The 57,671-nt window shown below is 54.5% G+C and carries 46 protein-coding genes, 2 tRNA genes and 3 rRNA genes (2 of these 51 running past the window's edge); 29 read left to right on the forward strand and 22 right to left on the reverse strand.

Translation table 11 applies throughout. From position 1 onward, the window contains the following. The 6 genes from SynBIOSU31_RS12660 to SynBIOSU31_RS12685 all read left to right on the forward strand — a co-directional run. Positions 1-612, forward strand: the end of a protein-coding gene (locus SynBIOSU31_RS12660; protein WP_186490548.1) for a tetratricopeptide repeat protein. The gene continues 2,748 nt to the left of window position 1, outside the view; the window shows 612 of its 3,360 coding nt (coding positions 2,749-3,360); the start codon falls outside the window, past its left edge; the stop codon is at positions 610-612. Positions 613-1,456: 844 nt separating this feature from the next. Beyond that, complete coding sequence (locus SynBIOSU31_RS12665; RefSeq protein ID WP_186490555.1) at positions 1,457-4,543, forward strand: tetratricopeptide repeat protein; 3,087 nt, start codon at positions 1,457-1,459, stop codon at positions 4,541-4,543. Positions 4,544-5,392: 849 nt separating this feature from the next. Next, the gene (locus SynBIOSU31_RS12670) at positions 5,393-8,626 is read left to right on the forward strand and encodes a tetratricopeptide repeat protein (RefSeq protein ID WP_186490557.1); all 3,234 of its coding nucleotides are present in this window, start codon (positions 5,393-5,395) and stop codon (positions 8,624-8,626) included. Between the two features lie 587 nt (positions 8,627-9,213). Then, a complete protein-coding gene (locus tag SynBIOSU31_RS14950; protein WP_186490559.1) occupies positions 9,214-9,699 on the forward strand; it encodes a GNAT family N-acetyltransferase in 486 nt (161 codons plus the stop codon). Between the two features lie 330 nt (positions 9,700-10,029). Beyond that, complete coding sequence (locus SynBIOSU31_RS12680; RefSeq protein ID WP_255477242.1) at positions 10,030-10,401, forward strand: hypothetical protein; 372 nt, start codon at positions 10,030-10,032, stop codon at positions 10,399-10,401. Positions 10,402-10,674: 273 nt separating this feature from the next. Further along, the gene (locus tag SynBIOSU31_RS12685) at positions 10,675-12,333 is read left to right on the forward strand and encodes an alpha-D-glucose phosphate-specific phosphoglucomutase (RefSeq protein ID WP_186490561.1); all 1,659 of its coding nucleotides are present in this window, start codon (positions 10,675-10,677) and stop codon (positions 12,331-12,333) included. 3 nt (positions 12,334-12,336) lie between these two features. On the opposite strand, the gene SynBIOSU31_RS12690 is transcribed toward SynBIOSU31_RS12685, so the two are convergent. The 3 genes from SynBIOSU31_RS12690 to SynBIOSU31_RS12700 are packed head-to-tail and all read right to left on the reverse strand — an operon-like array spanning position 12,337 to position 17,116. After that, on the reverse strand, positions 12,337-12,645 hold the full coding sequence (locus SynBIOSU31_RS12690; protein WP_186490563.1) for a hypothetical protein: 309 nt from the start codon (positions 12,643-12,645) through the stop codon (positions 12,337-12,339). Next, complete coding sequence (locus tag SynBIOSU31_RS12695; protein WP_186490565.1) at positions 12,642-16,043, reverse strand: efflux RND transporter permease subunit; 3,402 nt, start codon at positions 16,041-16,043, stop codon at positions 12,642-12,644. Before SynBIOSU31_RS12695 ends, SynBIOSU31_RS12690 begins: the two co-directional genes overlap by 4 nt. Positions 16,044-16,054: 11 nt before the next feature. Continuing rightward, complete coding sequence (locus SynBIOSU31_RS12700) at positions 16,055-17,116, reverse strand: efflux RND transporter periplasmic adaptor subunit (protein WP_186493063.1); 1,062 nt, start codon at positions 17,114-17,116, stop codon at positions 16,055-16,057. Positions 17,117-17,262: 146 nt separating this feature from the next. Here SynBIOSU31_RS12700 and SynBIOSU31_RS12705 point away from each other — a divergent pair, with 146 nt between their 5' ends. Continuing rightward, complete coding sequence (locus tag SynBIOSU31_RS12705) at positions 17,263-19,467, forward strand: AAA family ATPase (protein ID WP_186490567.1); 2,205 nt, start codon at positions 17,263-17,265, stop codon at positions 19,465-19,467. Positions 19,468-19,557: 90 nt separating this feature from the next. Here SynBIOSU31_RS12705 and SynBIOSU31_RS12710 read toward each other — a convergent pair whose 3' ends face one another. Further along, on the reverse strand, positions 19,558-20,184 hold the full coding sequence (locus SynBIOSU31_RS12710) for an alpha/beta hydrolase (RefSeq protein ID WP_186490569.1): 627 nt from the start codon (positions 20,182-20,184) through the stop codon (positions 19,558-19,560). 230 nt (positions 20,185-20,414) lie between these two features. Further along, the gene (locus tag SynBIOSU31_RS12715; protein ID WP_255477244.1) at positions 20,415-21,083 is read right to left on the reverse strand and encodes a 4'-phosphopantetheinyl transferase family protein; all 669 of its coding nucleotides are present in this window, start codon (positions 21,081-21,083) and stop codon (positions 20,415-20,417) included. Here SynBIOSU31_RS12715 and bcp point away from each other — a divergent pair. Continuing rightward, complete coding sequence (gene bcp / locus SynBIOSU31_RS12720) at positions 21,082-21,549, forward strand: thioredoxin-dependent thiol peroxidase (protein WP_186490571.1); 468 nt, start codon at positions 21,082-21,084, stop codon at positions 21,547-21,549. The genes SynBIOSU31_RS12715 and bcp overlap by 2 nt on opposite strands. Here bcp and SynBIOSU31_RS12725 read toward each other — a convergent pair. Continuing rightward, positions 21,527-22,225, reverse strand: coding sequence for a type III pantothenate kinase (locus tag SynBIOSU31_RS12725; protein ID WP_186490573.1), 699 nt, complete (start codon positions 22,223-22,225; stop codon positions 21,527-21,529). The genes bcp and SynBIOSU31_RS12725 overlap by 23 nt on opposite strands. Positions 22,226-22,227: 2 nt before the next feature. Beyond that, positions 22,228-23,001, reverse strand: coding sequence for a phosphoadenylyl-sulfate reductase (locus SynBIOSU31_RS12730; RefSeq protein WP_186490575.1), 774 nt, complete (start codon positions 22,999-23,001; stop codon positions 22,228-22,230). A 69-nt stretch (positions 23,002-23,070) separates the two neighbouring features. Between SynBIOSU31_RS12730 and SynBIOSU31_RS12735 the strand changes: the two genes are divergently transcribed. From SynBIOSU31_RS12735 to SynBIOSU31_RS12760, 6 genes are read left to right on the forward strand one after another with little or no spacing between them, the layout of a single operon-like run. Next, positions 23,071-24,243: an NAD(P)/FAD-dependent oxidoreductase gene (locus tag SynBIOSU31_RS12735; protein ID WP_186490576.1), complete on the forward strand. Its 1,173-nt coding sequence runs from the start codon at positions 23,071-23,073 to the stop codon at positions 24,241-24,243. After that, positions 24,240-25,952: a GTPase HflX gene (gene hflX / locus SynBIOSU31_RS12740; protein ID WP_186490578.1), complete on the forward strand. Its 1,713-nt coding sequence runs from the start codon at positions 24,240-24,242 to the stop codon at positions 25,950-25,952. Before SynBIOSU31_RS12735 ends, hflX begins: the two co-directional genes overlap by 4 nt. Continuing rightward, on the forward strand, positions 25,945-27,789 hold the full coding sequence (locus tag SynBIOSU31_RS12745; protein WP_186490580.1) for an SLC13 family permease: 1,845 nt from the start codon (positions 25,945-25,947) through the stop codon (positions 27,787-27,789). The genes hflX and SynBIOSU31_RS12745 overlap by 8 nt, the downstream gene beginning before the upstream one ends. Positions 27,790-27,793: 4 nt before the next feature. Next, positions 27,794-29,197 (forward strand): TrkH family potassium uptake protein, encoded by a 1,404-nt coding sequence (locus tag SynBIOSU31_RS12750; protein WP_186490582.1) that lies wholly within the window; start codon positions 27,794-27,796, stop codon positions 29,195-29,197. A 24-nt stretch (positions 29,198-29,221) separates the two neighbouring features. After that, positions 29,222-29,926 carry a potassium channel family protein gene (locus SynBIOSU31_RS12755; protein ID WP_186490584.1) on the forward strand — a complete coding sequence of 235 codons (705 nt, stop codon included), beginning with the start codon at positions 29,222-29,224 and terminating at the stop codon, positions 29,924-29,926. Between the two features lie 8 nt (positions 29,927-29,934). Beyond that, the gene (locus SynBIOSU31_RS12760) at positions 29,935-31,089 is read left to right on the forward strand and encodes an anhydro-N-acetylmuramic acid kinase (RefSeq protein ID WP_186490586.1); all 1,155 of its coding nucleotides are present in this window, start codon (positions 29,935-29,937) and stop codon (positions 31,087-31,089) included. Positions 31,090-31,095: 6 nt separating this feature from the next. Here the strand turns inward: SynBIOSU31_RS12760 and SynBIOSU31_RS12765 are convergent, their stop codons facing one another. Next, positions 31,096-31,389, reverse strand: a complete 294-nt coding sequence (locus tag SynBIOSU31_RS12765; protein ID WP_186490588.1) for a ribbon-helix-helix domain-containing protein — start codon at positions 31,387-31,389, stop codon at positions 31,096-31,098. A 141-nt stretch (positions 31,390-31,530) separates the two neighbouring features. Between SynBIOSU31_RS12765 and SynBIOSU31_RS12770 the strand changes: the two genes are divergently transcribed. Both SynBIOSU31_RS12770 and SynBIOSU31_RS12775 read left to right on the forward strand, forming a co-directional pair. Next, on the forward strand, positions 31,531-31,845 hold the full coding sequence (locus SynBIOSU31_RS12770) for a hypothetical protein (RefSeq protein ID WP_186490590.1): 315 nt from the start codon (positions 31,531-31,533) through the stop codon (positions 31,843-31,845). Positions 31,846-31,911: 66 nt separating this feature from the next. Continuing rightward, the gene (locus SynBIOSU31_RS12775; RefSeq protein ID WP_186490597.1) at positions 31,912-32,139 is read left to right on the forward strand and encodes a hypothetical protein; all 228 of its coding nucleotides are present in this window, start codon (positions 31,912-31,914) and stop codon (positions 32,137-32,139) included. Here SynBIOSU31_RS12775 and SynBIOSU31_RS12780 read toward each other — a convergent pair. Beyond that, positions 32,117-32,287: a hypothetical protein gene (locus SynBIOSU31_RS12780; protein WP_186490599.1), complete on the reverse strand. Its 171-nt coding sequence runs from the start codon at positions 32,285-32,287 to the stop codon at positions 32,117-32,119. The genes SynBIOSU31_RS12775 and SynBIOSU31_RS12780 overlap by 23 nt on opposite strands. Positions 32,288-32,363: 76 nt before the next feature. Between SynBIOSU31_RS12780 and SynBIOSU31_RS12785 the strand changes: the two genes are divergently transcribed. Together SynBIOSU31_RS12785 and SynBIOSU31_RS12790 are read left to right on the forward strand one after the other, a co-directional pair. Beyond that, the gene (locus SynBIOSU31_RS12785; protein WP_186490601.1) at positions 32,364-34,088 is read left to right on the forward strand and encodes an ABC-F family ATP-binding cassette domain-containing protein; all 1,725 of its coding nucleotides are present in this window, start codon (positions 32,364-32,366) and stop codon (positions 34,086-34,088) included. 115 nt (positions 34,089-34,203) lie between these two features. Beyond that, complete coding sequence (locus tag SynBIOSU31_RS12790; RefSeq protein WP_186493187.1) at positions 34,204-34,395, forward strand: hypothetical protein; 192 nt, start codon at positions 34,204-34,206, stop codon at positions 34,393-34,395. 6 nt (positions 34,396-34,401) lie between these two features. Here the strand turns inward: SynBIOSU31_RS12790 and SynBIOSU31_RS12795 are convergent, their stop codons facing one another. Further along, positions 34,402-35,583: a trypsin-like peptidase domain-containing protein gene (locus SynBIOSU31_RS12795; protein ID WP_186493066.1), complete on the reverse strand. Its 1,182-nt coding sequence runs from the start codon at positions 35,581-35,583 to the stop codon at positions 34,402-34,404. 191 nt (positions 35,584-35,774) lie between these two features. On the opposite strand from SynBIOSU31_RS12795, the gene SynBIOSU31_RS12800 reads away from it, so the two are divergent. The 8 genes from SynBIOSU31_RS12800 to SynBIOSU31_RS12835 all read left to right on the forward strand — a co-directional run bounded on the left by SynBIOSU31_RS12800 (position 35,775) and on the right by SynBIOSU31_RS12835 (position 41,603). Continuing rightward, positions 35,775-36,038: a DUF2973 domain-containing protein gene (locus SynBIOSU31_RS12800; protein ID WP_186490603.1), complete on the forward strand. Its 264-nt coding sequence runs from the start codon at positions 35,775-35,777 to the stop codon at positions 36,036-36,038. A gap of 56 nt (positions 36,039-36,094) precedes the next feature. Next, positions 36,095-36,478 (forward strand): hypothetical protein, encoded by a 384-nt coding sequence (locus SynBIOSU31_RS12805; RefSeq protein ID WP_066911878.1) that lies wholly within the window; start codon positions 36,095-36,097, stop codon positions 36,476-36,478. A 246-nt stretch (positions 36,479-36,724) separates the two neighbouring features. Then, positions 36,725-39,262 (forward strand): ATP-dependent helicase HrpB, encoded by a 2,538-nt coding sequence (gene hrpB, locus SynBIOSU31_RS12810; protein ID WP_186490604.1) that lies wholly within the window; start codon positions 36,725-36,727, stop codon positions 39,260-39,262. Positions 39,263-39,331: 69 nt separating this feature from the next. Further along, positions 39,332-39,475, forward strand: coding sequence for a chlorophyll a/b-binding protein (locus SynBIOSU31_RS12815; RefSeq protein WP_186490606.1), 144 nt, complete (start codon positions 39,332-39,334; stop codon positions 39,473-39,475). A gap of 114 nt (positions 39,476-39,589) precedes the next feature. Further along, positions 39,590-39,766 (forward strand): hypothetical protein, encoded by a 177-nt coding sequence (locus SynBIOSU31_RS12820; protein WP_186490608.1) that lies wholly within the window; start codon positions 39,590-39,592, stop codon positions 39,764-39,766. Continuing rightward, positions 39,756-40,934: an exodeoxyribonuclease VII large subunit gene (gene xseA, locus SynBIOSU31_RS12825; protein ID WP_186490617.1), complete on the forward strand. Its 1,179-nt coding sequence runs from the start codon at positions 39,756-39,758 to the stop codon at positions 40,932-40,934. The genes SynBIOSU31_RS12820 and xseA overlap by 11 nt, the downstream gene beginning before the upstream one ends. A 26-nt stretch (positions 40,935-40,960) precedes the next feature. Continuing rightward, positions 40,961-41,242 (forward strand): exodeoxyribonuclease VII small subunit, encoded by a 282-nt coding sequence (gene xseB, locus SynBIOSU31_RS12830; RefSeq protein ID WP_186490619.1) that lies wholly within the window; start codon positions 40,961-40,963, stop codon positions 41,240-41,242. Further along, on the forward strand, positions 41,235-41,603 hold the full coding sequence (locus tag SynBIOSU31_RS12835; RefSeq protein ID WP_186490621.1) for a DUF2834 domain-containing protein: 369 nt from the start codon (positions 41,235-41,237) through the stop codon (positions 41,601-41,603). The genes xseB and SynBIOSU31_RS12835 overlap by 8 nt, the downstream gene beginning before the upstream one ends. Before the next feature lie 20 nt (positions 41,604-41,623). Here SynBIOSU31_RS12835 and SynBIOSU31_RS12840 read toward each other — a convergent pair whose 3' ends face one another. From SynBIOSU31_RS12840 to SynBIOSU31_RS12890, 11 genes are all read right to left on the reverse strand, one after another. Next, entirely contained in the window at positions 41,624-41,974 is a 351-nt protein-coding gene (locus SynBIOSU31_RS12840; protein WP_186490623.1) for a hypothetical protein, read from the reverse strand. 49 nt (positions 41,975-42,023) lie between these two features. Next, entirely contained in the window at positions 42,024-42,959 is a 936-nt protein-coding gene (locus tag SynBIOSU31_RS12845; protein ID WP_186490625.1) for a YihY/virulence factor BrkB family protein, read from the reverse strand. Positions 42,960-43,062: 103 nt separating this feature from the next. Further along, positions 43,063-43,179 (reverse strand): 5S ribosomal RNA (gene rrf, locus SynBIOSU31_RS12850). 116 nt (positions 43,180-43,295) lie between these two features. Then, positions 43,296-46,161: ribosomal RNA gene (locus SynBIOSU31_RS12855) — 23S ribosomal RNA — on the reverse strand. A 390-nt stretch (positions 46,162-46,551) separates the two neighbouring features. Beyond that, a tRNA-Ala gene (locus SynBIOSU31_RS12860) sits at positions 46,552-46,624 on the reverse strand. A 9-nt stretch (positions 46,625-46,633) separates the two neighbouring features. Further along, positions 46,634-46,707 (reverse strand) — tRNA-Ile (locus SynBIOSU31_RS12865). 183 nt (positions 46,708-46,890) lie between these two features. Beyond that, a 16S ribosomal RNA gene (locus SynBIOSU31_RS12870) occupies positions 46,891-48,375 on the reverse strand. Together the 16S, 23S and 5S rRNA genes with 2 tRNA genes alongside form the textbook arrangement of a ribosomal RNA operon. 601 nt (positions 48,376-48,976) lie before the next feature. Next, positions 48,977-49,780, reverse strand: coding sequence for an inositol monophosphatase family protein (locus SynBIOSU31_RS12875; RefSeq protein WP_186490626.1), 804 nt, complete (start codon positions 49,778-49,780; stop codon positions 48,977-48,979). A 14-nt stretch (positions 49,781-49,794) separates the two neighbouring features. Further along, positions 49,795-51,432 (reverse strand): TolC family protein, encoded by a 1,638-nt coding sequence (locus SynBIOSU31_RS12880; RefSeq protein ID WP_255477245.1) that lies wholly within the window; start codon positions 51,430-51,432, stop codon positions 49,795-49,797. Positions 51,433-51,498: 66 nt separating this feature from the next. Next, positions 51,499-52,896, reverse strand: coding sequence for a TIGR03279 family radical SAM protein (locus SynBIOSU31_RS12885; RefSeq protein WP_186490636.1), 1,398 nt, complete (start codon positions 52,894-52,896; stop codon positions 51,499-51,501). A gap of 19 nt (positions 52,897-52,915) precedes the next feature. Next, positions 52,916-53,824, reverse strand: a complete 909-nt coding sequence (locus SynBIOSU31_RS12890; protein ID WP_186490638.1) for an undecaprenyl-diphosphate phosphatase — start codon at positions 53,822-53,824, stop codon at positions 52,916-52,918. Positions 53,825-53,907: 83 nt separating this feature from the next. On the opposite strand from SynBIOSU31_RS12890, the gene SynBIOSU31_RS12895 reads away from it, so the two are divergent. From SynBIOSU31_RS12895 to nadB, 3 genes are all read left to right on the forward strand, one after another. Next, positions 53,908-54,639, forward strand: coding sequence for a DUF3120 domain-containing protein (locus tag SynBIOSU31_RS12895; protein ID WP_255477247.1), 732 nt, complete (start codon positions 53,908-53,910; stop codon positions 54,637-54,639). A 117-nt stretch (positions 54,640-54,756) separates the two neighbouring features. Continuing rightward, positions 54,757-55,134, forward strand: a complete 378-nt coding sequence (gene psbU, locus SynBIOSU31_RS12900) for a photosystem II complex extrinsic protein PsbU (protein WP_186490640.1) — start codon at positions 54,757-54,759, stop codon at positions 55,132-55,134. Between the two features lie 91 nt (positions 55,135-55,225). Then, positions 55,226-56,911, forward strand: a complete 1,686-nt coding sequence (gene nadB / locus SynBIOSU31_RS12905) for an L-aspartate oxidase (protein ID WP_186490642.1) — start codon at positions 55,226-55,228, stop codon at positions 56,909-56,911. Between the two features lie 48 nt (positions 56,912-56,959). Here the strand turns inward: nadB and SynBIOSU31_RS12910 are convergent, their stop codons facing one another. After that, positions 56,960-57,671, reverse strand: partial view of a vitamin K epoxide reductase family protein gene (locus tag SynBIOSU31_RS12910; RefSeq protein ID WP_186490644.1) — the 3' portion only. Its footprint extends 230 nt past the window's final position; 712 of the gene's 942 nt are visible here — the last part of the coding sequence; the start codon falls outside the window, past its right edge; it ends in the stop codon at positions 56,960-56,962.

Consider the following 57,671-nt stretch of genomic DNA (forward strand, 5'->3'; position numbering starts at 1 on the left):
AAATTTAATCTTCCCCGCAATAGACCGATCCTCAATTCATTGCAGAGTACCTTCAAGTATCTGCCACGCAACGACTGGACATTCGCTGAGATTGCCCAGCGGCATCCCGAAGCCTTAATCGTTTTAGTTAGTGATAAAGGCAACGGAAGCATTGCCAAACGCCTATACGAGCGTTTAAAACCCCATTTTGAACACCGTGACCTCAATATCGAGAACCATCTGCGCATCTTGCCGAGACTGGATTACGGGGACTACATGGGGCTATTCGCGATCAGTCATCACACCATCGACACGATTGATTGGAATGGGGGCAACAGTTCAATGCAATCATTATCACTCGACTGCCCCGTCGTCACTCTGCCCGCTAGTTTCATGCGCGGGCGTCACACAGTGTCGATGCTTGAAGTCCTAGAGTTACCCGAATTGATTGCCAAAAATGTCGATGATTACATCGCGATCTCATGCCGGCTATTGAAAGAACAAAGTTTTTATCAAGACATGCGCGCTGCCATTAAAGCGCGAAAGGCCTGGTTGTTCCATGACAAAAGTGTGGCCAAAGCCTTTCAGGTTGCAGTAGATACAATTTGCCGCAAGCCACTTAAGCGAAATTAATTACAACTTCATTCACAAATATAGAATATTTCCACAAAGAATAGGCAGGAACGTCGCTATACATAATTTCACGGGTATGGATGCTGAGTGAGGTCAGCCTTGGCGCTTCAACCAATCACACTGTCAACGCTCATTACTTACAGCGTCACTGATCCTTAAACCCGCCTCACCATAGGAAAGTAGATCAGGCTCTAGTGATCACAGTCAGTGCCAAAATCAACAGCTCAGAAATCATTGGTGATGCAAAACTATTCGCAATCACGACAATAAGATTCACACATTGAATACCCAAAGCTTCGAACTGACTGGAGTATTCCGTGAAGAATTGAAGCGGTGTGAGACGATGATTCGGAAGGAAATCAGGACAGTGCATTCGGACGTGGCAAAGTAAACCCAGATGTTCAAGCTATCCATGTCCCATGGTGCTTTTTACTAGGCGTGGAGCTACCCGAGCGCTTTTGCAAGCTTGAATCAGAAAATCAAACTCTCAAAACCGGATACATACCACCGGCTTTCCGTAACTGACCGGCAGCGACAAACACCATGACAAGTTCGCCACACTCGTGAACGAATCCTGATCACGAGATCCTTCAAATGATCGCCCTCTGGTTCTCACGCCAACGATGTGAGCTTTCTTGTGATTCACTCCACAAAACTTGCTACTCACTTCACCCCGGAGATAAACCGACTCTATGAAGCCGCTGTGCTGGGGAACACAGCACACATCCAATTCAAACTCGACCATCAGCGAATCAAGTGCGAAGATGGGATATAGAGACATTGCTAGTAGCAGAAATGATAGATTAAGCTGTAGGCAACGCTTAGGGAATATCCCACAAAAAAAATGTCAGGATTTGGAGAGGAAAAAAGCAAGAAGAAGAAAAACCAGCGTGGGCGAATTAGCCAACCGGATGGAAAGTCTCTTTATAGGAGCGCAATCAACCACCACGCAAAAGGAGACCTAGCCAATGCCGAAAAGGATTATAGGGAAGCAATAAAGACTGGCTTTTTTCATCATTCCTTGTTCTCAAACCTCGGGGTTATTTGTAAAGACAGTGGAAGGCCAGAAGAAGCAACCAACCTATACAAAAAAGCAATTGAAATAAACCCTAACCATCCTGACGCTTACTCTAATCTCGGCAGTTTATACAAAGATCTCGGCAACCTTGATCAAGCTCTTGCCTGCACACTGAAATCACTAGAGCTCTATCCCAACAACCCCACTGCCCACATGAACTTGGGCGGCATCTACAAAGAACTCGGCAACCTTGATCAAGCTCTTGCCTACACACTAAAATCACTAGAGCTCTATCCCGATAACCCTACTGCCCACATGAACTTGGGCGGCATCTACAAAGGCCTCGGCAACCTTGATCAAGCTCTTGCCTACACACTGAAATCATTAGAGCTAGAGGCCGATAATCACGATTCATACCTGAACCTAGGAGTCATCTATAAAGATCTCGGCAACCTTGATCAAGCTCTTGCTTCCACACTGAAATCACTAGAGCTCTATCCCAATAACCCCACTGCCCAAATGAACTTGGGCGGCATCTACAAAGACCTCGGCAACCTTGATCAAGCTCTTACTTCCACACTGAAATCACTAGAGCTAAAGGACAATAATCACGATGCGTACCTGAACCTGGGCGGCATCTACAAAGACCTCGGCAACCTTGATCAAGCTCTTGCCTACACACTGAAATCACTAGAGCTCTATCCCAATAACCCCACTGCCCACATGAACTTGGGCGGCATCTACAAAGACCTCGGCAAACTTGATCAAGCTCTTGCTTCCACACTGAAATCACTAGATCTAAAGGCCAATAATCACGATGCGTACCTGAACCTAGGAGTCATCTATAAAGATTTCGGCAACCTTGATCAAGCACTTACTTCCACGCTGAAGTCTCTAGAGCTCAAGCCAAATAATGCCGAGTGTCAAATGAACCTAGGTGCCATTTACAAAGATCTGGGGCACCTTGATCAAGCTCTTGCCTCAACACTGAAATCCATCGAGCTAAAGGGCGATAATCACGATGCATACCTGAACCTAGGAGTCATCTATAAAGATCTCGGCAACTTTGATCAAGCACTTACCTCCACGCTGAAGTCTCTAGAGCTCAAGCCTAATAATGCCGAGTGTCAAATGAACCTAGGCGCCATCTACAAAGATCTCAGCAAACTTGATCAAGCACTTACGTACACACTTCAAGCTCTAGAGATCAGGCCCGATAACCACATTGCACATATGAACCTGGGGAGCATCCACAAAGATCTTGGGAACATTGATCAAGCTCTTGCTTGCACTCATACATCTCTAGAACTCAAACCTGACAACCCTGAGGCCCTGCTTAATCTGGGGGGAATTCACAAAGACCTCGGCCAGCTTAATCAAGCTCTTTCATTAACACTAAAATCCCTAGAAATTAAGCCTGATAACCCGACAGCACTCCTGAAACTCGGAAGCATCTATAAAACACAAAAAGATTATGATAAAACCAAGGAATCATATAGAAAAGCCTTTGAGCATGAACCAACTATTGAAAATGCATGCCTATCAAGATTAAATTTTCCATGGAACACAGCTTGCCAAGGAGACACTGAAAGGCTTAGATCTGAATATATCAAAAATGCAAGAGAAATATTTGCGAGCAGTCGCCCAAAAACTACAAAAAGCTTCTTAGACCTGTCTTTATTCATGCTATCCTATCAAAATGGCAGCGATGACAAAGATTTCCTAGAAACAATAGGCAAACTAGTAAACCCGTGGCTTGCCATAAAATCAATGGACGAAGAAATAGCAATAGAAAGACTACAATGTCTCAAAAGTGACTCTGGAGAGAAACTCTCGCCTAAAGTTGGATTTTATTTCGACAATACCGAAAAAGATCATGTAGTATTTAGACATTATTTTAATATGGTAAAAAATTGCCATGAAAACGGAATTGAAGTCATCATAATTAAAGGACCCATGGCTGCAAAGCAGAACAGCAATGAATTAGAAAATCAATCATCATGCGTCATACAGCTTTATCCGAACTTTGAGCAATCAGTCAAAACCTTAAAAAGGCTGAATTTGCAGATGCTCATATATACAGAGATTCACTCGTCTCCTGCGCCTTACTGCTTAGCTCACAACAGAATCGCACCAATTCAAGCAGTATTTCCAGGCAATTTAATAACAACAGGCATTCCCACCATGGACTACTTTATTTCGAGCGAGTGCATGGAAACAAGCAACTCAAAAGATCAATACACCGAAAAATTAATCAAGCTCAAAGGGATGCCTCATGGAATCACAGACATCCCTAAACTTAGCCACAAAAAGGATCGCAAATATTTCAATCTTCCTCAAAAGTGTAGAATATTTGGATTATTGCATAATTTGATAAAGTTTCACCCAGACTGGGACAATTTACTAGAACGAATAGCCAAAGATAGCGAAAAAACTATTTTCATAGTTGCAGGAGAAGGCAGTTGTTCCAGCCTCTTCCTTAAGAACAGGTGGAAAGAGAAGGCGCCGACCTTTTTATCCAAATGCAGATTTTTCAATCAAATGTCACAGGACGAATACTTTAATTTACTGGCATGTGCAGATGCAGTTCTTGATCCAATTCACATAGGCTGCGGAACAACTTCGATTGATGCCCTAAGTCTAGGAATCCCAATTGTCACAAAACCAGAAGTCCATCCTCGAACCAGAATTGTGCATGGACTTTATGAAATCATGGGCATAAAAAATGCCCCAATTGCACATACGGACTCAGATTATGTCAATTGCTGCACTGAAATACTTAGCACTAAAGAAGGATACATTAGACTCAAAGAGTCAATCAGAATGAACTACCATAAGGTTGTAACCGCGAACCAGCAATCGATAAATCAAATCACAGAAGAAATCAAAAAAATGGTAACTACTTCCCCTTAAAACAACAATCTCTAATTCTTAGACATTTCCCGCCAAAGCAATCTACTCTGAGCAAAAAGTTGAGGAATTTAATGCGCTATTGTCAAGAGGGAAGTGGCAGTGGCGATTCGAATTCAATTATTAATCTTTTCTAGCAATTTAAGCTCTTATATACGAAAGAGCCGGAAAGCATTGAAACCCTTAAACGAGTCCATAAAATCATTGTGCAATAAGAAAGCAATACTCACAAGTAAGCTAGTTTCTGAAAAAGCCATCACTTAAGAGGCAACAGTCATCCTTGACTGCTTGTTCTCCATTGAAAAACCCTGAAGCACTGAAAAGATACTCATCTCGACTTCCCCCAATGAGCTTTAAAGGTTGAGAAAAGAGCTAGATCCCCCAGCTAAGCATTTCACCCAAGATTTCGATGAAAATGGCTTACCTATGGCGAAAAGCTGCATCACGAGATCTCGGTCATAGACAACTAAACCATGATCACAGGAAGTTTAAACTGGTCACCCATTCAGCTCACACCAACGATAAAATTCCACTGGTGGACCACTCACCCAAGCTTGCTACTCATTTCACAAGTGAGATTAGGCGGATATGGCGAAGTACTGAGCTGGAACTCACCACTCAAATACGCCAGACGAAGAAACAGAAATCAATCTGCGAAAGCAGGGTGGAGGAAAATTTAATATGACCTGGGTAGTAGCTTTAAGAGTGACTTAAGAGTGACTTAAGAATGACTTAAACGACTTAGAATTTACTCAGAAATAGCGATGGCACTGAGTGAATCAAAAGAGAATTCAGAATCTCTCATCAACTGGCCGTCATCAGGAGTGTCTGCAGGCTTGCCAACAACTTCTCGTGAGCGAACCTGAGAACCCGTTTATCTGGAAGTTCGCAGGCAAATCACTTTTAGCTCTAGGGCAGTTTGAAAAAGCTCAACATTTCCTAGCCAAAGCTCATCAGCTCGACAGCACCGATCCCGAAATACTCAAAGACATTGGCAATATTTTCAATGCCCTTCAAAACGACATGGAAGCGATAAGGCTTTATAAAGCAGCTCTATCCATCGATCAAAATTATGCAGCAGCAATCAACAATCTTGGATTAATCGCTAAGCGACAAAGAGACCTCAGCACCGCAGAACAATTAGTCAAGAAAGCTGCAGATTTAGAGCCATCATTTGCACCATATCATCTCAACCTAAGCAGTATTTACAAAGACCTCGGCAAGCTTGATCAAGCTCTTACTTCCACTTTGAAATTCCTAGAGCTCAAACCTAATAACCCCAATGCCTACATGAACCTGGGCAGCATCTACAAAGACCTCGGTAACCTTGATAAAGCTCTTGCTTCAACATTGAAATCCTTAGAGCTCAAACCTGATAACCCCAATGCCCACATGAATCTGGGCAGCATTTACAAAGACCTCGGCAACCTTGATCAAGCTCTTGCTTCAACATTGAAATCCCTAGAGCTCAAACCTGACAACCCAGATGCTCACATGAACCTGGGCAGCGTATACAAAGATCTTGGCAAACTTGATCTAGCTCTTGCTTCAACATTGAAATCCCTAGAACTTAAACCTGATAACTCCTATGCACATAAGAACCTTGGTGGTATCTACACAGACCTAGCCAAGCTTGATTTAGCTCTTGCCTCCACATTGAAATCCCTAGAGCTCAAACCTGATAACCCAGATGCCCACATGAATCTGGGCAGCATTTACAAAGACCTCGGCAACCTGGATCAAGCTCTTGCTTCCACACTGCAATCCCTTGAGCTCAAGCCTGATAACCCCACTGCCCACATGAACCTAGGCGACATCTACAAAGATCTCGGCAACCTTGATCAAGCTCTTGCTTCCACACTGCAATCCCTTGAGCTCAAACCTGATAACCACAATGCCCATATAAACCTGGGCAGCATCTACCAAGATCTTGGCAACCTTGAACAAGCTCTTGCTTCCACACTGCAATCCCTAGGACTCAAACCTGATAATCCCGATACCCACAAAAACCTTGGTGGTATCTACAAAGCCCTCGGCAACCTTGATCAGGCTCTTGCTTCCACACTGAAATCAGTAGAGCTCAAATCTGATAACCCCACTACCCACATGAATTTGGGCGGTATCTACAAAGAGCTCGGGAACCTTGATCAAGCTCTTGCTTCCACTCTGAAATCCCTTGAGCTCAAACCTAATAACCCCGACACCCTCATAAACCTGGGCATCATCCATAAAGACCTCGGCAACCTGGATCAAGCTCTTGCTTCCACACTGCAATCCCTTGAGCTCAAGCCTGATAACCCCACTGCCCACATGAACCTGGGCGGCATCTACCAAGACCTCGGCAACCTTGATAAAGCTCTTGATTCCACTCTCAAATCTCTTGAGCTCAAACCTGATATCCCCACTACCCACATGAACCTGGGCAGCATCTACCAAGACCTCGGCAACCTTGATCAAGCTCTTGCCTCCACATTGAAATCCTTAGAGCTCAAACCTGACAACCCCACTGCCCACATGAATTTGGGCGGTATCTATAAAGACCTCGGCAACCTTGATCAAGCTCTTGCCTCCACATTAAAATCCGTAGAACTCAAACCTGACAACGCCGATGCCCTACTCAACCTGGGCGGCATATACAAAAAGCAAAAAGATTACGATAAAACAAAGGAGTCATACGAAAAAGCCTACGAGTATGAGCCAACTATTGAAAATGCATGCCTAGCAAAATTAAATTTTCCGTGGAACATAGCCTGCCAAGAAGACGTCGAAAAACTTAGATCTGAATACATCAAAAATGCAAAAGACATCTTTGCAAACCATCAGAAAAAAGCTACAAAAAACTTTTTAGATTTATCGCTATTCATGCTAACTTACCAGAACGGCAGCAATGACAGATATTTTCTGGAAACAGTAGGAAAACTATCAAATCCTTGGCTTGCAATAAAATCAGTACCAGAAGACACAAATAAACGACAACATCCCATAGCAGATGGTGAGCAAAAAATCTCACCTCGAGTTGGTTTTTATTTCGACAATACTGAAAAAAGCCATGTAGCCTTTAGGCATTACTTTAATATAATAAAAAATTGCCATAAAAACGGAATTAAAGTTATAATAATCAAAGGGCCAATGGCAGCCAAACAAAACAGCGATGAACTAGAGAAACACTCATCATACGTCGTACAAATTTATTCAAACTTTGAGCAAGCAGTTAAAACCTTAAGAAGGCTGAATCTACACGTTCTCATATACACAGAAATTCATTCATCTCCTGCGCCATACTGCTTAGCTCACAACAGAATTGCACCAATTCAAGCAGTACTTCCAGGCAATTTAATAACAGCAGGAATCCCCACCATGGACTACTATATTTCAAGCGAATACATGGAAACAAGCAATTCACAAGATCAGTACACGGAACAGTTAATCAAACTCAAGGGAATGCCTTGGGGCATCACCGATATTTCTAAGCCTAGCCATGAAAAGACTCGAAGCAATTTCGGCCTTCCCAGACAATCTCGCATATTTGGCTTATTGCATAATTTGATAAAATTTCATCCAGACTGGGACGATTTACTTGAAAAAATAGCGCAAAACAGCGAAGATACAATTTTTATTCTGACAGGAAAAGGCAGCAAACCCAGTCTCTTTCTTAAGAATAGATGGAGAGATAGTGCGCCAATATTTTTGTCTAAATGCAAATTTTTTGACCAAATGCCAAAAGACGACTATTTAAATTTACTGGCATGCGTTGATGTAGTACTCGATCCAATTCATATGGGCAGCGGTACAACTTCGATTGATGCTCTCAGTATGGGCATTCCGATTATCACAAAACCAGAAGATCATCCTCGAACACGTCTTGTGTATGGATTATATAAAATTATGGGCATTAACAATGCTCCAATCGCGCAAACAGAATCAGACTATTTCACTTACTGCACTAGATTACAAAGCAACAATCAAGAATACGCTGAACTCAAAGAATTAATTAAAAAGAACTATCCCAAGGTTATAACTTCAAGCCACCAATCAATAAATCAAATCACAGAGGAGATAAAAAAGCTAACAAAGCAATCAAATTAAGACACATGCAATCTTTGCGAATAACGCAAAATAGCCACATGCAATGCATCAAAAAGATATTCATTAATAAAAGAAAAATTTATTAATTTGCGACCATTCAAAACATGAAAAAGAGATCTTTGCGGCAATCAAGACCTCTTCACTTAGAATTTTATTAAAAAACCTCAAGACAGCTGATCAATTTCGTAAACTTCTTGCAAAGGACTAGTTTGCTTTCTAGTGATGACTGTAGGCATCATCCGATAGGTATGAATCAAACTGACTCATACTGCAGGCAGTTACAGAGCTAGACGAGCGATTCCCTCTCTGCCATAGCTCCACAATCGTAGCTGGAGTGGGACCATGAGGCAGAGCGAAGGTCAAGAAATTAGTCAGCTTCATCGAAGACAGAGCTGTTTTATCAACAAGCTCCCCTGATGACCAAGGAAATGAACGCGCTACTGAAGCAGGCTTAGCAAATGAACTGGGAGCTCGCCTGTTCCATCGGAGCTTCCAGAAAGCACAACATATAAAATAGAACTTTGCCCTCTCACACGAGAATTGACCATAATGGTTATTAAAAGACTGCTTCACAGGCACTAAAACATATGCTTAAAATAGTTAAAGCAGAGATTTGTGATTTGACAAATAGCAATTTAGAATCAATATACAACTGGAGATTCAAAGAATATCGATGCTTTTTCGCAACTGAATATGTACCATCCTTTCAAGACCACAAGGAGTTCATATCCAAGGAAATAAAGGAAAATTCTGTGAGTTGGTTTTTTGGTTATTTCCAAGAAAAAATAGTATCATGCTGCTGTATTGAGAAACGCTCGCACAAAATAAATAGCGACAGATTTACCATGATTCTAACAAGAGTCATGGTAAATCCAAGATGGAAAAGAAAAGGATTTGCCCGGCAAACAATATCGCACGGCATTGAATGCGTGAGAAGAAATAGAGAAAAATACAGAGTAGTGCTAGAAGTATTTAATACAAATTCCAATGCGATTAAACTCTACGAGAAAATGGGTTTTGTGGACACACAATCAAAAGGAAGAATGAGGACGATGGAGCTCCGACATGATTAAAAAACATTACTAAAATCTCGCGCAATCCTGTTACTAGATGATTAAATTTTACCTAAAAGAGTAGGCGAATAAATGCCGACCTATTTGGCTTGATTGAGCTGAATTTCATTACAACAATCTCCTCTTCCCAGAAACGTTCTCCCTTAGGTATTAGCCAAGTCTCTCGTTGGTATTACGCTGTTCTGGATAAAAAAACAGATGCCCAACAGCACTGAGGACAACACAAGCTGAAGCGGCAGCATGCCCATTACGTGAGTGGCATGAAACGAAGGAAGCACTAGTGCAACCGTCAATCCCAAGCCAGAATGCCTCCAGTGTTGAGCGATCCCCGTGAGACTGCCACTGATCCTGTTGGGGTTTGCCTTGGTGTTGCCTACAGCTGCTCAGGCCCAGCAGAAAAAAGTTCCCTTCCCGACACGGGAGGAATTGCGTTCACTGCAGTTGCTGGCCTACAGCTGCTCACGCGCCAACGATCAGGACAGCTGTGGCAAGACTCGCAATCTTGCCGATCCACTCATGGACCACCCCAGACTGTCGGCAGCATGCAAAGACAACATCTGGGAACTAATTCAGGCTTCACAGGTTGTGTCCTCCAACAGCTTCCAGCGCCGCGACAGCATCGACCGACCTGCACGCCGGCTGACGCTGGTCTGTTCAGAGCCTGAAAAACCGAAGCAACCTACTGCACCAACCAAGACCTGAGACTTGAGATCAGCGGATGTGAGCGAAGCTCAGGAATCAGCTCTTTCACATCTCCTTCAGCGAGCCCATGGCTGGACATCCTGGATTCCAGGCGTTTCTGAAAGTGCTTAACACCATCTCTCTCTTCAGACAGCTGGCCAGCATTGGAGGAATTGATGTCAATAACGCCTCAGCCGCCGTTACCGCTGGAAGGTAGCTGCGACAAGTGGTCGCGCCGGCAACCCTAAACAGCATCTGGCGTGTAAAGGTTCTTGGTATCCGCTCCCGTCAGGGATGACCGCCTCCGCCTCGGCCGAACCCGCTCAAACCTTCGTGCGGCTCGAAGCCCCTTTTACCGACCAAAAGCCAGGAACCTCCGGATTGCGCAAAAGCAGTGCGCAGTTTGAGCAGCCGCACTACCTCGAAAGCTTTATTGAGGCTGTGCTTCGCACCCTTCCAGGCGTGCAGGGAGGCACGTTGGTTCTTGGAGGCGACGGGCGTTACGGCAATCTGCGCGCCATCAATGTGATCCTGCGCATGGCTGCGGCTCACGGCCTGAGCAAGGTCATCACCACCACCGATGGCATTCTCTCCACACCGGCAGCCTCAAACCTGATCCGCAAGCGAGAGGCCATCGGAGGGATCATTCTCTCGGCCAGCCACAATCCAGGCGGCCCTCATGGTGACTTCGGAGTGAAGGTGAATGGAGCCAATGGTGGCCCCACACCGGGATCCTTCACCGATGCGGTATTCGAGTGCACCAGGTCATTAGATCAATACACCCTTGTTGAAGCTCCCGAGCTGAATCTCGGAACTCCAGGAACGCACAGCATCGGTGCGATGGAGGTCGAGATCATCGATGGCGTCGATGATTTTGTGGCGTTAATGAAGCAGTTGTTCGATTTCGATCAAATCAAAGCTTTGCTGGCCAGCGATTTCCCGCTGGCATTTGACGCCATGCATGCCGTGACGGGTCCCTACGCCAAACGTGTCTTCGAGGATCTGCTGGGGGCCCCATCAAGCAGCGTGCGCAATGGCATTCCACTCGAAGATTTCGGCGGCGGCCATCCGGATCCCAACCTCACTTACGCACACGAACTTGCGGATCTTCTGCTCAAAGGAGACGACTACCGCTTCGGTGCTGCCTGCGACGGTGACGGCGACCGCAATATGATCCTCGGGCACCACTGCTTCGTCAATCCCAGCGACAGCCTGGCCGTGCTGACCGCCAACGCCACGCTGGCGCCGGCCTATGCAGCAGGCTTGGCAGGAGTCGCCCGCTCCATGCCGACCAGCTCCGCTGTTGATGTGGTGGCGAAGGAACTGGGCATTGAATGCTTCGAAACGCCAACGGGTTGGAAGTTCTTCGGGAATCTGCTGGATGCAGGCCGCATCACTCTCTGCGGAGAAGAAAGTTTCGGCACTGGCAGTAACCACGTGCGTGAGAAAGACGGTCTCTGGGCCGTGCTGTTCTGGTTGCAGATCCTCGCGGTGCGCCGTTGCAGCGTGGCGGAGATCATGAGCAACCACTGGAATCAATTCGGTCGTCACTATTACTCACGTCACGATTACGAAGCGGTGCCCAGTGAGGCAGCACATGGCCTCTATGAACGACTTGAAGGTCTCCTCCCTGGGCTCATAGGGCAGAACTTCGCTGGTCGCAAAATCACTGGTGCAGACAATTTCAGTTACACCGACCCTGTTGACCAGTCGGTGACTCAGGGTCAAGGCTTACGCATCCTTTTAGAGGATGGCAGCCGCGTTGTAGTGCGCCTATCGGGCACGGGTACCAAGGGGGCCACCATCCGGGTGTACCTCGAGAGCTATGTACCAAGCAGTGGTGATCTCCATCAGGATCCTCAGATCGCCTTGGCCGACATGATCAGCAGCATCAACTCGCTGGCGGAGATTCAGCAGCGGACAGGAATGGATCGACCCACCGTGATCACCTGAGCGTCAACGACGCCGCTTCCCCTGCAAAGTTGTCTTATTCGAGCGGTACTCCTCCTCGGGTGCACTCTCCTGGAGCTGACGCATGCTTTCGATCGATGAACCAAACAGTACGGCGGAGAAGGTCACGACTGCATAGAGATAAAACAATCTTGCTGTGGGGAGATCGGCAGGGGTGTTGCGGATGAATGTGTTGAGAAAAATCGAGAGCACGACGCCGATACCTGCACCAATGAACGCAGCCCAGAGAACTTTGAAACCGTTGAATCGAGAAGGGTCATCATTGCGGGAGTGAGGCCTCGGAGAGCGACTCATGAGCTGATCAGTCTCGAACCATCCGAGCGCCCGAGCAGAGACTTGAGAACGACATAAAACACCGGGACAACGAACAACGAGAGAACGGTGGCGATCAACAGACCACCAAACACCACAGCACCGAGGGACGTCTGGCTACGGGCGCCGGCGCCACTGGCGAAGACCAGCGGAATGAAGCCAAACAGCGAAGAGATTGCCGTCATCAGGATCGGCCTCAGACGGGAACCTGCAGCAAAACGAGCGGCCTCCAGGGCATTGGCACCGGCCTGCATCCGCTGATTGGCCATATCCACGATCAGGATTCCGTTGCCAGCCGCCAAACCGATCAACATCACCAGGCCCACCTGGGCATAGACATTGAGCACCTCACCCCTCAAGGCCAGAAAGGCGAGCGCACCCAACATGGCTGTGGGTACCGTCATCAGAATGATCAGCGGATCGGCGTAGCTTTCGTACTGCGCAGACAGCACCAGGTACACCGCCAAAATGCCAAGTGCAAAGATCACCACCGCAAGAGCACCGGCCTTCACTTCCTCACGAGAAATTCCGGTCCAGTCGAAACTGAGGCCCTGGGGATTGATGGTCTCAAAGATCCCCTTCATCGCTGTAATCGCCTGACCGGAACTCTTTCCGGCCGCAGGAGTGCCTTCAATCTTGATCGCTCTATAGAGATTGAAGTGAGGGACCACCGTGGGGCCGAGCGTTTCATGCACACTGAAAAACTCCGCCAGCGAAATCAGTTCACCATTGGAGCTCTTGACGTAAAGAGCTGACAGTCGCTCGGGGGTTGCACGACTTTCAGCATCGGCCTGAACGTAGATCCGACGCACCTTGCCCTCCTGGAAGGTGTCGTTCACATAGAGGCCACCGAAGTTGATACTGAAGGTCTGCATTGCAGTACCGAAGTCGACATCAACAGCGGCCATTCGATCGCGATCCACCTGAATCTCGATCTGAGGGGATTCAGGCGCAAACAATGTGTAAACGCGTTCAAGATCAGAATCGCGATTGCCCTGCTGAATGAGGCGCCCCGCCGCCCCATAGAACTCAGGCAGGCTGTAGCCCCCACCGCTCTGATCCAGGAGCTGAAATTCGAAACCACCGCCTGTTCCATAGCCAGGGATCGCAGGTGGTTCCACCACAACGACTCTGGCGTCATCCACTGAACGTGCCAACTTCTGATTTAGCCGCTCCACGATGGCCGCAACGGTCTGATCAGGTTCCTTCCTGTCAGCCCAGTTTTTAGTTCCGAAGAAGAACAGGCCCTTATTGGGACTATTACCATCCAAGCTTGCGCCACTGAACAGCGAAGCCGACGTGATGTTGTCTTCAGTACGCAGCACTGCGGCCACCTGCTCATTAATCGCCTCGGTGACCTGGGTGGAAACGCCTTCCGGAGCCTGGACAACTCCAATCGCGTACCCCTGATCTTCGATCGGCACGAAGCCACCGGGGATAGCCCGGAAAGCAACGGCCGTGAGCAGAATGCCGATACTGAGCATGCTCATCACCAGTCGACGTCGACTGAGAGCCCACTCCAAAGCGGAGGCGTACCGGCTCTCCATCACGGCATAAAGGCTGTTGAACTTGGCGAAAATAATCGGTGTGAACCAACCCAGGGCCAAGCCCAAAGCTGGATAGACGGTCACCGGGATGACGCGGCTCACACCAACAAGAATCAAGCCGGTGATGGCACCGCCAATGGTGAACGGCAGTGTGATGGGTCGATCGATGAAGCGCCCCAACAGCAGACCCATCAAGGCAGCAACCGCCAGCGGAATCAGCGCCAAAGGCGCTCCACGACCGACCACCAGCAATCCATACACAAAACCGATCACTGTGCCGGCGATGGCATAGTTCCGCCGTCCGGGATCCTTCGCTTCACGCGCCAGCAGTAGTGCTGACAACATCGGTGAGAAGGTGAGCGCATTAAAGGTAGAAATGGCGATCGAGAAGATCACCGTGGCCGCGAACTGTTTGTAGATCGTTCCCGTCGCACCAGGGAAAAACAGAACTGGCAGGAACACCGCGAACTTCACCAGCGAGGTGGCGATGATCGCTGAGAACAGCTCGTCCATGGTGGCTTTCGCCGCCTCCAGGGCCGTCATCCCCTCCCATTTCTTGGTGGAGGTGTCCTCGATCACAGTGATCGCATCGTCGACCACGAGCCCCGTGGCCAACACAAGACCAAACAGGGTGAGTTGATTCAGGGAAAAGCCAAACCCGAGCACCAGTCCGAAAGTACCGATCAGTGCCACGGGGATCGCGATCCCCGGTACAAGGGTGGCCTTCCAGTTTTGTAGGAACAGGAAAAGAATCAGAACCACGAGCACCACCGCATCCCGCAGAGAATTCACCACGCCCTGGATGGAGGCGGAGATGAAGTCGGTGTTGTCGTAGACCTTCTCCATTTTCATGCCCACCGGCATAGTCGTCTCAAAGTCGGCCAACACCTGTTTCACACCATCCGACACCTCGAGCGCATTGCTGCCTGACAGCTGATAGACGGCAAGACCAACAGTGGGAACACCGTGAAGATCGGTGGCGCTCACGGAATAGGTCTCACCACCGAGTTGCACGCTGCCCACATCTTTGAGGCGAACCAGACCACCTCCCTCGACGGTGCGCACCACCATGGACTCAAAGTCCTCCACGCTGCGCAGACGACCCTGAAGCTGAACAGTGAACGTGAACTGCTGTCCCTGCGGTGCCGGCTCGCTCCCGACTTGGCCTGCAGAAACAAGGCGGTTCTGACTTTCAAGCTGACTGACAACATCGGTGGAGGTGAGACCGAAGCTGGCAAGCTTGTCGGGATCTAACCACAACCGAAACGCCAGTTTGCGATTGCCGAAATAAGTGAGTTCACCAACGCCGCTGACTCGCTTGATGGCATCGGTGAGGTTCAGATCCAGCAAGCCGCTGATCGTCTCTGCGCTGTAGGTAATCCGATGCGGATCCTCGCTACCGAAGTTGTAAACGAGCAGGATCGAGTTCGATGCCTTGTTGACGGTGACACCCGCCTTGCGGACTTCATCAGGCAGCTGAGGTTCCGCTAGTGACACCCGGTTCTGAACATTGACCTGGTTGATGTCGCCATTAGAGCCGCTGGCGAAGGCCACATCGATTGAACTAATCCCGTCTCCTGAACTGGTGGACTTGATGAAGTCCATGTTCTCGACACCATTGATCTGCTGCTCAAGAACACTGGTGACGCCCTCCTCAACCGAGACAGCATCGGCGCCGGTGTAGTTGGCCCTCACCTTGACGGTAGGAGGAGCAATGTCAGGGAGATTCTCGATCGGAAGAATTGGAATCGCGATCAATCCCACGATCACGATCAAGAGGCTGCAAACCGTTGTGAGAACCGGTCTGGTGATGAAATTATTAGAGGCGGACATGACTCAGTCGCTCAGTTCTGCACCTTCACCGGGACACCGTGACGCAGGCTCAGAAGATTGCTGATGATCACGTTCTGCCCCAGCTTCAAGCCTTTGGTGACGGGATAGCGTTTGTTCTGCAGGGGACCGAGATTGACCGGCGTTTGTAGGGCAAACCGGGTCTCGCGGGAAATGACGCCGCGCTCCATCCCGCGCTTAATCCTGGCCAGATCGGCCTTGCCAGGCTGCGCTTCCAGTTCCTGGAGTGTGCCGAGACGGAACACGAAACTCTGCCCAGAGGTCTGCGTCACAGCAGCAAAGGGAACGGACGGTTCCTGACGGGATTCCAGCTGAACCCGGGTGCGCAACCTCTGACCATTGCGCAGCGTTCCCTCTGGATTAGGAAACTGCGCCCTCACAAGAAGGGCCTGTGTTTGGGAGTTAATCCCAGGATCAACCGACATCACGGAGCTCCTGGCCATCACCTCGTTACGGCCAGGAAGACTGAGCAACACCGGCAGACCAACCCTGATGCGATCAGCCAAGGTGGACGGCACCTCCACCTTGGCCTCCAAGGTGTTGTTTCGAATCAGCTTGGTGAATGGGTCGCCATTTCTCACCACATCCCCGACCTGCACGGAGACGTCTGCCACTGTCCCAGCGATCGGTGACTGAAGATTGCTGTAGGCCAGGGTTGCCTCTTGAGCTCTGACCTCTTCTCTCGAGGCGATGTAGATCGCTCGCCGCTGATCACGCTCCGAGGCTTGCACGGCACCAAGAGGCAACAGGAATTCATAGCGTTTCAGCTCTAGAAGATCCTTCTGCTCTTTGGCTTTCAACCCGGCCAGCCTGGCCTGCTCCTGAGCTTGATCGAGGGTCATGAGCAGCTGCCCAGCGGACACCCGATCTCCCTGCGCGATTTTCAATTCGATGATCCGGCCTGATGCCAGAGCTGCCAGCTGAACCAGATCACCGGCCTCCAGCGTGCTCACCGTGTCGACATCCTCTGTGAATACAGCCTCAGTGACAGCAGCTTGCCTCACTTCTGGCATGGGCCTCTGGGCATCGCCCCCATCACCGCAGGCACCGAGCATGATGCTTACCAGTGCCAGGGGAATGACGGAACGGTTCAGACGCACGGGCACAACTCGGACGGCCGCATTATGACCGCGCTGATGACATCGAAGGCTCAACTTGAGCAAGAATCGTCTCAGCAGGAACTGACGCCGTAAGCGGACCTTTGAAACAGGATCTGTTCAGCCATCACGGGGAAGCTGCGCGGCGGAGGCAGGCACCGCTCGCCGATCGCCTGCGGCCGCGCAATCTCGATGAATTCGTTGGGCAGGGAGCAATTTTGGCGGAGGGGCGCCTGCTGCGCCGAGCCATCTCGGCTGATCGAGTCGGAAATCTGATCCTGCATGGCCCACCAGGGGTCGGGAAGACGACATTGGCGCGCATCATCGCCAATCACACAAGAGCCCATTTCAGTTCTCTCAATGCCGTGCTTGCCGGTGTGAAAGACCTGCGCTCCGAAGTGACCGATGCCGGTCAACGGCTCGAACGCCATGGACTTCGAACCATTCTGTTTATCGATGAGGTGCATCGATTCAACAGCTCGCAGCAGGATGCATTGTTGCCTTGGGTGGAGAACGGCACACTCACGCTGATTGGTGCCACCACAGAAAACCCCTTTTTCGAAGTCAACAAGGCGCTGGTCAGTCGGTCCAGGTTGTTCCGCCTGCAGCACTTAGAGCCGGAAGACCTCAGTCGATTACTGCAGACAGCGCTGCACGACAAAGAACGTGGCTACGGCGACCGCCATGTGGAGATCAGCGCTGAAGCATCGGCCCATCTCGTCAATGTGGCGGGAGGTGACGCACGCAGCCTGCTCAATGCGCTCGAGCTAGCCGTGGAAAGCACCCCTGAAAGTCACCAGGGAGTGATCAACATTGACCTTGGCATTGCTGAGGAATCCATTCAGCAGCGCGCAGTGCTGTACGACAAGCAGGGTGATGCGCACTTCGACACGATCAGCGCATTCATCAAATCCCTGAGGGGCTCGGACGCCGACGCAGCACTGTTCTGGCTGGCACGGATGATCGAAGCCGGTGAAAACCCACGCTTCATTTTCCGGCGCATGCTGATCTCTGCCGGCGAAGACGTGGGCCTCGCCGACCCCCAGGCCGTGGTGGTGGTCGAGGCCTGCGCCGCGGCCTTTGAGCGCATCGGACTGCCGGAGGGTCTTTATCCACTGGCCCAGGCAGCTCTCTACCTGGCATGCACTGAAAAAAGCAACAGCACCAGCGGCATGTTCGAAGCACTGCGTCAGGTCCGTGAAGCGCAGCGTCAGGAGGTGCCTCCCCACCTTCGCGACGCGAACCGTGATGGCGATGCCTTCGGGGACGGCAAGGGCTATCGCTACCCCCATGCTTTTCGTGAACACTGGGTAGCTCAGCAGTACTTACCCAGTGCCCTTCAGGGTGAAGCCTTCTGGTCACCAAGTCGCCAGGGCTGGGAAGGACAACGACGTGAACGGATGCTGGAACGGCGTGCCGCTCAGCTGGCGGCATCAGCAGAGGCTGTCGATGAACATCCGCTATTGGTCAGCAGCGGACCGGAGCAACCTCAACTGGAGCGTTGGCTGCAACGTCAACTGTCCGTGGATGGAGAACGCCTGCAGGCGCTTCGACAGCGACTTTGGTCCGATCTCTCCTGGCAACGCACGGATCGTGTGCTGATTCTTGGCGGTCGGTCACTACTTTGGTCGCTTGATCCCCTTGGAGCCGTGGCCGAGGGTGGCCTCACGATTCTCTGTGCATCCTCAACGGAACAGCTGCGACTGGAGGCGCAGTTGCAGCTGCTGGATCCTCTCAATCAACCGGTGATTCTTGCCGATGCTGCTGAACTGGAGCGACTGAGCCTTGACTATCAGTTCGAAGTGGTGGGGGGTCGACTGAACCAGGAGGATCTCAAAGCTCCTGACCTTGAGACGTTCTGGGCCAGGGTGAGCTCCCGCTCAACAAGCGGCGCGCAGCTGAGGTTATTGCTGAGTGAACCACAACTCGGGCCCGCTGGGGGACTGCTGGAGCTGCTCGTCAAAGAAAGGAAGGCGAGCAAGCCAAGTTCATCGCTGCAGACCCTGGCTGCACTGGAATCCATCTGGCTGAGTCAGGCGGAACAGCGTCAGCTGCTGCTAAACCACCTGGAGCGGTGCGGCTGGGTGATGAACCAGAGCAGCTGGCAGGAATCGCTCAAGCTATCCATTGAGCCGAGCCTGATCGAACGATGGCTCGGAGAAGACCGCCCTTACCGCCGGGCTCTTGAAGAAACCGGTGAGGCGAGTGACTCCGCACTGTCGGAGCTGCGTCGCGAACTTTTGAAGCAACGTGGCAAACATCTTCCTCAGAGTCTTCGTCACTGGCGAATCGAAGGTCGACTGGCTTAAGGGGCTTCCATCAAAAGAAGCCATAAAAAAAGCTCCGGCAATGCCGGAGCTGAAAAAGAAAGTCGATGAACCCGTGAGGGTTCCCAACAATCACCAGAGGCCGCGAACAGGAGCTGCAGAACGAACTGGCTCAGCGGGAAGGATCTGATTGGCCTGCACACAAGCGGGCAGGAACACATACCAAGACAGCAGGGATGTGGACTGAGGCTCATCAAGACCGTCCTTACAGACGTTCTGGGAACCGTCAGAGACACCGTTGTCGTTCAGACGGAAGTCAACGGGGAGCTGCCTCATGATGCCGGCTGAGGAGATTTCTCCATCGGCTGCATCAAGGATGATGGCGGAGCGAAGAGCGACCACGGCGGTCTTCTTCTTCTGCCAGTAGGGGAAGTAGCTGCGAGTCTGGTCGTCCAGGAACTTCACGCCATCGGCGGAATACAGGAAGCGAGAAACACCAACCAGATCTACGTCGTAGCTCTTGGTCATGCCCTCTTGAATTTCATCAGCAGTCCAACCGGAGTTGTTGATGCCTGCTTGAAGGGCACGGTCAGTGATTTCGCCATCGTTAAAGAACTTGGCGAAAGCTGAGGCTTTGGTGGTCCAGACAGCGCCACCTGACACCCAGCGCACGGGGCGCTTGGTGCCAGCTTCAGCGGCGACAGCCAGAGTGGAAATGGAAGCGGCGGCGAGAGCGCCGGCTGCAAAACGGGTGAACACGGACGGCGAGAAAAGACGTCTTTTTAATCCTATCCACAGGAAAAAGAGTTGCCAACAAAATCACCGCCTAAAAGCGCAAATGGGGACAAATTCGCCTCATAAGGATCACCCAAGCAAGACTCATGAATCTCAGTGGATGCATGGATCTCGTGATGAAGCATCGTTGTTGATTCGTTGATCGAGTGAGGTTGTTCCCTCAGGTCATTGATGTCACTTGACCTGATGATTATTCACGCTGTGCAGAGCAGACAGTCCTGCAGAAATGCCTGCTCTGCAACGACAACTCCAAGACGCCATTCCCCCTGAGACCTCAACTGGGCAACAACCTTGAGATCCAAACCGCGATGCAGGGCAGCACAAAGGCTGGAGCTCACCTCCCAAAATCCAAGATCCCGAGCAAGGGATCCTCTCTGCCACTTGATCGCAGCCTCCTTGACCAGCCACCGATCCAGAACCTGCTGTCGCAGCTGATCCCCCTCCAATCCCCCCAACTCACTCTGCTCAGACTCGGTGAAGAAACGGCGCATCAAGGCGGCCGCGGCATGGAGCTTTCGGTCAGCACGCTCCAGGTCAACCCCGATGGGCTGTTGCGACCAACCCAACAGACAAGCGTCAACACAGTGACTGAGGCTCACATAGCCCCAGTCGTCGGAGAGCCGAGGTGGAGCAGCCGGTGGAGCAGTCAGCGGCACCTGCATTGGGCTAGCACCATGCAGCGTGGCCAAACAACTGCGCATCCAGCTGCGTGAAGCCAGGAAGTGCTGGGCTCGAGACGCCGTCAATCCTGCAGCCCAAGCGCGCTCTTGATTGCTCACCACAAGTTCACCGGCAGCAGCATCAGGGCCGATCGGGTGCATCCACAACGCAGTTACGCTGCCGCCGACAGTCCGGCTACCCATGACTCTGCAGATCGGCGATCCCGCCCCTGACTTCACACTTCCAGATGAGAACGGCGAGCCCCTCACACTTTCATCTCTGAAAGGACAACGAGTGGTGATCTATTTCTATCCGAAGGATGCCACCCCAGGCTGCACCAAGGAAGCGTGCAACTTCCGCGACCGCTGGGGCGACCTCAAGGCCCATGGCATCAAGGTGTTGGGTATCAGCAAGGACAACGCCGCATCCCACACACGCTTCATCGCCAAGCAGGAACTTCCCTTCACCCTGCTCACCGACGAAGAACCATGTGCTGTGGCCAGCAGCTACGAGAGCTATGGCCTAAAGAAATTCATGGGCCGTGAGTTCATGGGAATGATGCGTCACACCTTCGTGGTGGATGCTGAGGGCAAACTTGAGCTGATCTATACAAAGGTCAAAGCGGCTTCAATGGCCGATCAAGTGCTCAGCGATCTGGGGCTGGGCTGACCAGCGTCACCAGCGACTGCATCACAAGATCAGGGGCATAGTTGAGCTCAAGCCCCTGCGTCTGCAATTCTCGGACCAGCAATGGAGCATCTCCGCCGCAGAGCCAAAGCGGAGAGGAATCGAGCTCTTGGGCTCGGAGAATTAGACCGACGAGACTTTCGATCACTCCCCGGCGCATCGCCTCGCACGAATCCCGAGGAAACGACACGTCATCGCAGGACTCCTGCCTCTGGTCGTCAGGATCTGTAAGCGCCTGAGTGCCTGCAGCCATGGCCTGCAACTGCAACCGCAATCCAGCGGCAAGCCAGCCGCCATTGAATTCGCCGCCTGCAGTCACCCGCGTCAAGCTGAGCACGGTGCCAGCATCAACAACTTTTACTGGGCCAACCCCTTTTGACTGGGTCCAGGCGCCCCATCCCGCAAGCGCCCTGTCGATGCCAAGCCATGGCGGTGCATTTCGAAGCGGAATCGCATCGAGACAGAGCCGAGTGTCAGGCCTAAGCAAGGGATGGACAGGTACAGGTCCCACTGCCGCCCACGAGCAAAGCGGGGAAAAGCCAGACAAAACCGACGGCTGCGGCTGGGAATGGCTGTAGCTCCAGGCACCGCTCCTGGATTGCACAGCCCAGTGCCAGCGACTATTACCGATCAGCAGACAGCGCTGCTCAGAGGGCATGGTCAGATGCCATCGCCCATCACTCCGGGCACGTGAATTCCGCACTCCTGACGCTGTCCGCCGAAGCGGGTGCCGCGGCCCTCAGACTCAAGGCCGTCGGGAGCACTGGAATGCCAGTCGCCAACAGTGGAGTACCCCTGATCGAAGAGCGGATGCTGAGGCAGATCATGCTCCTGCATGTAATAGAAGACATCCCGATTGGTCCAGCGCAACAAAGGGCGCAGAGACAGACGCTCACGAATCGGATCGAGCACGGTCATGGTCTTGCGCAGCTCTGTTTGGCCACGTCGCACGCCACTGGCCCAGCAGCTCACCTCGCGTCCACTAAGTGCTTCCTCCAGCGGCTCCACTTTGCGAAGACGCAGATACAAATCCAGATCCTGCTCTCGTCCGGTCTCCCAAAGCCTGCCGTGGACTGCTTCCATCCGGGCAGGAGACACCGAAGACTGCGCCACAACGAGCTGAGTGCCCAGTCGCTCACACAGAGTGCTGGCGTAGCGATAGGTCTCTGCAGGCAGATATCCCGTGTCCACCCAGATCACAGGCACGGTGTCTCCTCCAGAGAGGCGACTGAGCATATGCAGCAACACTGACGACTGGATACCAAAGCTGGTGGTCATCGCGAAGCCGGAACCGAATCGATTGAGAGCCCACTGCAAACGCTGCAGCGGCTCCAGCAGCTCCAGCTCTGCTCGCAGGGTCTCGAGGCCTGCGGCCGCAAGGCCCGAATCCACACCGCCAGCGGTGCTGATCATGTCTGTGGTGCCCTGGCTCATGCACTCCATCCTCCAATGCCGAGGTGACCACAGGTCTGCCTATGGTTTCAGTACGCACCAGAGAATGCCTTGACTCCCCCTGCCAGCGGGCAAGTTCAACCGATCGTGGTGATCGGTGGTGGATTCGCCGGATTGTCGACGGCGCTTGCCTTCAGTCGCCTGCATCCAAGACCAGCGATCGTGCTGATCGAACCTCGTGACCGCTTCGTCTTCGTTCCTCTGCTCTACGAATTACTGAGCGGAGAACTCAAGGGATGGGAAGTTGCACCCAACTACGCATCCTTGCTGCAGGGGCATGGGATCAGTCACCTGCAGGACCGTGCGAGCTCCATCGATCTCGATACCCGGTGTGTCACCACAACATCGGGCCGCGCCCTGCATTACAGCCAGCTTGTTTTGGCTACAGGTGCACAACCCGCGGACTTTGGGATTCCAGGAGTCCGCGACAATGCCCTCAATTTTCACACTCTGTCTGATCTGCAACCTCTGCAGGACCGACTGCAGGAGCTGCGTCGGCGCCCGTCAGGCAGTAGCTCCCTCGTGATTGCTGGTGCTGGTGCCACAGGAGTTGAACTGGCTTGCAAGGCCGTGGACCTGCTCAATGGAGCCGCCACGGTGCAACTCGTTGAACTCGGTGATCAGATCTTGCCTAGATCGAAAGCCTTTAACAGGGAGCAGGCCGAGAAAGCCCTGAAAAAACGTGGTGTCACCGTTCACCTCAACACCAAAGTGGACTCGGTGACAGCAACTTCCGTGATCCTGAGCGGAGCACAGGGCTCATCTCAACTAGACCATGACGGACTGATATGGACCGCAGGCAGCCGACCCACCATTCCGGAAATCTCTCCCAAGCAGGCGCTTCATCAAGGGCGACTGCCAGTCACTGAATCGCTCCGTCTGCAGGCCTACCCGGATGTTCTGGCACTCGGAGATATTGCTGTGAATCCCAATGCAGACCTGCTTTCCAGCTGGCCACATTCGGCTCAGACGGCCATTCAGCAAGGTCAGTTTGCAGCCAAAGCGCTCAAGGCAAAGCTTCAGAACAGTGAGACAAACGCCTTTGTGTTTAAGGATCTCGGCGAAATGCTCAGCCTTGGCGTTGGAGATGCCTCGATTACCGGATTAGGACTGACCCTCGCTGGCCCTCTGGCCTTCAAGCTACGCCGACTGACCTATCTGACCCGGTTGCCAGGGCTTTCGCTGGGGCTTCGCGCAGCCGGAGCCTGGCTGGTCAGTCCTTGAAACAAGCTCACCTGGCAGGACGAACCAGGGGGCTGCGTCCATCACAGCTCAAACAGCTGGATCGTCTCAGCCATCGTCGTCACCCTGATGATTCCGGCGCTGACGCCTTCACGCTGGAGCGGCTCGCAGAGCTGGCTGTAAAGCTTGAGGAAACGCTGCATCTGCTGATCGACGACCGTGGCGTTTGCCGCCTGCTTTGGGTTGGCCCACTTGGAGAATCCGATCGACTGGACCGACATCTTCAGGGCGGCTCCAGGCGTCGGTCCAGGCAATGGCGCCTGATCAGCACACTGCATGAGCGCCGTTCTCCGGAGCTGGTCCCTGATGGTCGCGATGCGGTGATCGCCCTAGACGTTCAGCCCGAGTCATGGCTGCGGTATCAGGCCGTGATCTCTCGTAGTGGGATCCGTTCCGGTGCCCTATGGGTTCCGGATCACAAAGCCGGTGGCGGCTGGAGTTGCGGCGAAACAGGCGATCTGACGATGCTCTGCCGCTGCGACACCCCTGTCGGGAATGCCGATCGGCGTGGCGAAACACTGCAGGGAACAGAAGAGCCCACTGCAACGGTGGAGCAGGTGCTGCTGCTCACTCTCACCGGCGCGGACCCAGCACGAAACGAGCGAGAACTGGCCGAACTGGAGGGGTTGACCCGTAGTGCTGGAGCAAAAACGGTTGCAGTCTGCCGCCAGCGTCAGGGACAGATCAACCCTCAGACCCTCTGGGGTACGGGCAAGCTGCAGGAGGCTGCCCTGGACATCCGCAAGCACGGCGCCACGCTTGTCATTACCGACAGAGAGCTCACTCCTGTTCAAGCCAGAAACATGGAGCAGCTTCTGGACAGTCCTGTGATGGATCGCAGCGAGCTGATCCTCGACATCTTTGCCCAGAGAGCCTCCAGTGCTGCAGGTCGCCTGCAAGTGGAACTGGCTCAGCTCCGCTACCGACTTCCAAGGCTTAAGGGACGCGGATTGAGCCTGTCTCGGCAAGGGGGGGGCATCGGCACCCGCGGGCCGGGAGAAACACAGCTCGAAAAAGACAGGCGTGCCATCAGCCGCCGCATCGAACATCTGGGTCGGGAATTGCGCCAGCTAGGGGCGCACCGAGCCAGGCTCAGAGAGGGACGCCAGGACCTACCTGGTGTGGCCCTGGTTGGGTACACAAATGCTGGCAAGTCGTCGCTGCTCAATGCGCTCTGTAATCGCGCTCCGGGAGGACCGGTCCAAGCCGAAAACATCCTGTTTGCAACCCTTGATCCCACAACACGTCGTCTCTGCTTGCCAAGGGCTGGAGCCGCACCGCGTGAACTGTTAATCACCGACACGGTGGGCTTCATTCGTGAACTACCGGCGCCCCTGATGCAAGCCTTCATGGCCACGTTGGAGGAAACACGCAATGCAGACCAGCTCCTGCTGGTGGTGGATCTCGGTGATCCCGACTGGCAGGGACAACTCAAAGCTGTTCACGCCATCCTCGATGGTCTTGGCTGTGAGCAGCCCAGACAGGTGCTGGCTAACCAGATCGACCGGTGTCATGCAGGAGCCCTGGAGCAGATCCGTGAACTGGAACCCGAAGCCCTCTACCTCTCCGCCACTCTGGGAACAGGCCTGAAGGGTCTGCGAACATGGCTTGAACAGACGTTCTGGGAGTCCACACCAGAAACAGTCAGCCCACCTGTCACGGAGCCAACAGGCGCACCCCCCAATGGTTGAGCTCAGTGCCGCTCTTCAGAACGGAGACGCTCTGATCACTCTGGCTGTGCTGCTAGTCGCGGTGGCCCTATTCATCAGCGGAGCAATGGCACCCGAACTGGTAGGGCTGCTCTGTGTGTCGCTGCTGATGATCGGTGGCGTGCTCACCCCTTTACAGGCACTGAGCGGCTTCGGCAGCCCAGCACTGATCACGCTGATGGGACTGTTCGCCGTTTCAGCAGCCCTGTTTCGCAGCGGCGCCCTTGATCGACTGAGAGAACTGATTGCATCCGAAAGCATCCGCACGCCCAGGCGCATGGTGGGCTTGCTGACCCTGGTGGTGGCGCCGATCTCTGGCGTGGTGCCCAACACCCCGATTGTGGCCAGCCTGCTTCCGGTGCTGGAGTCCTGGTGCCAGAAGCGAGGGATCGCGACATCCAGAGTGCTTCTACCTCTTTCATTCGCCACACTTCTGGGGGGCACCCTGACCCTGCTCGGCAGCTCAGTGAATCTGCTGGCAAGTGACATCAGCCAGCAACTGGGATACGGATCCCTCGATCTGTTCAGCTTCAGCGCCATCGGAGTGCCGGTTTGGCTTGCCGGAGCGAGCTACATGCTGCTTGCCCCTCGCACATTGCTGCCAGACAGAAGTGCCCCCGATGATCAGCTCAACACCAACTCGTCGCTCACTGGATACTTCACCGAAGTCACGATCCCAGGCTCGTCCTCCCTTGTCGGACAAACCCTGCGGCACAGCCGTCTGCAACGTCGCTTCGATGTGGACGTTCTGGAGCTGCAAAGAGGTAGCGAGCGAATTCTTCCACCCCTGGCCGACCGCTGCATCGAGGCCGAGGACCGCCTGCTGCTGAGAGTCACCCGCGAAGATCTGCTCCGACTGCAACAAGAGCACACGATTCAGCTGGCCACCTCCAGTCGTCCTTCCGCTGATCAACCCGCCGTGGTCAACACTGAACCGGCCTTGTCCAGCCAAGGTACAGACGGTCAGAAAACCGTTGAGGTGCTGCTACCTGCTGGGTCCACACTAGCCGGTGCAAGCCTGCGGGAGCTGCGCTTTCGACAACGCCACAACGCAACGGTACTGGCACTGCGCCGTGGTCAGCAAACGGTTCAAGAGCGACTTGGCCAGGCCGTTCTTCGTGAAGGTGATGTTCTGCTCTTGCAAGCTCCGCTGGATGCGATCCGAGGGCTTCAGGCGAGTAACGATCTGCTGGTGCTCGACCAGCTTGAAAACGATTTACCCACCATCCGCCGCAAACCTCAGGCCATCACCATCACGGCTCTGATGCTGCTGGTCCCCACAGTCACCGCCGTGCCTCTGGTGGCCGCCGTGCTACTGGCTGTTGTCCTGCTGGTGCTGATGGGATGCCTAAGAACAGGTGAGGTGCAGCGCTCGATCAGGCTGGACGTCATTCTTCTGCTCGGGTCCCTCTCCAGCTTCAGCGTGGCTCTGCAAACCAGTGGCCTGGCCAACGCAATGGCCTCCGACATGGAGAGACTGCTGCTGAACTGGCCGTCTTACTGGGCGTTACTGGTGATTTTTCTAGCCACCAACCTGATCACCAGTGTGATGAGCAATGCAGCCTCGGTGGCACTGCTGGTTCCCGTGGCAACTCAACTCGCCCCCTCTTTGAACCTTCCCCCCCAGGCTCTTTTGCTCACGGTTCTGTTCGGAGCCAGTCAGTCGTTCCTGACTCCAATGGGATACCAGACCAACCTGATGGTTTTCGGACCAGGGCGTTACCAGTTCTTCGATGTGGCTCGCTATGGGGCTGGTCTCACATTGCTGATGACCTTTCTGGTCCCAGGACTGATCCTCTCCCAGGCGGGAGGTCGCTGAGCGCATGGCACTGCCTCGAGCCATTCATCGCACTCAGGCGTGGTATCGGCGCCTCACGGTGCCCCAGTTCACGGTCGTGACGGGATTGCTGGTGATCACCATCGGGACACTGCTGCTGTCGAGCCCGCTCTGCTCCAGCACGAGTGTCGGACTCTGGGAAGCACTCTTCACAGCCACCTCCGCGGTCACCGTGACAGGCCTCACCGTGATTGATGTCGGCAAGGATCTAACCGTCGTCGGTCAGGCCGTTTTAGCGGTCATGATCCTGGTGGGAGGTCTAGGCCTGATGGCGATCACCACTTTTCTTCAGGGGTTCGTGGTGCGGGGAGCCTCCCTGCGACGTCGCTTGGATCGTGGCCAGACCCTCGATCAATTCGGAGTGGGTGGCGTCGGCGGCACATTCAGAAGCATTGCCCTCACTGCAGCGGTGCTGATCATGGTGGGCGCCGTCGTGCTCTACAGCTACGGATTTTCAGACCTTCCTGCGGGTGGAGAAAGGCTGTGGGCATCGGTGTTTCACAGCATCTCGGCCTACAACAACGCAGGTTTCGGCCTCTGGAACGACAGCCTCGAGAGCTACCGGACAAATCGGGTGGTGAATGCTGTGATCATGCTGCTGATCGTTCTAGGAGGCCTCGGCTGGCGTGTGACCAGCGATCTCTGGAGCAACCGACAACGACTTAAACGCCGCAATCTCAGTCTTCACACACGACTGGTTCTGAGAACGTCGATTCTGCTGATCCTGATCGGGACCTTCGGGCTGCTGCTGACTGAATCCCTTTCCAAAGGGCACATCCTCACCACGATGGGCTGGCCTGAGAGGCTGATGAGCGCCTTGTTCGAATCCGTGAGTGCTCGAACAGCGGGCTTCACCACTGTTCCGCTCTCAGAGCACAGTGTTTCTGACTCCGGACTGTTGCTGCTGATGGCATTGATGTTCATCGGAGCCAGCCCTGGAGGCACCGGTGGAGGCATCAAGACCACCACGGTGGCAGCACTGATGGCCGCCACCCGATCCACACTTCGCGGTCAAGATGATGTCGTTATCCGGCATCGTCAGATTCCCGACAAAGTGGTGCTGAGGGCAGTAAGCATCGTGATGGCGTCGCTGATGTTTGTGCTTGTGATGGCACTGCTTCTCGCCCTGACCACCAATCAGAACGGCGAGGAGCCACTCACCTTCCTGGAACTGCTGTTCACCTGCATCTCAGCGTTTGCCACCGTGGGGATGGATCTTGGAGTGACGGAACAGCTGGGGCGGTTTGGACAGCTAATCCTGGTTGTGGGAATGTTTGTGGGCCGACTTGGAATCCTGCTGCTGCTGAGTGCCATCTGGGAGAGCTTCGACCGAAACCAGCTGCAGCGCCAGAATCGGATCGGTTATCCCCGTGAGGATCTCTATGTCTGAACGCGACTCATTGGGGCTAATGCCATGAGGGATTGGTGGCACTGGTCGCCTGCTGAAGACAGCGACCCCCGCAGCTTCGGAATCGTGGGCGTCGGACGCTTCGGCAGTGCTGTTTGCCGCCAGTTGATGCAGAGCGGGGCAGACGTACTTGCAGTGGATCGTTCCTCGAAAGCGATCGAGGAACTCAGGCAACTTGAGCCGTCGATCGAAGCAAGGGTCTTGGACTGCACCGATGAGGAATCACTCAGGGAAGCGGGGATCCTCGACATGGACACTGTGGTTGTAGCGATCAGTGAACCGATCGAAGCCAGCATCACGGCCACCCTGATCGCCAAAGACAGCGAGGGCACTCGAGTTCGCCGGGTGATTGCACGGGCCACCAGCGATCTGCACGAAAAAATGCTGAAGCGCGTCGGTGCCGACCGCGTGGTGTTTCCCTCGCGGATGCAAGGAGAGCGTTTGGGTCTTGAGCTAGTGCGACCCAACCTGATGGAGAGGTTGGAGCTGGACGAGCTCAACTCGATCGAGGAGATCAAAGTGCCAGAGCGCTTTGTTGGACTGTCGCTGCGCGATCTCAACCTGCGTAAGAACTACCGAGTCAATGTGCTGGCCGCCGGTCCCGCTGCGGACTTGATGGTCAATCCACCCGCATCACACGTTCTGATGGAAGGCCACGTTCTGGTGGTGATGGGGTTGACGGATGACCTTCAAAACCTCCCCCGCACCTGACCGGAATCATGCGCGTTCTCGGGCTGATGAGCGGCACCAGCGCCGATGGAGTGGATGCCGTTCTTGCTGAGTTCAGTGGACCATCGAGCAGCCCAAGCTGGACCCTCATCCACAGTGCATCCTGCCCCTATCCCTCCAATCTGCGCGCGCGCATGCTGGCCATGGCCCAGGGGGAAGCCGCACCTGCAGCAGCCGTTCTGGAACTGGCTGAAGCGATCACTGAACAACAGGCAAACGCCGCTGAAGCCTGTGATCCTGATCGTTCAGCCAGCCTCGTTGGCTGCCATGGTCAAACAATCTGGCATCGCCCTCCTGACGACGACGCGAAAGGCAAGCGCCGACGTGGGAGCAGCTGGCAGATGCTTCAGGCCACTCTGCTCGCACAAATGCTGCAGCGACCAGTCATTCACGATTTCCGTGCCGCCGACCTCGCTCTGGGAGGTCAGGGTGCACCACTTGTACCCATGGCCGATGCGGCTCTGATGGGCAAGATCGAAGGCTGGAGAGCGCTGCTGAACCTCGGTGGCATCGCCAACATCACCCTGATTCCCCCGTTACGCGGCCCAGACCGGAAACGCCCAGTGCTCGGCTGGGACTGCGGTCCCGCCAACAGCCTGATCGACCTAGCGATGACAGCTTTCAGTGATGGGCAAGAGCGCTATGACCGGAATGGAGACATGGCTGCGCTGGGAGAGGTGATCGATGCACCGCTGACAAGCTGGCTCCGTGAGCCCTACTTTCTGAAGAAAGCACCAAAGTCAACCGGTCGGGAGCTGTTCGGCCGCGAGGATCTTGAACGGAGGCTCAGCGAGCTTCATCCGGCCGGCCCCGAGGACCAGATCGCCACTCTCACAGCCTTAACAGCTGCAGTGGTGGCTCAGGATCTGCAGCATCTGAGCGATCTAGACCTTCCCTTGCCGGTGGAAATGGTGGTAGCCGGGGGAGGCCGCCGCAACAGAACCCTGATGCGGGAATTGCAGTCGCGTTGCCATGGCCTCAGAGTGCGCCCCAGCGACGAGCTAGGTCTTCCATGCGAGACGCGTGAAGCGTTGGTGTTCGCACTACTGGCCTGGTGGCATCACCGCAATCATCCCGGAAATGCGCCCTCCATCACTGGGGCTGAGCGCAGCTGTGTTCTGGGGGTGCGCGCCGAACCGGTCTAAGCCCTTTCAGCCGGGTCGATGCAACCGCAAACGCCTGGGAGCACCCCGGAGTCGACGAGGTTGCTGGGCCTCTAAAGCGGAACGCAATCGCTCCGTCGGAGTAGGAGTTTGCACCCCGGAGGAACCAGCCTGCTCTAGTCGCTGAACCCCTTGCTGGATCAACACTTTGGCCATGTTGCTGACAGTTCGACACTCCTGCTCAGCCAGAGCTGTCAGCCGATAACAGAGCTCTTCGGGCAGAACCACCTGAATCCGAGGCGATTTCGGCTTCCCGCTAGATGAGTTTTGGCGGGTCGCCACGATCCGTGAGGCAGAGATACCTAAAAGTGTACTGAGATGCGCAAGGGTAGTATCCAGCACTATGCTGTGGTCATCGATTCCCTCCCTGAAACGCGGCTCATCAACTCAGGACTGCACATCAACGATTCCGCCAGGACCGCCATGCCACGTACAACCAGCCAGGCCCCCAGCACCCGCCAGGCAGCACCACGCAACCGCAGGGCTGCCGGGTCTCGCCGATCCCGCCGTGCCGCTGATCAAAGTGATGTACTGGTGTCTGCTGTGATCAGTTCCTATCTGCTAACCCACCTGCACCACGTGCTGCAGCGAGCTGAGTACGGAGCGGTCAAGGAAGGCAGGCTGTCCCAGGCGGCCAACTATGCCCAACTCCGCAAGGTTCTTTGTATGGATGCGCGCAGCATGGAAGATGCTTCCGCATCGGGCCTCAAAGAAGCCGACCTCGACCAAGCCGCATAAGGGAGAGCGGCCATGGGCATAGAGAGCGGCCATGGATAGGGTTCATCTCGGAAATGGTGGTGCGCCATGGGCAACGCAGCAGAGCTCTACGCAAAAATCGAACAGGACCGGGATCTGACACGCGCCCTGTTCAGACAGGCTCTTCAGAATCCTGACGGAGCCGTTCGGGCCATTTGTCAGGTCGGGGAACAGATGAACCTTCCGGTGACCCATGACGAGGTCAAGGCGTTCATCAACGGCCTGGATGACGAACTCAGCAAACAGTGGCTGGTCAAAGCGAGGGGCGGTCTTTAATCAATTGGCTGGTCTGGGGGGGCGAAGCCGGGACAGGCAGACGATCCCTGCTGCCACCTCCACCGGCCCAGCTGAAGAACAACCAGTAACTCACCAGAGCCAGCCCTGCGGCCACCACTAGGGCGGTGACCTGCTCCAGCATTCGCATCAACGCTGCATCGTTCTGACATCACAGTCTGACCACACCCGACACGAGATGATGGTGCTTCTCTGCGTCTTCGCCGGTGCTGCGACTCGAGCACGTCAGCAAGATCTATCCCACAGGGGAAGTGCTCCGGGACGTCACCTGGGAAATCAAAGCGGGCGACCGCATTGGCCTGGTGGGTGTTAACGGCGCAGGCAAATCAACTCAAATGCGATTGATCGCTGGCCATGAAGAGCCGACCAGCGGCTCGGTCGTTCGCCAGGGAGAACCACGCATCGCATTCCTGCAGCAGGAATTCGATGTGGACCCCTACCGCTCAGTTCGGCAGGAGCTCTTCCAGGCCTTTGGAGAAGCCGCCACCGTGCTGAACCGTCAGCGTGAAGTGGAAGACGCAATGGGCTCTGAGAAAGCAGCTGAAGATCCCGACCATCTCGATGAGCTCATCCACGAGCTGGGACAGCTGCAAAACCGATTCGAAGCCCTGCATGGCTACGAACTGGATGCTCGCATCGACAAGCTGCTGCCCACCATCGGCTTCACTCCAGAGAGTGCGGAATGCCTGGTCGGGGACTATTCAGGCGGATGGCAAATGCGGATCGCCCTCGGCAAGATTCTTCTTCAGGACCCGGATCTATTGCTGCTCGATGAACCGACCAACCACCTGGATGTGGAAACCATCCAGTGGCTCGAGGGCTATCTGCAGGAACAAACAGCAGCACTGGTGGTGATCAGTCACGATCGCACCTTTCTTGATCGCGTCTGCAACCAGATCGTGGCCACTGAAAGGGGAATCTCCAGAAATTATCTCGGCAATTACACCGCCCATCTGGAGCAAAAGCAGATGGAACAAGAGGCGACTCAAGCAGCCTTCAACCGTCAGCAGAAGGAGATCGCCACCCAGCAGGCCTACATCGATCGATTTAGGGCCAGTGCCACACGGAGCACCCAAGCCAAAAGCAGGGAAAAACAACTCGACAAGGTGGAGCTGGTTGACGCTCCTATCGAAAGCGTTGGCGGACCAAGTTTCCGCTTCCCGGATGCACCTCGCTCCGGCGCCCAAGTCGCGCTGATGGAAAACCTCACCCACAGCTATGGCGATCAAATCCTTTTTCTCGGAGCCGAACTGGAGGTGGAACGGGGAGATCGCATTGCCTTTGTCGGGCCGAATGGAGCCGGGAAGTCCACGCTTCTGCGACTAATCATGGGGATGGAGTCACCGGACGAGGGCTCAGCTCGCCTAGGTGAACACAACGTGATCGCGCGTTATTTCGAACAAAACCAGGCAGAAGCTCTTGACCTGGGCAAAACGGTGATCGACACCATGTTTGAAGCGGTACCCGACTGGACGCAGACCCAGGTGCGCTCGCTGCTAGGCAGCTTCTGCTTCAGCAACGACACCGTCTTCAAAGAGGTCGGGAAGCTCAGCGGTGGCGAGAAGGCACGACTTGCACTGGCCCTGATGCTGCTGACACCATGCAATCTCCTGGTGTTGGACGAGCCCACGAATCATCTCGACATCCCAGCCAAGCAGATGCTGGAAGACGCCCTCTGCGCCTATGAAGGAGCTGCACTACTCGTATCCCACGATCGGTATTTCATCTCGCGGGTCGCCAATCGCATCGTTGAGCTGAGGGATGGAGAGCTGGTGCTTTACCGAGGGAACTACTCCTATTACGTCGAAAAGAAAGCCGAGGAGAAAGCGGCCGCTGAAGCCGCCCTCCAACAGGCACAACAGGAAGCGAAGAAAAAAGCCAAACGAGAGAAGCAAAAAGAGCGGGACGCAAAACGCAAAAGCGCGGCTTGAGTCCAATACGACGGCCTACAAGACGAAACTTCACAAACTGTTAGGCAGGAAGACTTATTTCCCTTTACCCGTTCGGAACGTGTGCATAGGCTGACATCACCGATCCCGGCACTCGATGAGAAACGCTGAAACTCAGTCCGCCGGTATCCATGACGTCAATCTGAGCAGCCCCCATCCAGCAGGCGACCATGAGCAGACATGGGATGCAGTGGAGACCTATTTCGAGTGCATCACCACATGCTCCCTGGACGATGGTGAATGCATCACACGCTGCGTTGAGCAACTGAAGGATGCGGATGACGCCTGACCCAGATCAAGGCATCTTCAGAGCACGCATTTCAACGGGCCTCACCGTTACAGGCAGTTCCTTTCCTTGTCGTTGGATGTTGAGTACCAGTGGCTGACCAACACCGCTGCGATCAATGGCTGTCACCACTTCAGCCGGATTACGCACTGGCTTGCCTGCCACTGACACGATGACATCGTTGACCTGAAGGCCGGCCAGAGCTCCAGGACCACCGGGCATCACCGAACGCACAACAGCACCGGGGGGCACGGTCCCGCTGGGCATCGAGGCAGGAATCGTGGAGAGACCAATCCCCACCATGGGGTGGCTGGCTCGTCCCTCGTTCACCAGCTGCAAGGCGATCGTTCTTGCTCTGTTGATCGGGATGGCAAATCCAAGGCCGGCGCCGGGGCCTGAGCGCACCAACGTGTTGATTCCCACCACCTCACCGGCGGAATTGAGCAACGGGCCACCGGAGTTCCCGGGGTTGATCGCCGCATCGGTCTGAATCAGATCCAGACGTTTGCCCCGAATGCCGAGCTGGGACACGTTCCTGTTGAGGTTGCTCACGATTCCCAGGGTCACAGTGTTTTCAAGACCGAAAGGATTGCCGACAGCGATGGCCCAGTCACCAACGCGGAGTCGATCCGAATCGCCAAGAGGAGCGGTCGGCCAGAGACCTCCTCCATTGAGCTTCACAACCGCGAGATCGGTCACCGAGTCCTGACCCACCACCTGACCGGAGACTCTTCTGCCATCAGGCAATCCCACCATCACCCGATCCGTGTTCTCAACGACATGGGCATTGGTCAGCACCAGTCCCTGGCCATCGAAGATCACACCACTGCCCTGCCCACGTTCAACACGAGCCCTGGGAGCCGCTGAACCCTGTAAACCGAAAAATCGCTGAAAAAAGGGATCAATCAGCAGTCCGTCTGGCAACCCCGATCCACCTGCTGTTCGTACCGTTCGCTGCGTTTCCAGAGTGACCACCGCAGGACCGCTTTTCGCCACGGCCGCTGCCACGAAGGATTGAGCCGGCAGACCGGCTGAGGCTGAGAGCTGAGGTGCCGCGGTAGCACTCTTCTGCGGCAACACCAGACCTACTGGTGCCACGAACGACAGGCCCATCATCAGAGGCAGGACCCTGCGGCTGACACGCACAACCGGAGCAGGCTTCTTGACGGAACTAAGGGGTGCCACAGCCATGGAGAGGGCAACGACGAATTTCGAGAAACTGACCTTAATGAGGGCAAACCACCGCGGATAGGGGGGATCGCCATTGATTCCATGACCAGATGCAACCCAACAGTGCGCCATGAACGAGCACAACTGGGCCAGGAATGGCGATGATGGGGGCAAGAGAGGGTGTGTCCCAGCTCGACAACCGCCGTCATCCCATGATCAGCAGTCTTTTTCCCCTGATTTACGGACTGGTCTTCCTGGCCCTGCTTTGGCAAGCCTTCAGGGTGATGGGACGCGGGTTCAGCGCAGCAGTGCGCTCTCCAGGAGCGATGGCCCCACCAGCAGACCGAACCGGCAAGGTGACCATTCACCCGGAACTCCTCGATGGTGACGGCCGATTGACCGAGGAAGACCTGCTCACCGTTCGATTCAGTGGTGAGGACGAGACTGGGGAACCTGGCGTGCGCCCCAATGAATAGGTTAGGTAGGAAAGCTGCGTGGCAGCTTGACTCGGACTCATAGGGGGAACCTTCTGGTGGATCAAAGAACACGGATCGTTGCCGCGGTAATCAAATCCGTGAAACTTCCTCCCCGCTTTCGCTTGCGGCTGCTCAAGGAGGATCCAGTTCGTCTGGAACTCAGCCTCACTCCCGCCTATGGCAAGGATCCAATCCAAGTAGGGCTGGTGGAATCACTGGACCTAGTCGCCAGACGCGACCGAGAAGGGCGAATCCCCCGGGATCTTCAAGGCACCTGGGACTGGACGGTCAGGCATGGCCAGGTGAGCACTGGTGGCTGGAACCCCTACCTGAAAGAAGCCCTCCAGACGATGTTCGAGACCGGACTGCCTGCGATTGTCTATGAGGAACTCACTGGAGAGGATTACCATCCAGTTGACGGAGCCCGCCACGTCCGCTGACCCCCGCAGACTGCAGCCGCTGCCTGCTTCTGGCACCTTGCTGCGTGTAACGCAGTGCCAACAGATACAGCCAAGGCGGCCAACAACGGGCTAAACAACTCACGTCAGGCCCTTAAGCATTTCTTCATGGCCACGCTGAAACATCGCAACGCTCCGCTGATCCGACTGCTCACCGCCATGGGGGCACTGACCAGCATTTTGCTGCTGGGCGTTCTCAATTTCATCCACTGACGCCGATCGTCGCCCTTGGGTTCTTTTCCCATTGATGGTCTTCTGGCTGAGCTCTGCGCACGACTGCACAGCTCAGGAACGTTGATCCTTCAGGCACCACCGGGTGCAGGCAAGACCACTCGGGTTCCCCTGGCTCTGATCGGGGAACTGGTTCAAGCACCGCGAGCTGAGGGCCGCATCCTGCTCATTGAGCCACGACGACTGGCGGCCAAAGCAGCTGCAACGCGACTGGCTGAGTCCATCGGTGAACCCGTGGGTCAACGCGTGGGGTACTCCGTCCGCAACGAACAGAAACGCTCAGACGCCACGACCATCGAAGCCATCACCGACGGACTGTTCTTGCGGCGTCTTCAGTCACAGCCAGACCTGCCTGGGGTGGGCGTCGTGATCTTCGATGAATTCCACGAGCGCCGCCGCGACAGTGACGTCGCCTTGGCCCTGCTCCGAGAAGCAAGACGCGTACTGAGGCCTGATCTGAAGCTGTTACTGATGTCAGCAACTTTGCAACTCGAGGCGCTGAGTGCTCAGTTCGATTCTGCTGACACGCTCACCAGTCAGGGACAAGCCTTTCCGGTGAAGACGCGCCACTGCCCGCCTCGCAACAAAGAGCAGCTCGAAACGCACGTGCTGCGCGTACTCGAGGAGGAATTGATCGAGCTCGAGGATGGGCGCCACAAAGGTGAAATCCCTCCTGGGGTGCTCGTTTTCCTCCCCGGTTTGCGTGAAATTGATCGGTGCCGACAGAAGCTCATGGGAGTGCAACGTCTGCAGAACTGGCAAGTGCTGACGCTGCATGGCCAGCTCTCTCTCAAACTTCAGACCGAAACACTCAGATCCTGCGACCAGCGCTGGAGTGGACGCATCGTGCTATCGACGTCCATCGCGGAAAGCTCTCTCACTTTGGATGGCATCCGCCTCGTGGTGGATGCAGGACTGAATCGGCATACGCGATTTGATCCAGGCACCGGCATGGAAGGGTTAGTCACCGTGCCAGCAAGTATTGCCAGCGCGGATCAAAGACGGGGACGAGCCGGACGTCAGGGACCCGGACGCTGCATTCGCCTTTGGTCAGCGGCCGACGAGCAACGTCGACCAGCGCAAGACCCACCGGAACTGCAACGGGCCGATCCACAACCCACCGTGCTTGATCTGGCTCAATGGGGCGCTGGCCTGGGCGAAAACCTCGACTGGCTGGAACCTCCGCCCAAACCACTGCTCCAGGAAGGACAGCAACAGCTGAAGCAGCTGAAACTACTAACGGATCAGGGGCAGATCACAGCCCTTGGCCAACAAGTAGCAGCGTTCGGCATGCACCCAAGGCTGGGGCTGATGTTGATCGAGGCGAGGCGTTCGGGACTGGAGGCATTGGCCTGCGATCTGGCTGCATTACTGAGTGAACGGGATATCCCCGGGAGCCGCGATCTCGGGTGTGACATCAGCCACCGCCTTCAGCGCCTGAGAAACACAACGCGATCAGATCCTCACGACGGCCTTGGTCGCATGCGCCAGCAGAGCCGGCAATGGCAAAAACAGTTGCGGGCGCTCAAGCCAGCCGCTGCGCAGGTGCCGATGAATGCGCCGGAGGACCTCGCCATCGCGCGGCTGATCGCCACGGCATTCCCCGAGTGGATCGCCCTAGCCCGACCGGGACGAACAGGGGCATTTCTGCTGCGTCAGGGTCGCGGCGCTGTGCTGGCGACGGCAGACCCTTTAAGCAGCGCCGAGGCCCTTGTGATCGCTCGGCTTGACCTTAAGGAGCGTGATGCACGCATTCGCTTGGCAGTGCCCATTAGCCGGAACTTTCTCAACAACCTCGCCTCAGAACAGGGGGAATGGCGCGAAGACGTCTCCTGGAACGACAGACAGCAGGGAATCCGCGCTGAGCGCGTGCTGAGGCTTGGTGCGATCGAATTGCAGCGACAACAACTTCCCCGCCCCTCCGCCGATCTGGTAAGCCAGGCATTGCTACAGCGCCTTCGCGACCATGGACTCGAACTTCTCCCCTGGAACGAACGCTGCGAGCAGCTGCGTCGACGCCTTCAGATTGCCCATAGCCACTTGGGAGCCCCATGGCCCAATCGCACACTCCAGGAACTGCAGAACACTCCTGAGCTCTGGATCGGAGAGGTCAGTCTGAACTTCAGCAGCTGGCAGGACCTGGATAGCAATGGCCTGATCGAAGCGTTATGGAGCGATCTCACCTGGGCACAGCGAAGAGAACTAGACACGTTGCTCCCCGAGCGGCTGAGGATTCCGAGCGGCAGAGAAGCCAGAGTGACCTACGGAGAGGACGACGCTGTGCTTTCGGTGAAGCTGCAGGAGATGTTTGGCTGCGACCAAGCACCGATTCTTCTCAACGGGACACTGCCGGTGACCCTTGAACTGCTCTCGCCAGCTGGCCGCCCCTTGCAGCGCACCAAGGACCTCGAAGGCTTTTGGGCAGGCAGCTACAACGACGTCCGCCGTGAGATGCGCGGCCGCTACCCCAAACACGCGTGGCCAGAGTCACCGATGACAGCGGCTCCAACTAGCAAGTCGAAGAAGTGGTCGTAATGCTGCGTTCACGACAGGCAACAAAACTCCATTGTTTGTTACATTGGTGGAAGTCAAGGATTACGACCCATGTCTGACAACGCATCCCGCTTCGGCTTCGTCAACTTCGCTGAAACCTGGAACGGCCGCTTGGCCATGATGGGCTTCGTGATCGGTTTGGGTACTGAGCTGCTCACCGGTCAAGGCATCCTTGCCCAAATTGGTCTCGGCTGATCGCGGCATCACGTACTGAGAGCCATCGGCCCTCATCAACCCCATTGGCAAGCCGATGGGGTTTTTTAATGTCTGCCGTCACTGCGAGAGAGTGTGAACAGCCGTTCTCTGCCCTTGCCCCGTTTCTTCGTAGGCAACCGCCGCGATGGTGCCAGGTTGCTGAGCAGTGCACTGGTGTTCCTGTCGATCGGACTGACACAGCTGGACCATCAATGGGGGCGGATCCTCAGTGTCATTGCTGGCGCTGTCTGCATCTACTGGGGTCTCGCCTATCGCCGCCTTGATCGCTAACGCCATCCCCAGCTACTCCGTTAAGGAGCTCAACAGCGCGGTTGGCTCACTACTGGAACGCGGTTTCGCCCCCCGCTTTCTGGTTCAGGGCACTGCGTCACGTCCCCAGGTCAAGAAGGGACACCTCTGGATGAACCTCACCGATGGAGAGGCCACCATCACAGTGGTCTGCTGGGCTTCTCGGTTGAACCAGCTCGATTACGTCCCAGCGGATGGTGACGGAATCACAGTGGTGGGAAAACTGAATTTCTGGGCCGCCCGCGCCAGTCTGGCCGTACAGGCCATCGACATTCGCCCGAGTCTCTCCACTGTTGAACGACGCTTTGAAGCCGTCAAAGCGCTGCTGACATCAGAAGGGTTAATTGATCCAACAGCACGAAGACGCCTGCCATTAAGCCCCAAGCGAATTGCTCTATTAACGAGCGTTCCAAGTTCAGCCCTGGCGGACATGCTGAGGACTGCCCGAGAGCGCTGGCCTCTGGCAGAGCTGCTTGTCGTTCCAATCCCTGTTCAGGGCACCGTCTCTCCACAGATCTGCGCAGTCCTAGAGAAGATCAACCAAGCCCAACCCCAATTGAAGCTGGATGCTCTGGTCCTGGCCAGGGGAGGGGGCAGCCGAGAGGATCTGATGGTGTTTGACGATGAACAGGTCTGTCGCGCCATTGCTTCGTTCTGCTGTCCGGTCGTGACAGGTCTGGGGCATGAAGACGATCTCACCGTGGCCGACCTGGTGGCTGATCACCGTGCTGCCACCCCCACCGCAGCAATCGTCAGCCTTTTCCCGAATCGAGTGTCAGCCTTGCAGACCGTCCGGCAGCAACGTTTGCAGCTGGTGCAACAACAGCAATGGCGTCTCAATCGCGAGAGAGAACGGCTTCAGCAAAAGCATCAACTGCTTCGAAATGTTCATCCGCAAACTGTGTTGCAGCGCAGCCGTATGCAGTTGCGTCAACGACAGCAACTGCTCAAAGCCCTCTCACCGGATCGCTGGTTAAGCCGAGGTTTCGCCAAAGTGATTCAAAGGGACGGAACAGTGCTGGAGTCCGTCAGTCAAGCCAATCCCAACGACGATCTGATGATTCACGTCCGAGACGGGCAAATCAGTGTCACTGTCCAATCCATTCAGACCAACGATGGATCACTCCTAACTCCAGACGAAAACCACTAACAGACAACCCACATCTCCATTTCTCAATGCCAAAGAAATCCCAAACGGTCAAGAACGATCCACAGGCAACTTGGCGCAAGGATGCTGAGGGACTGAACTACGAGGAGGCGCTGCAGGCACTCGACCTGCTCTTGGCCAGGCTTCAGGACGAGTCTTTACCGCTGTCCGAACTGCAAAGCAGTCATCAGCGGGCAGAGATTTATCTGAGTCGATGTGAACAACTCCTCAGCGAAACAGAACAGAATGTTCTTCAACTTGATCCTCAGACATTGACCACCGAGACCTACGCGCCGCAGAACGATGCGTAACGTTCTGACCTGGAGCTATCTGTTTTTAGCGTTGCTGGGTGCAGTTCTGCCCTGGCAAGCCAATCTGGAATTCATGCAGGCGGGATCAGGAACAGGGTTCGACCTAAGTGGCTTCATCAGAGATGCCAATTTGACTGCAGCATCACGATCCCTCAGTCGGGATCTGATCATCGGCGCCACGGCGTTCACGATCTGGATTGCCGTCGAAGGTCGGCGTTTGCAGGTCAAAGGTTGGTGGATTTCCTTGGTGCTGTGCGTCACCGTGTCGTTTGCTTGCGGAGGACCATTTTTTCTGCATTTGCGTGAACGCCGACTTGTCGAGCTTGAGACAGACAACGCACCGATCAAAACAATTGAGTGACCAACTAAAGCAGTGAAGACTTAGCTTTCAACATCTTCAGCCGTGACATCAATCGTGACGGAACTGGCAGGTGTTGAATCAACTTCAACCTGGGGGCTGGCAGCCTGCGAGCTATCAGCATTTGAGAAAGCAGCCCCACAAACAGCACAAACTGGGGTTGCCTGCAGCGAGGCGGAACCGCAGTTGGGACAGACCTGCATTCGGCTTTGCAACACCTTCCATCCAATCCAGCCAAGACCTCCGAGGATCAAAGGAAGTGCAAGCAAAACCAGCGCAACTCCGCCAAGAACATCGATCAAAGCTCTACCAACAGGCGTTGGTAGCAAGAGCAATAGGGCCACGAGCCAGACCAGTGGGGGCAGACGACCCATATCAACCGGGACCCGTTGAATGAAAGATCTCCATGATTACTGATTCAAGTCAATCTTGGACGACACGCAAGAACGGATCACCGCTCTTCTTCATACGCATATTGGCCAACTCAACACTCCAACACTGTCCGAAATAAATCACAACGCCAACCATCCAGATCCAAAGAGTCAAGACAAGAACTCCACCGATGACTCCATAAGCTTGGAATCTTGATCCCAGTGAAAAAATACTTCGACTGACTGCAAGATTGAGGATTGTCAGCAGAAAACCAATCAACAAAGACCCAGGAATCAGCGGCAGAAAAGGAACTTTTCGACTCGGAAGCAAGAACTGCAACAGCAGAGCCATCCCCGAAAAACCCATAAAAGGAATCAACAGACGGCCGAACTGAATCACCGGCAAATCAGGGAAAATATCAGCCAACCATGGCAAGGATCGAGCCAGTTCATCAACAAAAGCCGCTGGAACCATTCGCAGATTGGCACTGATTTGATCTGCAACGATCAATAGACCTATCAGAATCACTACGAAAAAGGCTTCAATTCTCACCCGTACAAAGCGATAAGCCTGAGCCCCAAGCGGCAATGCATCAGGCAATGGCTGCAGTACATCGCGCCACAAACGGTCAGCTCCACGCTGCAAGGTCAAATAAACATTCCCAGCCGTTACCAACAAAACGGCTGCGCCGAGGAGACCAGCGCCAAACCCCTGAGAAACAAGCTGCATCAAAGTCTGGCGAATAATCTCAATCGCCGGTGGTGGCAGCACACCACTTGCATAGATCAGAATCTGTTCATCAAGGTTCTGCTGCCGCCCCAGAAGCCAGGACGTCAAAGACAATGAAATGAGCAGAATCGGAAAGATTGACTGAAGAGTGTAATAGGCAAAAGCAGCACTGAGATCAACACAATCAGTAGATGCCCAACGTAAATATGCCCTCCATAGAGAGCGGCAAATTTGACGAATCGACAGCATCTTCGCCATGAATTCTGTCAAAGTTATCGATCCAAACTAGCGCGTCAGGGCACAAAAAAAGCCATCCTCCAGGATGGCTTTCTTCGCATCACGTGCGTGATAGAAATGTTTTACCTGGCATCGAGCTATTTTCTCAGGGGGCTACCCCCCAAATATCGTCGCCGCTGCTGCGTTTCACAACCGAGTTCGAGATGGATCGGAGTGGTTCCACAGCGCTATGGACACCAGGATAGAAAACATTCCCAAGGTTGAACCCTGAGAACTGCATAGGACATCATCAACAACTTTCATCGTTAATGATGTGTCTGAATCGAATAAAACTTCGCCTCAGGCAAGAACCAAATCATGGTCAAGCCCTCGGTCTATTAGTACTCCTCCGCTGCATCCATTACTGGACTTCGACGTAGAGCCTATCAACGGGTGTTCTTCCCGTGACCTTACTGGGTTACCCCATGGGAATACTCATCTTGAGGTGGGCTTCCCACTTAGATGCTTTCAGCGGTTATCCACTCCGCACATGGCTACCCAGCGTTTACCGTTGGCACGATAACTGGTACACCAGAGGTGCGTTCCTCCCGGTCCTCTCGTACTAGGGAGAAATCCTCTCAATATTCCTACGCATACACCGGATATGGACCGAACTGTCTCACGACGTTCTGAACCCAGCTCGCGTACCGCTTTAATGGGCGAACAGCCCAACCCTTGGGACCGACTTCAGCCCCAGGTTGCGATGAGCCGACATCGAGGTGCCAAACCTCCCCGTCGATGTGAACTCTTGGGGGAGATCAGCCTGTTATCCCTAGAGTAACTTTTATCCGTTGAGCGACGGCCCTTCCACTCAGAACCGTCGGATCACTAAAGCCGACTTTCGTCCCTGTTCGACTTGTAGGTCTCACAGTCAAGCTTCCTTCTGCTTTTGCACTCATCGGCTGATTTCCAACCAGCCTGAGGAAACCTTTGCGCGCCTCCGTTACCTTTTAGGAGGCGACCGCCCCAGTCAAACTGCCCACCTGATACTGTCCGCTCCCCGGATAACGGGTGAACGTTAGAACCCTAGCTCTGAAAGAGTGGTATCTCACCATTGACTCCCTAGTACCCACGAGCACTAGATCAACGTCTCCCACCTATCCTGCGCATTCAGAGCCCGGGCACAATACCAAGCTACAGTAAAGCTTCATAGGGTCTTTCTGTCCGGGTGTATGTAGTCCGCATCTTCACAGACAATTCTATTTCGCCGAGCCTCTCTCCGAGACAGTGCCCTGATCGTTACGCCTTTCGTGCGGGTCGGAACTTACCCGACAAGGAATTTCGCTACCTTAGGACCGTTATAGTTACGGCCGCCGTTCACCGGGGCTTCAGTCGCCAGCTTCGCTTACGCTGACCGGCTTCCTTAACCTTCCGGCACTGGGCAGGCGTCAGCCCCCATACATCGTCTTGCGACTTAGCGGAGACCTGTGTTTTTGGTAAACAGTCGCCAGGGCCTTTTCACTGCGACCACCTTGCGGTGGCACCCCTTCTCCCGAAGTTACGGGGCTAATTTGCCGAGTTCCTTAGAGAGAGTTACCTCGCGCACCTCGGTATTCTCTACCACCCCACCTGTGTCGGTTTCGGGTACTGGCAGTTATGTCTTAACGGGTTTAGAGCTTTTCTTGGAAGCATGACGTCACCGACTTCGCTGCCGTAGCAGCTCGTACTCACGCCTCAGCTCGGAACGTTTTCGCCGCTCCTCATAGCCTCGAACGCTTGAACCAGTAACCAACGTCTGGCTCGGCTAGCCTTCTCCGTCCCTCTTCCCAAAACATAACCGGTACAGGAATGTTGACCTGTTATCCATCGACTACGCCTTTCGGCCTGACCTTAGGACCAGACTAACCCTCCGCGGACGAGCCTGCCGGAGGAACCCTTAGGGTTTCGGTGCATGGGATTCTCACCCATGTTTTCGCTACTCAAGCCGACATTCTCACTTCTATGCAGTCCACGCCCGCTCACGCTAACGCTTCGCCCCACATAGAACGCTCCCCTACCATAAATCCGCAGCTTCGGTACAACGCTTAGCCCCGTTCATTTTCGGCGCAGGATCGCTCGACCAGTGAGCTATTACGCACTCCTTTGAGGATGGCTGCTTCTAGGCAAACCTCCTGGTTGTCTGGGCAATCCCACCTCCTTTATCACTTAGCGTTGATTTGGGGACCTTAGCTGGCGGTCTGGGCTGTTTCCCTCTCGACCATGGAGCTTATCCCCCACAGTCTGACTGCCTCGCTACACACAGGGTATTCAGAGTTCATCTCGATTTGGTACCGCTCTCGCAGCCCGCACCGAAATGGTGGCTTTACCCCCCTGCTGGAGCACGAGACGCTACGCCTCAACGTATTTCGGGGAGAACCAGCTAGCTCCGGGTTCGATTGGCATTTCACCGCTAACCACAGCTCATCCAGTGACTTTTCAACGTCAGTTGGTTGGGACCTCCACTTGGTATCACCCAAGCTTCATCCTGGCCATGGTTAGATCACCCGGGTTCGGGTCTATAAACACTGACAAACGCCCTATTCAGACTCGCTTTCGCTATGGCTCCACCATTTCCGGTTTAACCCGCCAGTGCCTATAAGTCGCCGGCTCATTCTTCAACAGGCACACGGTCACCCTATGAGTAGGGCTCCCATTGCTTGTAAGCTCACGGTTTCATGTTCTATTTCACTCCCCTCCCGGGGTTCTTTTCACCTTTCCCTCGCGGTACTGTTTCGCTATCGGTCACACAGTAGTACTTAGCCTTACGAGGTGGTCCTCGCAGATTCACACGGAATTTCACGTGCTCCGTGCTACTCGGGATACAGCTAGGTCAGTTCAGTTTTCGTGTACGGGGCTTTCACCTTCTTTGGCGTGTCTTTCAAACACTTCCACTAACATCCCTTTTCCACATTGCTGTCCCACAACCCCGATGGTCGAAACCATCGGTTTAGGCTCTTCCCCGTTCGCTCGCCGCTACTCAGGGAGTCGTTTTTACTTTCCTTTCCTCCAGCTACTAAGATGTTTCAGTTCGCTGGGTTGGCTCGTGCCAGCCTATGGATTCAGCTGGCCGTTCTAAGGGTTGCCCCATTCGGAAATTCCCGGATCAAAGCGTGTTTCCAGCTCCCCGAGACTTATCGCAGGTAACCACGTCCTTCATCGCCTCTGTGTGCCAAGGTATCCGCCGTGAGCTCTTTGTAGCTTGACCATTAATCTCCAAAACGCTTGCTGTTGTTGAAACAGATTCTGAAAAATTCATTTCTGAATTCATCATCAAACTCCTATTTGCTCGACACAATTAGAAGAACGTTATGGAGTCTCGGCTCTTGCTCAAGAATTGACATCATCCTAAAAAGAATGATGCATCCATGAGAGATGCTTTATTCTTACAGACTTTTCCTATGCAGTTGTCAAGGTTCTGCTAAACATCAAACTGATAAATCAGTTCGAGCCCAGCATCTTATCAACTAAAAAATCGTGATGACTCACGCTCTTTCAGAATGACAGGAAGCTAGGTTCATGTCAGCGGACACATCTAAATCACAACACACTCGAATTTACCTTCCTTGTTCAGAAGATGGAGATTGAGTTCGATCAGTGGAGGTTAGGAGACTCGAACTCCTGACATCCTGCTTGCAAAGCAGGCGCTCTACCAACTGAGCTAAACCCCCAACACCGAATGGGCCATCCTGGACTTGAACCAGGGACCTCACCCTTATCAGGGGTGCGCTCTAACCACCTGAGCTAATGGCCCAGGAAGACTCAACCCTTGTGGGATGTGAACTAGACAAAGTTTAGGAACTGAAAATTTCCACCAAGCAATCCATATTTCTATGCATTCTTGACTTCAAAATTGAGGTACCGATCGACCTAAGGTGACAGGATTTCGGCCTAAGAATGAATTACTCAGACATCAAAATCATTGTTTGTCTCCCTGTTAGGAGGTGATCCAGCCGCACCTTCCGGTACGGCTACCTTGTTACGACTTCACCCCAGTCATCAGCCCCACCTTCGACGTCCTCCTCCACAAGGGTTGGAGTAACGGCTTCGGGCGTGGCCAACTTCCATGGTGTGACGGGCGGTGTGTACAAGGCCCGGGAACGTATTCACCGCAGTATGCTGACCTGCGATTACTAGCGATTCCTCCTTCACGTAGGCGAGTTGCAGCCTACGATCTGAACTGAGCCACGGTTTATGAGATTTGCTTGTCCTCGCGAACTTGCTGCTCTTTGTCCGTAGCATTGTAGTACGTGTGTAGCCCAGGATGTAAGGGGCATGATGACTTGACGTCATCCACACCTTCCTCCGGTTTATCACCGGCGGTCTCTCTAGAGTGCCCAACTAAATGCTGGCAACTAAAGACGTGGGTTGCGCTCGTTGCGGGACTTAACCCAACATCTCACGACACGAGCTGACGACAGCCATGCACCACCTGTCACTGCGTTCCCGAAGGCACTCTCTCGTTTCCAAGAGATTCGCAGGATGTCAAACCCTGGTAAGGTTCTTCGCGTTGCATCGAATTAAACCACATACTCCACCGCTTGTGCGGGCCCCCGTCAATTCCTTTGAGTTTCACACTTGCGTGCGTACTCCCCAGGCGGAACACTTAACGCGTTGGCTACGACACCGAGGGGGTCGATTCCCCCGACACCTAGTGTTCATCGTTTACGGCCAGGACTACAGGGGTATCTAATCCCTTTCGCTCCCCTGGCTTTCGTCCATGAGCGTCAGTTATGGCCCAGCAGAGCGCCTTCGCCACTGGTGTTCTTCCCGATATCTACGCATTTCACCGCTACACCGGGAATTCCCTCTGCCCCTACCACACTCAAGCCAATCAGTTTCCACTGCCATGATGGAGTTAAGCTCCACGTTTTAACAGCAGACTTGAAAGGCCGCCTGCGGACGCTTTACGCCCAATAATTCCGGATAACGCTTGCCACTCCCGTATTACCGCGGCTGCTGGCACGGAATTAGCCGTGGCTTATTCCTCAAGTACCGTCAGATCTTCTTCCTTGAGAAAAGAGGTTTACAGCCCAGAGGCCTTCATCCCTCACGCGGCGTTGCTCCGTCAGGCTTTCGCCCATTGCGGAAAATTCCCCACTGCTGCCTCCCGTAGGAGTCTGGGCCGTGTCTCAGTCCCAGTGTGGCTGATCATCCTCTCAGACCAGCTACTGATCGATGCCTTGGTGAGCTCTTACCTCACCAACTAGCTAATCAGACGCGGGCTCATCCTCAGGCGAAATTCGTTTCACCTCTCGGCATATGGGGTATTAGCGGCCGTTTCCAGCCGTTATCCCCCTCCTGAGGGCAGATTCCCACGCGTTACTCACCCGTCCGCCACTAACCCGAAGGTTCGTTCGACTTGCATGTGTTAAGCACGCCGCCAGCGTTCATCCTGAGCCAGGATCAAACTCTCCGTTGTAGATCAAGTCCTCTTAAAGGCTTTCACCTCTTCAACTTGATTTGCTTTACCCACTCATCAGCACTGGCGCACTGATTGCAGTTAAAACCACCTTCCTCTGACAGAAGGGTTCATAAGAGTGCACTTAGAATCTCTCCTTCGTGACTTTCCAGGATCTCAGATCCGGTCGTTGCTCCACAACATGCACACCGACAACATCGAAAGCTCGTGAAAACTTTCAATCTTGTAAGCACATTGCTTCTTTGCAACTAATAATTGTTGACGGGACCTCACACTTACATCGCTATTTCATCAAGCTCAACTCACTCAACTTCTCAGCTAAGCAATCGAAACTTGACACGATGAAAGCGTCAGTTCCTAAACTTTTCGATTGTCCAGGTTCTGCCGGCGCGTTCCCTCTCAGGAACGGTTGGCGGTGCGGTCTCGCGACCGCTTGTGAAACTTACAACACCGTGGGATCTCTCCCTCTAGGCCTTGTAAGCACCCCCAAACATTACAAGCTCGCGCTCTTCATGCTTAGAAGCTGCGCTCCAGGCTTCCGCCTGCCGCGCAGTCCAAAAACATAGCCCACTTACACCCCTCTTCGCAACTGATTAGCGAATCAAGGAAGCAGAAGTGACTCTCCCCATGGCCTTAGGCGCTCAAGTTCAGCCTGCGAACTCGCTGCAAGCACAGGAAAACTGACATCAGAAAGATCTTGTCCAGGCGTCAGGGCCGCGGGATCGTGATCAAGCCATTGCAGGGAACAGCCCAGTTCGCTCAGAACGAGCCAAGCTGCCGCTAAATCCCAAATCTTGGGTGTGGCCTCCAAGGCTGCCACTGTCTGCCCCATCGCCACGCTGACCAGATTCAGGCTGGCAACACCAAGCAAACGAATTTTTCCTGGGAAAGGATCCTGATGGCGGCGCTGCAGCACCCGAATTGCACGACTACAAAGCGACACACAAGCACTGCCAGCTTGCAGGCGGGTCTCAGGTGAGAGAGGTTTGCCATTGCGCCAGGCGCCTCGACCGCGGATCGCCACAATGCGCTGACGCAGAGAAGGAATCTCAAGAAAAGCCTCGGTAGGACGTCCGTCAACAAAACGAGCCACGGAGATCGCCCAATAAGGAATGCCAGCAGCGAAGTTGGTGGTGCCGTCAAGAGGATCCACCACCCAGAAGGCTGAAGAGGAGGGGCAGCTCTTGTCACCCTCCTCACTGAGGGTGAATTCCCCGGGAGCGAGCTCAGAAAGCCCTTCCACCAGGGCCTCATCGCTCCAGCGATCACAGGCAGTGATCAAGGAACCATCAGCCTTGATATCGGAAACAATATGCCCGAAATCTTGTCGTTGCCGATCGGCGACCCTGTCGAGCAGCTGATGAACTGCAAGTAACTGCTGAGGATTAAGGAGTCTTGAGGTCAACGTCGCATCATTGTTCAAGAACCCAATAGGGACGCTTGGCAGGCAGGAAGGTTGGGTGAGGGTTTGATCTGAACCTCTTCCGATTCAGGGCGTTGTGGCTTATTAGACGGCAAAACTTTAGGTGGGCAGGAAATGACCTGGTCGAGCCCGGTGTATCTCCTTAACTCAGCAATGGTGATGTTGTAGAGGGAAATAGCATCAACATACTGAAACTGTGCTCGAGTGAGGTCTCTTTGGGCATCAACCACTTCACGTTGTGACGTGACGCCTGCAGCAAAACGAAGTCTTGAGAGTCGCAATGATTCGCGTGCTGATAAAACCTCTCGAGTGCTCGTGAAGATGGTCTGCTGATTAGCACGCAAATCGTAGAAACTTTGTTCAACTTGAAGGCGAATGACACCACGTTGGTTCGCAAATTCGTAAGCGCTTGCCTCGGCAGCTTGCTTTTTGCGGCGATAGTCAGCGCGTGCCCTTCCCCCATCAAAAATATTCCAAGTTGCTGAAAGACCGACTGCATTGTTCATATTCCAACCGTAAAGATCCCTGTCAGTGGAGGGATCCTGATATACCTGAGTATCATTCCGTTGCGTATTAAAAGTGTTATAAAGAGATAGAACTGGTTGCACCGCAGCAAGAGCAGCATTAGCACTGCTATTATTGATTGAAATATCAAGAATGAACTGATCGAGCTCTTCGCGGAAGGCATAGGCAGCAACGATACTCTCCTGTAATGAGGGCTTCCAACTCCCCACAATCACCGAAGGCGAAGCTGCAGTCGGAGTAATATCTTGAGGCAGATTAATAATTTTGGCCAAGCTTCTACGAGCTTTAGATTGAGTACTCAGAGTTTCGATTAGTTGACTCTGATTTCTAGCAAGTTGCGTTTCAGCTTCAAAGACTGCCAATTTATTAGCAACGCCGGCCTGAAAACGTGCTCTTGCATAACGCAAACTCAACAATGAGGCAGCTACAGACTCCTTGCCAACATTGACCTGAGAGTCTGATCTTTGAAGATAGTAATAAGCCTTGGCGGCTTCTAAGCGCAGATTTCTTAATGCAATCAGGTAGGCGTCGCGAGATCTCTCAAAGCGGTCGCGGGCAGCTGAAATTTGAGGAACTCGGGCTGGATCAATCAATTTCCAATTCAGCTGTGCACGGAAGTTGGCCGTATCTTCCTCAGTAAATTGAACCTGACCTTGAGTCTGCTGCTTTTGATCGAACTGCTGGTCCTGTCTTGATAAATATTGGGGCAGGCCATTGGCCGTGAGATTGAGTGTTGGGTACCAGCTGGAAATTGCTGCTCTCAAGCTCGACTTGGCTTGCTGCACCTCGAGAGCCACAGCCTTGAGCTGTGGATTATTGACTTCAGCAAGTTGTTCAACTTCAGCGAGCGTGAGCGGCCTGAGCTCGCGAATACGCACCTGATCGGGCTGACTCGGCAGCACAAGACTCGGTGGTGAGCTCAACGAATCGAGCGTCTCAGGCAGTGTTGTCGCTGCCGGTGGAAGAACAGAGGGATCTGCCTGCGGCCGAGATCCTTTCTGTTCAATGGCCGTCGGCAATGTGCTCTGATCAATGAGGGCCGCGCCGTTGTCTGACGAAGAGTCAGAAAGCTCTTGAGCGGAGGCAACTCTAGAGATTTGGACGGGCACGATGCCTGCAATCAAAAGAAGGCTTGCAGCTGTCCGACGCACATCAAATCCTGATCTCGGTGGAGCTTAGGTGGTTTTCTCAGGATCTCCGAGCACCGCAGCCACGATGTCAGCTGCTCCATGCACGATCCGAATTGGAACAGGAAGTTGCTCCTGAACCTGATCCAGAGTCATGTCATCGAGGAAGACAGGCTGCCCCTGCCGCAACATCACTGAAGGGAGCAGCACCTGATCCCCTAGGTCCTGATCCTTGAGTCCGTCTAGCAGATCCTGACCAGTCAGCAGCCCGGTGACCACCTGGTCCTGTCCCCAGTATGGACTGGGAAGACCATGCATCCGAAGACTGACGCCATCAATCCTGTTAAGACGCTCGGTCACCGTCTCCAGAGCCCTATCCACGAGACGGCCCACCACCCAGCTGCTGCGCAGCGGCTCAGCGATACGCTCTGGCAGTGATGTCGTGGCCTCATCCAACGACTCGAGAAACGCCCGGATCGTTCCCACACCATTTTCTTGCTGAGGAAGATCCTCGTAGCTGAGGCGTGGGGGAAGTGGACGACCCGCAATCAAATACCACTCATCCGACAACCAAACAAAACGACTGCCGAAACGCCCTTGGAACTCAGTCTGGAGCGGTTCCACTGCATCGATGACCTGCCAGGCATCTTCAGGGGTGACAGCCCGCAGCCCATCACCAGGCGGGCGGAAACGAGTCAGACCCACCGGTACCACTGCTGCCGAAAGCACAGCAGGCCACTCAACACCTGCAAAACGGGCGAGATCACGCAAGGTGTTCAGGAGCGCGTCACCGTCATTGAGGCCCGGACACACCACCACCTGCGCGTGAATCTGCAAGTTGCGCTGCGCAAACCACTCCAGCTGCTTCAGCAGCTGGCCTGCTCGTGGATTCTCCAGAAGGGTGGATCGCAAATTGGGGTCTGTTGCATGCACTGAGACGAACAGCGGAGTCAGCCGTTGCTGCTCAATTCTCTCCCAGTCTGCGGCGTTCAAGTTGGTGAGCGTGAGATAGGAGCCGTAAAGGAAACTGAGTCGGTAATCGTCATCCTTGAGATAAAGACTGTCTCGATGGCCTGGCGGCTGCTGATCGATGAAGCAGAAAGGGCAACGGTTGGTGCATTGACGAAGGCCGTCAAAAAGGGCTTCGGTGAAAGCAAGCCCCAAGCCATCGTCAGCATCCTTCTCCAGCTCAACGCAATGCAGTGCACCGGCGCTGTCACGAACCTCGAGCGTCAGCTCCTCTTCAACAATGAGGTAGCGGTAATCAATCAGATCGCGGGGGCGCACACCATTAATGCTGAGCAGTTGATCCCCTGGCTCAAATCCCAGTTCCTCTCCGATTGAACCTGTCTCCACGGAGGCCACCACCGCAGGCTCAGGCTGTCGTGAGGGGCTTGCGGGGTTCAGAGCCGAAACAGCGACCCCTGCGGAAGGCTCATTCCACACAGCAAGGAGGCGACTGTGATCAGTTTGGAACGGCGGCGGACCACCACACCAGCAGCAACACTCCAAAGAGAAGCCGGTAGATCACGAAAATCCAGGTGCTGTGACGTTGCAGGTACTTCAACAACCAGTCGATGGCCAGCCAGGAGACCACTGCTGCAGAACCAATTCCGATCAGCAGAGGGAGTGCACCGCCAGCGCTGGGCTCACTAAATGCATCCTTGATTTGCACCAAACCCGCCAGGGTGATGGCTGGAATTCCCAACAAAAATGAAAACCGGGCCGCATCCGGGCGCTTCCAGCTGTCGAAAAGTGAAGCGGTGAGAGTGCTTCCCGATCGGGAGACCCCAGGGATTAACGCGAGCACCTGCGCGAGACCCACCACCAGGCCATCTCGTCCTTGCACCTGGTCGAGTCGCTTGAGGCGCGGGCCAAGCTTCTCTGCCAAAGCCAGCAACAACGCCATCACAATCGACACGACGGCGATCACCGGTTCGCTGCGCAACGGAGACGTTTCATAACCGGGCCAGAACAATTTGATGCCAAGGCCCACCACCAAGATCGGCACGGTGCCAATGGCCATCGCAATCCCCAAGCGGGCTTCCGGCTCGCGCCACTGCCCTCTGCGCAGGGCAGCGCATATTCCGTTCCACACCCCAACGAGGTCGTCGCGGAAGTAACCGATGACGGCAACGATGCTGCCCAGCTGAATCACAGCTGTGGCAGAGACACCGGGGTCCTGCCAACCGGCAAGAGCGGGCACCACCTTCAAATGGGCCGTGCTGCTAATCGGCAGAAACTCAGTCAGGCCCTGGACAACACCCAGAACAATATTTCTCCAGATGGCCTCGAGCAGTCCGGGTTCTGACACCTCTGAAGTCCTGAACACACGTTTAGGGACGCTATCGCCAGACCCAACGTCGAATGACATCAGACGCCTCACAAAAACGCTCAATGAGGCGCAAATCTTCTATGGTCACAGTCCTTTCTTCACATAAAGGCGGGAGCGGATCGTTGTTCAGTGGGCTGATACGCAACCAAGCCCTTGCTGAGCCGGTCCAGCCGATCGCTCTTGGGATGGCTGGGCTGCCCTTCTGGGCATCCACGCTGGTAGTGCTGCCTGTATTCGTGCAGGCGCCCTGGGTGCGCGAACAACCCTTCACCTCCTGTCTGTTCGGTCTTGTGCTCCTTTCAGTGGGCGTGATCACCAATTCGATTGCGCCCAAACAATGGAAAGATTTCGGAGCACTACTGGTTGGTTTTAGTGGCAGCTGGTTGGCTGGCAGCCTTTTCTGGGGGTGGCTTGCCATACATCCTTTGCTGCACCTGCCTGTTGAAGCTTTTGCTTTGCCTTTGGCGATCACCGGACTGGGAACTCGATGGCGCCTTGGATGCGCCTTTTATTTGGCTTCTCTACTGGGAACCGCGTTCACCGATTTGGCCATGGCCCTCACAGGCGTTATGGCCCTCTGGCCTGCGGTCATCGGAGCTTCTGCGTCAGACGCAACTGGTCTGCTTCAGGACGCTGCAGCCTACGTACTCAGACCAACTTCTCTGCTGACGGTCACCGCGACAGGAGTGATCATTGTGCAGTTCGTTCAGTACTGCAGATCTCGCAGCAGCCTGTCTGCAGCGAATGACAAAGCTTGGGCTGTGGCGGCGGCCGTACTGCTCACAACCCTTCTGATTGACGGATTGTTTCTGTTGCTGTCTCTGCTCGCACCTGAACTCAGCGGCCTGGTCTGAAACGAACTGCAAAAAACTGCGACCCCTTGCAACAAATCCCGGCAATGGCACTTGTAAGGTTTGCAAGCCGGCAATGCCGGTAATCATCCCGTTCCGATCTTCTAGACGGAGAGTTCCATGAAGCGTCTGCTGTCCTGGCTGACAGGCATTCTTGTGATGGCAGGCCTGCTGATGGGCCTGCTGCTACCCGCGAGCGTTCAGGCTGCTGACATCCGCAACGTGGCTGACGACAAGATCGCTGAGCGTGGCGAAAAGGTGGATCTGAACAATTCCTCCGTGCGTCGTTTCCAGCAGTTCCCTGGTATGTATCCCACCCTCGCCGGCAAGATCGTGCTGGGTGGCCCCTACGAGAGCGTTGATGACGTTCTTTCTCTTGATCTCACTGATCGCCAGAAAGAGCTTTTCGAGAAATACCGCGACAATTTCACCGTCACAGAACCATCGATTGCTCTCAACGAGGGATTCGATCGCATCAATGATGGCCAGTACCGCTGAGGCAGCTCACTGAAATCGCCGATCTCCACTGATTGGATTGCTTCGATTGCGGTAAAACCGCCGGACAACCCGGCGGTTTTTTGGTGCTGACATGAAACACTCCGGCCCTGGCAACGAACCCATCCCCTCAGGTCCCTGGGACGTCGTGGTAGTTGGCGCCGGGGCAGCAGGCCTGATGACCTGCCTTGAACTGCCGGACGGGCTGCGAGTGCTGCTGGTGAATCGCAACACCAGCCGGCGCTCATCGAGCCGTTGGGCTCAGGGCGGAATCGCGTCCGTCACGCGTCGGGATGACAACAGCGGCAGCCATGCAACAGACACGATCCAGGCGGGCGCTGGCCTTTGCGACGGTGATTCCGTCCGTTTTCTCGTTGAGAAGGCTCCGCAATGTGTCGACAGGCTGCTCCAGCTGGGGATGGATTTTGATCGAAACAGTGACGGGAGCCTGGCCACCACCCTCGAGGCTGCGCACAGTCATCACCGAGTGCTGCATGTACAGGACAGAACCGGCCATGCTCTTGTCGATGTGCTTCGACAGCATGCAGAGCAGAGGCCCGGACTGCTGCATCGGAGGGGTGTTCGCGTCAGCCAGCTCTGGGTGGAGAACGGGCGTTGCTGCGGCGTCCAGGTGCTGGATGGGTTCAGGCTGCAATGGATCCGATCCAGAGCAGTGGTTCTGGCCACTGGAGGCGGAGGTCACCTCTATACGAACACCACAAATCCAGCTCAAGCAGCAGGGGAGGGCATCGCCCTGGCCTGGGCGGCCGGGGCTGCGGTTGAAGATCTCGAGTTCGTTCAGTTTCATCCCACTGCTCTGAAGCTTCCTGGAGCTCCCTGCTTTCTGATCTCCGAGGCCGTACGTGGTGAAGGAGGACGACTCGTGGACGCTGCTGGGAACAGTCCGGTCTCCGACTTACCAGGGTCTGATCTCGCCCCCAGAGACCAGGTCAGCCGTGCTCTCTTGAAAAGCATGCGCCTGCAGGGCATCGACCACATCGGCCTTGATCTTTCAGGGATTCCCCGCCACCAGGCTGAGCGTCGCTTCCCAACAATTCTTGAGCGGTGCCGCAACCACAATCTCAATCCTCTTGAGCAACCAATCCCCGTGGCGCCCGCAGCCCATTACTGGATGGGAGGGGTGTCAACCGACCTTAATGCCGCCACATCACTGCCAGGGCTCTATGCAGTGGGGGAGGTGGCCTGCACCGGGCTGCACGGAGCCAATCGTCTGGCCAGCAACTCGCTCATGGAGTGCCTGGTCTTTGCTCGCCAACTGGGAGCGATCGACCTACCGGCTGTTTCAGAAGACGATCGCGAGCACTGGAGAAATCGAAGAGACACAGCCAGCACCAGTCAGATCCATGCCCGCAGCAACACCAGCATCGGCGTACTAACGCGCAGCATCAACCAGCTGAGTGAACAGTGCTGGGATGTGGCCGGAGTCAATCGCTCCGCAGCTGGGATGCAGACGCTGCTGCAGTGGACCAAGAGGTCCATGAGCCCCTTGGAGCAAGAAGAGCTGCTCTGCGTGGTCAACCGCCAATCCCATCAACAACTGCTGGAACTGGAGGAGCCCAGTCGCCAGGAACTGAACTTGCTACTGGACCTCATCCATCGGCAGCGCACTACTGCTCTGCTGCTGGAAGCCTGTCTGTTTAGAACCGAAAGCCGAGGAGGACATTTCCGCAGTGATGCCCCCTGCTCCCTCCCCCAATGGCGCCGGCACAGTCGGCAGCTGAGGGGACAAGGAATCAAAACTCGCGGTGTCACGGAATAACTAACGCACTGAGCAAACAGTTGGTTGAGCAAACAGTGAATCAGGCGCTCAGAAGTTGTTGTCTCCCTTGAAGCCGGACAAACCCGCCAGGGTTTTCAGATCTTTGACACCTGAATCAAGCTTGCCGTTGATCTCCCAGGTGGGGAAACCTTCGATCTTCTTGCTCTGGCAAAGCGCCCGTTGACTGTTCTGACCGTCCTCAGCGCATTCAACGACGGTGAGCTTTTTGGCAGCTTCCAAACCGAAGTCCTCCTTCTGCTCATGACAGTGAGGACACCAGTAGGCGCTGTACATGACAGCTCCAGTCGCGGTGAGATGTTCAGCCAGAGCCACCTTGGCGGGAGTGCTTGCGCTGGTGACAAGCGGAGGCGCACCAGGACCGGTCACGGCCGCCTCAGGACGGGCAGGATCCAGCACCGAGGCCCAGATCAGACTGCCCAGCAACACAGCCAAAGCCAGAAGAATTCCACGGAAGAACAGCTGCGAGGGGTCGTCCCATCCACCGCCAATCACGCAAAGGATCAGCAGCAGAACCGACAACGTCGCTGAGAGCACGCAGAAGAAACAGAAGGCCTGAATCTTGAAGACCATCAAGCCCAGCAGCACCATGCTGAAGACAGCCATCCCCAGCGAAACAGTGAACAGTCCCCACCAAGTGCGCCGGGACAGATCACTGCGGTTCTCCATCAACCCCGGTAGCAATGGCACTAGGGCCATCACCAGAACAGCGAGGTAAGCAAGCAGACCGGCAAAAGACAGC

Source organism: Synechococcus sp. BIOS-U3-1 (genome assembly GCF_014279975.1).
Taxonomy (GTDB): Bacteria; Cyanobacteriota; Cyanobacteriia; order PCC-6307; family Cyanobiaceae; genus Synechococcus_C.

Excerpts from the sequence above, each read along its gene's own strand:
- SynBIOSU31_RS12815 (WP_186490606.1), top strand. The coding sequence starts at position 39,332 with ATGTCTGACAACGCATCCCGCTTCGGCTTCGTCAACTTCGCTGAAACC.
- SynBIOSU31_RS12685 (WP_186490561.1), top strand. The coding sequence starts at position 10,675 with ATGACCGCCTCCGCCTCGGCCGAACCCGCTCAAACCTTCGTGCGGCTC.
- nadB (WP_186490642.1), top strand. The coding sequence starts at position 55,226 with ATGAAACACTCCGGCCCTGGCAACGAACCCATCCCCTCAGGTCCCTGG.
- SynBIOSU31_RS12770 (WP_186490590.1), top strand. The coding sequence starts at position 31,531 with ATGCCACGTACAACCAGCCAGGCCCCCAGCACCCGCCAGGCAGCACCA.
- SynBIOSU31_RS12690 (WP_186490563.1), bottom strand. The coding sequence starts at position 12,645 with ATGAGTCGCTCTCCGAGGCCTCACTCCCGCAATGATGACCCTTCTCGA.
- SynBIOSU31_RS12725 (WP_186490573.1), bottom strand. The coding sequence starts at position 22,225 with ATGCCCTCTGAGCAGCGCTGTCTGCTGATCGGTAATAGTCGCTGGCAC.
- SynBIOSU31_RS12795 (WP_186493066.1), bottom strand. The coding sequence starts at position 35,583 with ATGGCTGTGGCACCCCTTAGTTCCGTCAAGAAGCCTGCTCCGGTTGTG.
- SynBIOSU31_RS12745 (WP_186490580.1), top strand. The coding sequence starts at position 25,945 with ATGGTTGAGCTCAGTGCCGCTCTTCAGAACGGAGACGCTCTGATCACT.
- SynBIOSU31_RS12750 (WP_186490582.1), top strand. The coding sequence starts at position 27,794 with ATGGCACTGCCTCGAGCCATTCATCGCACTCAGGCGTGGTATCGGCGC.
- SynBIOSU31_RS12775 (WP_186490597.1), top strand. The coding sequence starts at position 31,912 with ATGGGCAACGCAGCAGAGCTCTACGCAAAAATCGAACAGGACCGGGAT.
- bcp (WP_186490571.1), top strand. The coding sequence starts at position 21,082 with ATGACTCTGCAGATCGGCGATCCCGCCCCTGACTTCACACTTCCAGAT.
- SynBIOSU31_RS12780 (WP_186490599.1), bottom strand. The coding sequence starts at position 32,287 with ATGCGAATGCTGGAGCAGGTCACCGCCCTAGTGGTGGCCGCAGGGCTG.
- SynBIOSU31_RS12665 (WP_186490555.1), top strand. The coding sequence starts at position 1,457 with ATGTCAGGATTTGGAGAGGAAAAAAGCAAGAAGAAGAAAAACCAGCGT.
- SynBIOSU31_RS12695 (WP_186490565.1), bottom strand. The coding sequence starts at position 16,043 with ATGTCCGCCTCTAATAATTTCATCACCAGACCGGTTCTCACAACGGTT.
- psbU (WP_186490640.1), top strand. The coding sequence starts at position 54,757 with ATGAAGCGTCTGCTGTCCTGGCTGACAGGCATTCTTGTGATGGCAGGC.
- SynBIOSU31_RS12835 (WP_186490621.1), top strand. The coding sequence starts at position 41,235 with ATGCGTAACGTTCTGACCTGGAGCTATCTGTTTTTAGCGTTGCTGGGT.
- SynBIOSU31_RS12730 (WP_186490575.1), bottom strand. The coding sequence starts at position 23,001 with ATGAGCCAGGGCACCACAGACATGATCAGCACCGCTGGCGGTGTGGAT.
- SynBIOSU31_RS12800 (WP_186490603.1), top strand. The coding sequence starts at position 35,775 with ATGATCAGCAGTCTTTTTCCCCTGATTTACGGACTGGTCTTCCTGGCC.
- SynBIOSU31_RS12700 (WP_186493063.1), bottom strand. The coding sequence starts at position 17,116 with ATGCTCGGTGCCTGCGGTGATGGGGGCGATGCCCAGAGGCCCATGCCA.
- SynBIOSU31_RS12845 (WP_186490625.1), bottom strand. The coding sequence starts at position 42,959 with ATGGCGAAGATGCTGTCGATTCGTCAAATTTGCCGCTCTCTATGGAGG.
- SynBIOSU31_RS12790 (WP_186493187.1), top strand. The coding sequence starts at position 34,204 with ATGAGAAACGCTGAAACTCAGTCCGCCGGTATCCATGACGTCAATCTG.
- SynBIOSU31_RS12755 (WP_186490584.1), top strand. The coding sequence starts at position 29,222 with ATGAGGGATTGGTGGCACTGGTCGCCTGCTGAAGACAGCGACCCCCGC.
- SynBIOSU31_RS12890 (WP_186490638.1), bottom strand. The coding sequence starts at position 53,824 with ATGTCATTCGACGTTGGGTCTGGCGATAGCGTCCCTAAACGTGTGTTC.
- SynBIOSU31_RS12840 (WP_186490623.1), bottom strand. The coding sequence starts at position 41,974 with ATGGGTCGTCTGCCCCCACTGGTCTGGCTCGTGGCCCTATTGCTCTTG.
- SynBIOSU31_RS14950 (WP_186490559.1), top strand. The coding sequence starts at position 9,214 with ATGCTTAAAATAGTTAAAGCAGAGATTTGTGATTTGACAAATAGCAAT.
- SynBIOSU31_RS12715 (WP_255477244.1), bottom strand. The coding sequence starts at position 21,083 with ATGGGTAGCCGGACTGTCGGCGGCAGCGTAACTGCGTTGTGGATGCAC.
- SynBIOSU31_RS12760 (WP_186490586.1), top strand. The coding sequence starts at position 29,935 with ATGCGCGTTCTCGGGCTGATGAGCGGCACCAGCGCCGATGGAGTGGAT.
- xseB (WP_186490619.1), top strand. The coding sequence starts at position 40,961 with ATGCCAAAGAAATCCCAAACGGTCAAGAACGATCCACAGGCAACTTGG.